Source organism: Actinoallomurus sp. NPDC052274 (assembly GCF_040679475.1).
Classification (GTDB): domain Bacteria; phylum Actinomycetota; class Actinomycetes; order Streptosporangiales; family Streptosporangiaceae; genus Actinoallomurus; species Actinoallomurus liliacearum.
Genome location: NZ_JBFAUT010000025.1, coordinates 63724 through 119403 on the forward strand (window position 1 = coordinate 63724; position 55680 = coordinate 119403).

Below are 55680 nucleotides of genomic sequence, written 5' to 3' on the forward strand. Positions count from 1 at the left end.
CGTACTCGCTGACGATGTACGGGCGGTCGTCGGCCATGCCGACGTGCAGGACCTGAGCGGTGCAGAAGCGGGCGACCCGCTTGGTGACCTCGACCTCGCGGACGAAGCGGGTGCGGGCCCCGGCGTCCTCCATCAGCTGAGCCTGGAGGACCTTGATCGCGACGGACTCGCCGGCGCCACGGCCGAGGTAGACGATGCCCTGGCCGCCCTCACCGAGCCGCCCGACGACCTCGTACGCCCCCAGCCGCCGGGGATCCCCGTTCGCAAGCGGCTGGACATTCGGCACGGCGGGCCTCCCGATAGATCAACACAGTCGCCGCAGAACCTATCAATGCGGCAGGAACGATCCGTACGCGACGGCGGAGAACGTACGCTCGGCGACGCTGCGTGACCGCGAGCGATGCCCATCGGCTCGGGGATGAGAGATCCCTTGCATCAGTACATCCCGCATTACATCGGCTAGTAGGCCGTCACGCCGACCGGTCGGTTCTTTCGTGTGCTCGGTCGACGCGAGTGGCGACGGCGGTCACGGCGTGGGCCGAACCGGTTGCGTCGTGGCGCCCACCGGGACGGTCTGAACGGCGACCTTCGTGGGTCGTGTCACCAAAGGGAAGGATCACGCTCCCGTGTGAAGGAGTCGTGTTCCCCAACGGAAAGGAACACCCCGATGTCGAACCAGGACGAAATCCAGGAGCACCGCGACGCGGGTAACGCGGCCCGCCGGCGGCACGCCGAAGCGGCCGAGGAGGCACTGTTCGCGACCTTCTCGGGGGACACTGCCGCTCTCGAAGCAGCCCGGCAGAAGTCCATCGCGGCCGAGAAGGACTACAACGACCACGCGGCGGCGATCGAGCGCCTGTGTGGCTGAGCTCAACCGCCTCCAGAGGGCCTGAACACTGAGCCGGCCGGGTCGCACTGCGGCCCGGCCGGCTTCTCGCGTGCTCGGTCGGGCGGGACGGCCACGGGGTGCCGGTCCGGCTCGGCGGCCGGTCGGAGCGCGGGAGCCGGCCGTGCCCGCTCTCCCGCACACGTCCCGTCTGGCGGCGCCGCCGCTCAGGCGGGCGAGGCGGAGAACACGTCGTCGCGGGCGCGGTCGACGGCGGCGAGCAGCGCGCCGCGCAGGACGGGGTTCCCCTCCACCCGGGTGAGGGCGACCCGGGGACGCGTCGGGCAGATCCGCGCGACGGCCTCCTCAACGAGCCCGGCGAGCCGCTCCCCGCCGGCCCGCCCGACGTCCCCGGCGATCACGACGAGTCCGGGGTCCAGCACGATCGTCACGGACGCGACGCCGTACGCCAGGCGCGCGGCGAGCTCGCGCATGAACGGCTCGCCGTCCTCCCCCGCCCCGGCCGCCGTCCGCACGCACTCGGTCGCGGTCGAGGCGGCGAAGCCGTACCGGCCGGCGAGCTCGCGGATCGCGTCGGCGCCGACGAGCGCGCCGAGGCCGCCGCCGAGTGCCGGCATGCCCCAGGTCAGCGACTCGGTGTCCTCGTCGGGCAGCGGCATGCCCGGCACGGGAAGGTAGCCGATCTCCCCGGCGCCGCCGGAGACGCCGCGGTGCAGCCGGCCGCCGAGCATGACGGCGAGCCCGATGCCGCGGGTCGCCCACAGCAGGGCGAAGTCGCCGACGTCCCGGGCCGCGCCGTCGGCCCGCTCGGCGAGCGCGGCGAGGTTCACGTCGTTCTCGATGGTCACCTCGAGCCGCAGGTCGCGGCGGAGCGCCTGGAGGATGCCCGCGTGCCAGTGCGGCAGGTCGTAGATGAACTGCACGTCCCCGGTGCGCGGGTCGATGACGCCGGGGGTGCCGAGGACGAGCGCGTGCAGTTTGGCGAGCGAGATCCGGGCCGAGCGGCAGGCCTTGACGACGGCGTCATGGATGACGGACACCGGGTCCTCGGCGCCGTTCGGGTCGACGGTCACCTCGGCGGCTATCTGCCCGGTGATGTCGGCGACGCCGGCCGTCACGCGGTTGGGACCGACCTCGATGCCGGCGACGTACGCGCTGGAGGGGACGACGGCGTACAGGGCGGCGTTGGGTCCTCGGCCGCCGGCCTGCTCGCCGACGACGGACACGAGGCCGCGCTCCTGCAGCCGGGAGAGCAGCTGAGACGCGGTGACCTTGGACAGGCCGGTGTGCTGCCCGATCTGCGCCCGGGTGAGCGGGCCGGAGCTCACGAGGAGATCCAGGGCGGATCGGTCGTTGAGCTCGCGCAGCAGCCTCGGTGTCCCCGGGCGACTCGGCATCTGCGGCCCCATTCCGTATCGATTTGGTGACGGCCTATTGCTTAGGAAACTTTCTTGTTAGTTTAGCAGCCAAGCAACCCGTTACCCCAAGTTTAGACATGAGCCGCTACAGCGCCGGCTGTAGGAGCGCTTCACCACCAGCGCATACGACACAACCGCACGACACGGACCCCGTGCGGCGACGTACGCGCCGGTGGCGTGACCGAAGGGAGTTCCATTATGCGGTTCACCAAGGCCGCCGCCACAGCCGCCGTCCTCACGGTCGCCGTCGCGGGCTGCGGCGGGAACGACAAGAAGGACGATTCGGCCGGAGGCAAGGACCCGGCGAAGATCGTCGTCTGGCAGATGGGCGACGGCAGCCCCGAGCAGACGAAGTTCCTCGACGGGGTCAAGGCCGAGTTCCAGCAGAAGCACCCGAAGACCGACGTCCAGGTGCAGTACATCCCCTGGCCGCAGGCCACCCAGAAGTTCCAGACCGCGATCGCCGGCGGCTCCGGCCCCGACGTGACCGAGGTCGGCAACACCGACGTGCAGTCCTGGATCGAGCAGGGGGCCTTCGCCGACATCAGTGACAAGCTGAAGGGCTGGGCCGAGGGCAAGGACCTCAACAAGGGCGCCCTCGCCAACGACCAGGTGGACGGCAAGACGTACGCCGCTCCCTGGTACGGCGGCGTCCGGGCCGTCTGGTACCACAAGGACTGGTTCAAGGCGCTGGGCATCCAGCCCCCGACATCCTGGGCCGGCCTCGTGGACGCGGCCAAGAAGATCCAGGACAAGAAGGGCGTGCCGGGCATCGCCGCGCCGAGCGACTGGACGAACGGCATCCTCAGCTTCGTCTGGGCCAACGGCGGCGACGTCGCCGTCAAGCAGGGCGGCAAGTGGGCGGGCACGCTCGCGCAGCCCCAGGCCAAGGAGGCCGTCCAGTTCTACGCCGGCCTCGTCAGCAAGGACAAGGTCGCCCCGGACAAGTACGTCGGCAAGAACGAGCTGCAGGGCCCCCAGCAGGACTTCGCGCTCGGCAAGGTCGGCATGTACATGGACGGCAGCTGGGCCCTCCCCCAGCTGCAGAAGATCAACGCCAAGGACTCCGCGAACTGGGGCGTCTTCCCGATCCCGGGCAAGGACGGCGGTCTCGCGCCGGTCTTCTCCGGCGGCTCGGACCTGGCGGTCTGGAAGGACAGCAAGTACAAGGACGTCGCGTTCGACTACCTGACCGTGCTGGACAGCAAGAAGAACGCGCAGGCCTTCGCCTCCACGCTGAAGTTCCTGCCGCAGTTCACCGACGTCCTGCAGAGCGCGACGTACAAGAACGACCCGATCATGGGTCCCTTCGCGCAGGCCGCCGCCAGCGGCGTGCGGTTCACGCCCACGAGCAAGGGCTGGGCCGACTACGAGGGCGCCAAGAAGGTGCTGCCGAACGCGGTCAAGGCCATCATGCAGGGCAAGTCTCCCGACGAGGAGCTGCAGAAGGCCGACGAGCAGGCCGCTTCCCTGCTCAACCAGTAAGGAACCGCCTCCATGCTCGACACCGCTCAGCCGGTGCGGCGGACGCCGGGCCGGGACGTCACCGGCCCGGCCCGGCCTCGTCGCCGCCCACGCTCCGGGCCGTACCTGCTCATCCTGCCGGCGCTCCTGGTCATCGGCGTGCTGCTGATCTGGCCCGTCGTCCAGATCGGCCGGATGTCGTTCGAGAAGGTCGGCGTGCGGCAGCTCCGCGGGGAGCCGGCCGAGAACGTCGGCCTCGCCAACTACCGGCAGATTCTCGGCGACGGGTTCTTCTGGACCACGTTCCGCCACACGGTCCTGTTCGCGGTCGTCGCGGTCACCGTGACCCTGCTGATCGGGACGCTCGTCGGCCTGCTGATCAACCGGCTCGGCAGGAAGATGTCGGCCTTCGTCGCGGGCGGCGTGATGATCGCGTGGGCGACCCCGCCGATCACCGCCGCGATCATCTTCTCCTGGCTGTTCGGCACCACCGGCGGCCTGGTCAACTGGTTCCTCGACCTCCTGCCGAACGCGCTGGTGGGATCGGGCTGGGCGAATTACAACTGGTTCGCCACGCCGCTGCCGACGTACACCGTCCTGACGATCTGCGTCGTGTGGATGTCGTTCCCGTTCGTCGCGGTCTCGGTGCTCGCCGGGCTGCGGACGGTGCCGAGCGAGCTGTACGAAGCGGCCCGCGTCGACGGCTCCAGTCCATGGCAGAACTTCTGGAAGATCACCTTTCCGCTGCTGCGCCCGATCTTCGGCGTCCTGCTGGTGCTCTCGGTGATCTGGGACTTCCGCGTGTTCACCCAGCTGTTCGTCATGTCGGGCCTGGCCAACCGCGACTCGTTCAACCTGTCGCTGTACGGCTACTCGGAGGCGTTCGGCTCGCTCAACGCCAGGTACGGCCTCGGCTCGGCGATCGCCGTGGTCCTCACCCTGATCGTTCTGCTCGTCACCGCGATGTACGCGCGGATGGTCATCCGTCAGGAGGGAGCGGCATGAGAGCTCCGCTGTGGCGCCGTATCGCGCTCAACGCCGCCGGCATCGGCGTGTTCCTCATCTCGGCCTTCCCGGTGTTCTGGATGGTCTCCACGGCGTTCAAGCCGAACGGAGAGATCTTCAGCGCCACGCCGCACCCGCTGCCGGAGCACCCGACCCTGGGGCACTTCCGCTTCGTCGTGGGCGGCGGCATCGCCGGGGTCTCCTTCTGGCACTACCTGGCGAACAGCGCGATCCTGGCGATCGCGACCGTGCTGATCTCCGGGCTGCTCGCGCTCCTGGCGGCGACGGCCGTGGCGCGGTTCCGGTTCCGGTTCCGCACGACCTTCCTGATCATGCTGCTCATCGTGCAGATGGTCCCGTGCGAGGCGCTGGTCATCCCGCTGTTCGTCGATCTCAAGCGGATGGACATGCTGAACAGCCTGGTCGGCCTGACCGCCGTGTACGTCGGGTTCGCGCTGCCGTTCGGCATCTGGATGCTGCGCGGATTCGTCGCGGCCGTGCCCAAGGAGCTGGAGGAGGCGGCGGCGCTCGACGGCGCCGGACACCTGCGGACCTTCTTCCGGGTACTGCTCCCCCTCGTGGCACCCGGCCTCGTGGCGACGAGCGTCTTCTCCTTCATCACCGCCTGGAACGAATTCCCCTTCGCCTACACATTCCTCAAAGACCAGGACAAGGCCACCTTGCCCATCATGTTGCAGTTCTTCTTCGGCCGTTCCGGAAACGATTGGGGCCCGATCATGGCGGCGTCCACGCTGCTCACCCTCCCCGTCATCGCGTTCTTCCTCATCGTGCAGCGCCGGATGGTGTCCGGCCTGGTGGCAGGGGCGGTGAAGGGTTGATGAGCGACCCGTCTCTCGAGCGCCTCGCGAACGCCACGCTGCTCGCCCCCTTCCCCGGCGCCACTCCGCCGCGCTGGATCCTGGAGGGCCTGGAGCGGGGCATGAGCGGAGTGACGCTCTTCGCCATCAACGGCAACGTGCCGGGCACCACCGAGCTGGCCGAGCTCACCGCGGCGTTGCGGGGGCACGCCGATCCGCTGATCTCCATCGACGAGGAGGGCGGCGACGTCACGCGGCTCGCCCATGACACCGGCAGCCCGTACCCGGGCAGCGCCGCGCTCGGCGTCCTGGACGATCCCGCCGTCACCCGGCGGGTGTACCGCTCGCTCGGCGCCGAACTGCGGGAGGTGGGAGTCAACCTGAACTTCGCCCCGTCCGCGGACGTCAACACCGCCGACGACAACCCGATCATCGGGACCCGGGCGTTCGGCTCCGACCCCGAGACGGTCGCACGGCACATCGCCGCGGCGGTCGCCGGGTTGCAGGAGGCCGGGGTCGCCGCGTGCGCCAAGCACTTCCCCGGCCACGGCGCGACCTCCCAGGACTCCCACCTGGAGATCCCGACGGTGGACGCCGACCTGCCGCTGCTGGAACGCCGCGATCTCGTCCCGTTCCGCGCCGCCATCCAGGCGGGGGTCGCCTCCGTCATGACCGGTCACCTCCGCGTTCCGGCCCTCACCGGCGACACTCCCGCGACCCTCTCGCACGCCGCGATCACCGGGCTGCTGCGCGGTGCCCTCGGGTACACGGGGCCGGTCGTCAGCGACGCTCTGGACATGCGCGCCGCCAGCGACGCGATCGGCATCCCCGAGGCGTCCGTCCGTGCCCTCCTGGCGGGTTCGGATCTGCTGTGCCTGGGCTCGAAGGAGTTCGAGGACAGCGTGCGCGCCATCCGTGAGCACATCGTCGAGGCCGTACGCCAGGGGCGGCTGCCCGGTGAGCGGCTCGAGGAGGCCGCGGCGCGGGTCGCCGACCTCAAGGCGTGGCTCGCCACCGCCGGCAGCGCGGAGGTCGACCGCGCGGTGGGGCTGGAGGCGGCCCGCCGGGCCGTCCGGGTCACCGGTACGCCCTCGATCTCCTCCGGCCCCGTCGTCGTCGAGATCCAGGCTCCGTCGAACATCGCGGTCGGGCCGGTCCCCTGGGGTTTCGGCCCCTGGGTGCCGGACGTGGTGCGCGTGGAGGCCGCCGACGCCGACGCCCCGGGCCTTTTGGAACGTGCCCACGGGCGGTCGCTCGTCATCGTCGTCCGGGACGCGCACCGGTACCCCGGGCAGCGCGACCTGGTGACGGCGCTGCTGGCCGCCCGTCCGGACGCCGTCCTGGTCGAGATGGGAGTGCCGGTCTGGCGGCCGGAAGGAGCCGCGTACGTCGCGACGTACGGGGCCACGCGCGCCAACGCCCGGGCCGCGGCGGAGGTGATCGGTCTCCTGGAGCCGGTGTCCGGTGACGCCCTGGCGTAGGGATCGGCCCGAAACAGGGCGGATGACGGGAAAAACCCGAACCCCGATCGGAAAACGGGGGCGCTTGGCGTGATCAGTTCCGTCGAGGCGGGATAATCGGAACATGCGATTGTCCGCCCGGGTCGATTACGCGCTCCGCGCGTCCGCCGAGCTAGCCGTCGGCGGCGAACGCCCCGTGACGGCCGTCCAGCTGGCTGAGGCGCAACAGATTCCCCCGAAGTTCCTGGAGAACATCCTCAGCCAGCTGCGCCGTTCGGGGCTCGTCCGCAGCCAGCGCGGGCCGGAGGGCGGCTACTGGCTCGCCCGCCCGGCGAATCAGATCTCGCTGGCCGACATCATCCGGGCCATCGACGGCCCGCTCGTCGGCGTGCGCGGGGAGCGGCCGGAGCACCTGGGGTACGAAGGACCGGCGCGCGCTCTGCAGACCGTGTGGATCGCCCTGCGGGCGAGCGAGCGGGCCATCCTCGAACAGGTGACCCTCGCCGACGTCGCGTCCGGCGAGCTGCCCCCCGCGGTCAACAAGCTGACCGAGGATCCGGCCGCCTGGGACTCCCCCGCCTTCCGGAGCTGAGACGGCGGCCGGGCCGGGGACGCCATGCCGGAGGGAGACGTCGTCTGGGCGGCCGCCAAGCGGCTGCACGCGGCGCTCGCCGGACGGGTGCTCACGCGCAGCGACTTCCGGGTGCCGCGCTACGCCACCACCGACCTGACCGGTCGTTCGGTCATCGAGGCGGTCTCCCGCGGAAAGCACCTGCTCATCCGGGTCGAGGGCGACGTCACCGTGCACACGCACCTGCGCATGGAGGGGACCTGGCGGATCCGGCGGGCCGGCCCGCCGCCCCCGCGCGACCATCGCCTGCGACTGGTCCTGGCCAACGCCGAGTGGCAGGCGCTCGGATACTCCCTCGGCGTCGTGGAGGTCGTGCGCACCTCGCGGGAGGACCGCGTCGTCGGCCACCTGGGACCTGACCTGCTCGGCCCGGACTGGGACCCGGCCGAGGCGGTGCGCCGCCTCCGGGAGCGCCCGGAGCGGGCGATCGGCGAGGCGCTGCTCGACCAGACCCGGCTGGCCGGCATCGGCAACCTCTACAAGGCGGAGGTGCTGTTCCTGCGGGGCGTCGACCCGTGGTGTCCCGTCGGCGCGGTCCCCGACCTGGAGGCCCTCGTCGAGCTCGCCCGCCGGCTGCTGGACGCCAACAAGGATCACCAGGACCAGATCACCACGGGCGAACGCCGGCCGGGCGCGCAGAACTACGTCTACGGACGCGCCGGGCGCCCCTGCCGGCGCTGCCGGACGCGCATCCGGCGGGCGGAGCAGGGCGACCGGCCCGAGGAGCGGATCACGTTCTGGTGCCCCTTCTGCCAGCCGCCCCGGGAGCCGACGCCGTGACCGGGACCGAGCGGCGGGGTCCTCCGCCGTCCGGTCGGGCCGCGCTCAGCGCTGGGCCTCGAACATCCAGTGCTGCTTCTCCAGGTCCTGCGCGACGGCGATCAGCAGGTCCTGGGTGACGAGGTCCGAGTCGTCCGTGGTCTCGATGCGGTCACGGAACCGCTGGATCATCTGGGCGAGCAGGTCGGTGACCGCGGCGATCACCTTGTCGTCCTGCAGGTAGCCGGCGTCGAGCTGGTGGACCTTGGTCGTGTCGGCGACCGTGCGCGCCCGGCCGTCCGGGTTGACCCCGATCGCCACCGCCCGCTCGGCGAGCGTGTCCGCGTGCTCACGGGCCAGGTCGACGAGCTCGTCGAGCTGGAGGTGGATGGAGCGGAAGTTGCGCCCGGTGAGATTCCAGTGCGCCTGCTTGCCCAGCAGGTGCAGATCGACGAGATCCACCAGCGACTCCTGCAGGACGGCGCCGGTCACCTTGCGCGCATCGTCGGGAAGCGGGCTCTTCACGGTCGACATCGCCGAGTCTCCTTCTCAGTCAGGTCAATGTCCCCTTTCAGGGGCGACCCTTCCCGGGGAGGGACCGGATAACCGTGTGATTCGGCTCGCGTCGGGGGCCCGCCCGCCCCGACGCGGAGACACGGACACCCTGGTCGCGGACGGCCGCGACCAGGGCGTTGTGCGCGTATCGAACGGGCCGTCAGGCCGCGACCATGTCGGCGCGGAGCGCGTTCTCGATCGTCTCGGGGGTGTTGGGGATGGCGTCGGCCGAAATCCTGTCGCCGTCGAGCCGCTCATGCTCCGGCGGCGCACCTGCCATCACGGGCTCCTGCTGCAGCTCGGCCAGCGCCAGCTGATCGGAGACGTCGCGCAGCACGTGCGACAGCGGCACGCCGAGGGCTTTGCAGATCGAGGCGAGCAGCTCCGAGGAGGCTTCCTTCTGTCCCCGCTCAACCTCGGACAGATAACCCAGCGACACCCGTGCCGCCGCGGAAACTTCCCGGAGGGTACGGCCTTGGCGCAGCCGCAGCTGCCGGAGTACGTCGCCGAGCAGCTGACGAAGCAGGACCATGTCTCGCTCCCTCCGTGAGTCCTGACTCATCTACCGGTTCCACCGTACCTGTCTTCACGATGCACGTGGCAGACCGAAACTTTCATGTTCGCTTCCGACGTAACGCTGTAATCACCCCGGTTCTTCCCGGTGGCCCGCCGTGACGGCCCAACTCTCACTGGAGTCCAGTGTGAGCAGATGACGCCGCAGCAGGTCAAGTGCATGGACGACGGTCATCCTGCGAATCGGGCCGCGGGCGCGCTCGCCGTCCCCGGCCACCGGCAGCCGAACCGAGCGAACCTTCGCGGAACCGCCGGTTTCGGCCACCGCGACATGGACCGTGCCGACCGGCTGCCCGTCCTGCGGGTCGGGGCCGGCCACACCGGTCACGGCCAGGCCGTAGGAGGCGCCGAGACGCTCGCGGACGCCGGTGGCCATCGCGGCGGCGACGTCCGGGTGGACGGCGCCGTGCGCGGCCAGCAGGTCCGCCGGGACGCCGAGGAGCGAATGTTTGAGAGGGGTCGCGTAAGCGACCACACCTCCTACGAACGTCGCCGACGATCCGGGCATTCCGGTGAGCTCGGCGCCGAGCAGGCCACCGGTGAGCGACTCGGCCACCGCGACGGTGGCGTTCCGCTCCGCCAGGAGGCGATGGACGACGCGGTCGAGGTCGAGGTCCTCCTCGGCGTACACCGAGCCGCCGAGCAGCTCACGCGCCAGCGCCGCGGCCTCGGCCACCCGGTCCTCGGCGGTACCGGTGATCCGCACCCGGACCTCGCCGGGCGACGGGTAGTAGGCGAGGCGCACGCCGGGGAGCGCCTCCACCGGCGCGAGACGCGCGGCGACCACCGACTCCCACACCGTCGCCGTGCGCAGCACGCGGGCCGCCACGGGAGTCCCGGCCAGCTCGGGCAGCACGTGCTCGTCGACGATGGCGCGCATCTCCTCCGGCACGCCCGGCACGGCGTACGCGACGCCGCCGGGAAGGGTCACGCGCAGGCCCGGCGCGGTGCCGGCCGGATTGGGCAGCCGCCGGGCGCCCTCCGGGACGTCGGCCATCCGCAGCGCCGACTCGCGCAGCGGCACACCGCGGCTGACGGCCCGCTCCCGCAGCCGGGCCTCCAGGTCCGGGTCACGGCGCAGGGCGACCCCCGCGGCACGGGCCAGCGCGTCCCGGGTCACGTCGTCGGAGGTGCCGCCGAGGCCGCCGGTGACGATGACGGCGTCCGCGCGCTCCAGAGCCTCTCTCAGCGCCGTGACGATCGTCTCGGTGTCGTCGGGGACGACCACGTCGCGGACGACCTCCACGCCCGCCTCCGTGAGGCGCCGCCCGAGCCACCCGGCGTTGCCGTTGAAGATGTCGCCGCGCAGGAGCTCGTCACCGACGTTCAGCAGCTCGACTCGCACGCCCGTCCTTCCCCAGTTTCCATGCCTTGACCAGGTAGTCCAGGCCCGTGACGAGGGTGACCACCGTCGCGGCCCCCATGACGATCCAGCGCAGCGGGTCGAACGGGCCGGGCATGATGTACAGGCCGATGGCGATCACCTGCAGCGTCGTCTTCAGCTTGCCGCCACGGCTGGCGGCGATCACGCCGTACCGGATGACGACGAACCGCAGCAGCGTGATGCCCAGCTCCCGGACGAGGATGGCGATCGTCACCCACCACCAGAGCCGCCCGAGCAGAGAGAGGCCGACCAGCGCGGATCCGACGAGCGCCTTGTCGGCGATCGGGTCGAGGATCTTGCCGAAGTCGGTGATGAGGTTGCGCCGGCGGGCGAGCTCGCCGTCGACGCGGTCGGTGAGCGACGCCACGACGAACATCCCCAGCGCGGCGACCCGCCACCAGGTCCCCTCGATGAACAGCAGCCAGACGAAGAACGGGACCAGCACCAGGCGGACGACGGTCAGCAGGTTCGCGACGTTGAGCACCCCCGCCTGCGGGGCCACCGGCGTGGCGATCGGGTCGTCGCCGGCGGAGGTCGTCATGCCCCGTCCACGACGGCGAGGAGGTCGACGCCCATCGCCTCGACGACGCGCGCGCGTACGATCCGCCCGACGGGCGGATCGCCCTTCAGGGTCACGACGCCGTCGATCTCGGGGGCCTGGTGCGCGGCCCGGCCCTCGCCGGGCTCCTCGACCAGGACCTCCACGGTCGATCCGATGCGCTCCTCGGCACGCTGGGCGGTGAGCTCCTCGGCGAGCGAGGACAGGTCGGCGACGCGGGCGTCGATCTCGGCGGCGTCCAGCTTGCCGTCGAAACCGACCGCCTCGGTGCCCTCCTCGTCGGAGTAGCCGAACACGCCGACGGCGTCGAGGCGGGCGGCGGTGAGGAACCGCGCGAGCTCGTCGACGTCGTGTTCGGTCTCGCCGGGGAAGCCGACGATGAAGTTGGAGCGCACGCCGGCCTCGGGGGCGAGCGCGCGGATCTGCTCGAGCAGGCCGAGGAACCGCTCGCGGTCGCCGAACCGCTTCATCCGGCGCAGCAGCGGGCCGCTGGCGTGCTGGAAGGACAGGTCGAAGTACGGCGCGACGCCGGGCGTCGTGGCGATCGCCTCGATCAGCCCGGGGCGCAGCTCGGCGGGCTGCAGGTAGCTCACCCGGACCCGCTCGACGCCGGGCACGGCGGCGAGCTCGGGCAGCAGCGTCTCCAGCAGGCGGATGTCGCCGAGGTCCTTGCCGTAGGAGGTGGAGTTCTCGCTGACCAGGACGATCTCGCGGACACCCTGACCGGCCAGCCAGCGGGCCTCGTCGAGGACCTCGGTGGGCCGGCGCGAGACGTACGCCCCGCGGAAGGCCGGGATGGCGCAGAACGTACATCGCCGGTCGCAGCCGGAGGCGAGCTTGAGCGGGGCCGCCGGTCCACCGCCGAGGCGCCGCCGCAGGACGCGCGGGCCGCTCGCCGGGGCGACGCCCTCGGGCAGGTCCGGCGCGTCGAGGGCGGGCGGCGGATCACCGTGGCCCGGGACGTGGACGTCGGCCCCGGACCGCTGGACCGGGCTGAGCGGCAGCAGCTTGCGCCGGTCCTGCGGCGTGTGGGCCCGGTGCGGGCGGCCGGCGAGGACGTCCTCGAGGCGCTCGCCGATGGCGGCGTAGTCGTCGAAGCTCAGCACCGCGTCGGCCTCGGGCAGCGACTCGGCCAGCTCCGCGCCGTACCGCTCGGCGAGGCACCCGGCCGCCACGACCCGCGCCCCGGAGTCGGACGCCGCGAGCAGGGTGTCGATCGAGTCCTTCTTCGCGGCGTCGATGAAGCCGCAGGTGTTGACGAGGACGACCGAGGCGTCGCCGGAGTCGTCGAGCGTCCAGCCCGCGCTCTCCAGGCGTGCCGCGAGCTCCTCGGAGTCGACCTCGTTGCGGGCGCAGCCGAGGGTGACCAGGGAGACGGTCCGGCGATCCGCCGAGTCGGTGGGTTGGTCGGCGGTGCTCACGCGCGGTGCTCCCCTCTCGCGGGGCGCGTGCGCTGCGCGGCCGCGGGCTCAGTACGCGGGGTGGACATGCCCCATACGGTACTGGCCCGCACGAGGCGGGCTGCCCTCAGCCTTTCTGCGGATCTCCCGGGCCGAAGGCGAGCCGGACGACCTGGCCGTCCGGGCCGGGTGTGCCGAGGTCCTTGCCGTTCACGGTGAGGCGCACCCCGCCGCCGTTGCCGATGACCAGGCGGATGTGCTTCTTGGCCGACCACTCCTGGGACTGACCGGCGCGGATGACGCCGCTGAACAGCTGCTTGCCCTTGTCGTCCTCAACGCTGAGCCAGCTCGCCCGCTTGGCCTTGAGGCGGACGGTGACCTCCTTGCGGGGCGCCTGGGCCACGGCGGCGGTGTGCGACGGGCGGACCGTCGCCGTCGCGGTGGCGGCCGGCGCGGCGGCCCGCTCGGCGGACTTGTGGCGCTCCTGCCCGGTGGCGACCCGGAAGATCCCGTACAGCACGACGGCGACCAGGGCGACCGCCATGGCGGCGCTCCAGTTCGGCGAGCGGCGCTCCAGGATCTTGACCGGGGTCTTCGCCTCGAACGCCAGCCGCGCGGAGACCGCCTGCGGCGGGCCCCCGTGCGCGTCGTCGTACTCCTGAACCAGCGGCTCCGGGTCGATCCCGGTGGCGCGCGCGATGCTCCGGATGTGGCCGCGGGCGTAGAAGTCCCCGCCGCACATGCTGAAGTCGTCGCGCTCGATGGCCTGGAGCACCGTCTCGCGGATGCGAGTCCGGCCGGCGACCTGCGGGACGCTGAGACCCGCCTCCTGGCGGGCCTTCGCGAGGGTGCCACCGATCGTCACGACACGCCTCCTGGGAACCTTGTGGCGGTGTTCAGGTCCACGCCGCCGGGTCGCCTCCCCGCTCCGTGATCAGTCTATGAAGGCGGTGCGTGAGAAGCGACGTGCAACGCGCACTAAGTCAGCTACCCCAAGATCTCGATCGCTACTCTCCGCGCAGGGACGCGAGCACACCGGGTAGATCGTCGGGTTTGACCAGGACGTCACGTGCCTTCGACCCCTCGCTGGGGCCCACTATGTTGCGGCTTTCCAGCAGGTCCATGAGGCGCCCCGCCTTCGCGAACCCGACGCGCAGCTTCCGCTGCAGCATCGAGGTCGAGCCGAACTGCGTGGAGACGATCAGCTCGGCCGCCTGGATCAGCAGCTCGAGGTCGTCGCCGATGTCCTCGTCGATCTCCTTCTTGCGCGTCTCCGCCGCGGCGACGTCCTCGCGGTAGTCGGGCTCGGCCTGCTTCTTGCAGTGCTCGACGACCTCGTGGATCTCCTTCTCCGAGACGTAGGCGTTCTGCAGCCGCATGGGCTTGCTCGCGCCCATCGGCAGGAACAGCGCGTCACCCTGGCCGACCAGCTTCTCGGCGCCCGGCTGGTCGAGGATGACGCGGCTGTCGGCGAGGCTGGAGGTCGCGAACGCCAGCCGGGACGGGACGTTCGCCTTGATCAGGCCGGTGACGACGTCGACGCTGGGCCGCTGTGTGGCGAGCACCAGGTGGATGCCTGCCGCGCGGGCCAGCTGGGTGATGCGCACGACCGAGTCCTCGACGTCGCGGGGCGCGACCATCATGAGGTCGGCGAGCTCGTCGACGATCACGAGGAGGTAGGGGTACGGCTGGTAGACGCGCTCGCTGCCCGGCGGGGCGGTGAGCTTGCCCGCGACGACGGCCTTGTTGAAGTCGTCGATGTGGCGGTACCCGGAGGCGGCGAGGTCGTCGTAGCGCCGGTCCATCTCACCGACCACCCACTGCAGCGCCTCGGCGGCCTTCTTGGGGTTGGTGATGATCGGTGTGATCAGGTGCGGGATCCCGGCGTACGAGGTGAGCTCGACGCGCTTGGGATCGACGAGGACCATGCGCACCTCGTCCGGGGTCGACCGCATGAGGATCGAGGTGATCAGGCCGTTGATGCAGGTCGACTTACCGGCGCCGGTGGCGCCCGCGATGAGCATGTGCGGCATCTTGGCGAGGTTGGCCACGACGGTGCGGCCCTCGACGTCCTTGCCGAGCCCGACGAGCATCGGGTGGTGGTCGCCTGCCGCCACCGAGGACCGCAGGGTGTCCCCCAGGCTGACGATGTCCTTGTCGGTGTTGGGGATCTCGACGCCGATCGCGGACTTGCCGGGGATCGGGGAGATGATCCGCACGTCGGCGCTCTTGACGGCGAGCGCGATGTTCTTGGCCAGCGCGGTGATCCGCTCGACCTTGACGGCGGGGCCGAGCTCGATCTCGTACCGGGTGATCGTCGGGCCCCGGGTGAAGCCGGTGACCTGCGCGTCGATGTTGAACTGGTCGAGCACCTCGGACAGGGCGTTCACGACGACGTCGTTGGCCTTGGTGCGCGGCTTTACGACCGATCCGGCCTTCAGGACGCCGGGGGGCGGCAGCCGGTAGGTGCCGTCGCCCGTCGACGAGGTCGACAGGGTGAGCTGCTCGGTGATCCGCGGCGCCGGCGTCGGGTCGGGCGGCATGGGAGGCTCCGGCGGCTCCGGAGGCGACAGCAGTTCGTCGGCGAGGCTCGGCCCCTCGTCCTCCTCGAAGATCTCGTCGGCCCGCGTGGTCCGGGTCTCGGACACGACCGGCGTGTCGTACGGCTGCTGGTGCTCGCCGACCTCGACCTCGGTCTTGCGGGACCGTTTCCGATTCTTTGCGGTCTTCGCCGGCTCCTCCGGCTCCTCGCGCAGCAGCATCCGGTCCCGCAGCTCGGCGAGCCGGTCCGGCACCCGGTGCACGGGTGTCGCGGTCACGACGAGCACGCCGAAGCCGACCAGCAACAACAGCAGTGGGACCGCGACGAAGGCGGTGACGGTGCTGGTGAGCGGCGCGGACAGCAGCCAGCCGAGCAGGCCGCCGCTGTCCTGGAGGGCGTGCTCGCCCGCGCTGGGGTACGGCGTGCCGTGCGCGATGTGCACGATGCCGACGATGCCGCCGACCAGCGCCGCGCAGCCGATGAGAATGCGGCCGACGTCGCCGTTGCGCTCGGGATGGCGCAGCAGCCGCCAGGCCGGCAGGAGGCAGATCAGTGGCAGCACCATGGCCAGCGATCCCAGGCAGTCCCGGATCAGCCGGCCCAGGTTCTTCAGCGCCCAGGTGTGCGGGTCGAACCAGGTGGCCGCGGCCAGGACGATCACCAGGCCGAGGAAGGCGAGGCCCTGCCCGTCGCGGCGGTGCTCCTCGTCCAGCTCGCGGGCCCCCCGCCCGAACGTCCGCGCCATCCCGCCCACGGCGCGGGCCAGGAGCAGCCACACCTGGGCCACGAACTGCCAGAAGCCGAGGAAGAGGGTGCTGATCGGATCGGGCCGCTGCGGGGGGCGGGAGCGCGCCGCCGGACGGGACGCCGCCGGTGCGCGCTTGCGCGTCCCCGACGCGCGTGCCGGGGTCTTCGCGGCGGACGCCTTGCCCCCGGCCGCCGGTTTACGGGCGGCGGGCCTTCGCGCCGTGCCGCCACGCGTACCTGAGGAGGAGCCCTTAGCACCCCCGGGCGTACGTGTGGCCATGATGGCGAGACTAGCGGCGCCCCGCCCGCTGCCGTTGAACCTCGCCTTACGGCGTGTCGTCGATCGGCCGTCGGGGGGCCGAACCGGCCGGTCCCCCGGACGCGAGTCCGGAGGACCCCGACCGATCCCGTCCGGCCGGCCCCCGGACGCGAGTCGGGGGACACGAGCCGGTCCCGTCCGGCCCGGTCCGTGCGGACCGGACCGGTTCGGGGTGGGTCAGACCTCGACGATGACCGGGATGATCATCGGGCGGCGGCCGTAGGTCTCGTTGACCCAGCGACCCACCGTGCGGCGCACGAGCTGCCGCAACTGGTGGATGTCGTTGATGCCGTCCGCGGCGCAGGTGTCCAGGGCGTCCTCGATGCGCGGGATGACCGGCTCGAAGCTGTCGATCCCGGCTCCGCGGGCGTGGATCTCCGGGCCGCCGAGGGGCTTGCCGCTCTCGGAGTCGACCACGACGACGATGGAGACGAAGCCCTCGTCGCCGAGGATGCGGCGGTCCTTCAGCGAGGTCTCGGTGATCTCGCCGACCGACAGGCCGTCGACGTAGACGTACCCGGCCCGGACGGCTCCGGCGATCTGCGCCTTGCCGTCGACCAGGTCGACCACCACGCCGTCCTCGGCGATGATGACGTTCTCGTGGGGGACGCCGGTGAGCTCGGCCAGCCGGGCGTGCGCCCGCAGGTGCCGCCACTCGCCGTGGACCGGCATGAAGTTGCTCGGCCGGGTCATGTTCAGCACGTACAGCAGCTCGCCGGCCGGGGAGTGACCGGAGACGTGTACGAGCGCGTTGCCCTTGTGCACGACCCGCGCGCCCCAGCGGGTGAGGCCGTTGATGACGCGGTTGACGGCGTTCTCGTTGCCGGGGATGAGCGACGACGCGAGGATCACCGTGTCGCCCTCCTCGATCCGGATCTGGTGGTCCCGGTTCGCCATCCGGGACAGCGCCGACATCGGCTCGCCCTGCGAGCCGGTGCAGACCAGCACCACCTTCTCGGCGGGCAGGCCGTCGATCTCCTTCTGGTCGACCATGATCCCGCCGGGCACGCGCAGGTAGCCCAGGTCGCGGGCGACGCCCATGTTGCGCACCATGGACCGGCCGACGAGGCAGACCTTGCGGCCGCTGGCGTGCGCGGCGTCCAGGACCTGCTGCACGCGGTGGACGTGCGAGGCGAAGCAGGCGACGATGACGCGCTTCTCCGCCACGCGGAGCACGTCGCCCAGGACGACGCCGATGTCGCGCTCGCTGGTGACGAAGCCGGGGACCTCGGCGTTGGTGGAGTCCGACAGCAGCAGGTCGATGCCCTCGGCGCCGAGGCGGGCGAACCCGCCGAGGTCGGTGAGCCGGCCGTCCAGCGGCAACTGGTCCATCTTGAAGTCGCCGGTGGCCAGCACGAGCCCGGCGGGCGTGCGGAGGGCGACCGCCAGGGCGTCGGGGATCGAGTGGTTGACCGCGAGGAACTCACAGTCGAACGGTCCAAAGGACCGCCGCTCGCCCTCGGCCACGCGCAGCGCGACCGGGTTGATGCGGTGCTCGGCGAGCTTGGCCTCCAGCAGCGCGAGGGTCAGCCGTGAACCGACGACGGGGATGTCCGGCCGCTCCCGCAGGAGGTACGGCACGGCGCCGATGTGGTCCTCGTGGCCATGGGTGAGGATCACCGCCTCGATGTCGTCGAGGCGGTCACGGATGTAGTCGAAGTCCGGCAGGATCAGGTCGACGCCGGGCTGTTCCGTCTCGGGGAACAGCACGCCGCAGTCGACGATCGCCAGCCGGCCGTCGTACTCGAAGACCGTCATGTTGCGGCCGATCTCGCCGAGGCCGCCGAGCGGCACGATCCGCAGACCGCCCTGGACGAGCGGCCGCGGAGCACCGAGACCGGGATGCGGGTGACTCATCGCCACACCCCCTCGCGGGATCGCGCGGGGGTGTGGTCATGCGCGTTGGTCACGCGCCCTCCTACCTATTCAGCGGCTCGCCTCTCCGGCGATGCCTTGGGAACCTGTGGTCCGCTCACGGACCCTCCACGATCTTGACGCCGCCGGCGACGAGGTCCTCGCGCAGCGCGGCGGTGAACTCCGGCGTCGCGTCCACCAGGGGCGGGCGGACGGTGCCGCCGGGCAGCCCGAGCAGGGACAGCGCCGCCTTGGTGGCGATGACGCCCTGAGTGCGGGTCATGAGGGCGGTGACGACCGGCAGCAGCCTGCGGTGGATCTCCGTGGCGCGCCGCGTGTCCCCGCCGAGGAACGCGTCGATCATCTCGCGCAGGTCGGCGCCGACGACGTGCCCGACCACGCTCACGAAGCCGGCCGCGCCGACCGACAGCCACGGCAGGTTCAGCGCGTCGTCGCCGGAGTAGAACACCAGATCCGTCTCGGCCATCACCCGCGAGGCGCCGAACAGGTCGCCCTTCGCCTCCTTCACCGCGATGATCCGCGGGTGGTCGGCGAGCCGCAGCAGCGTCTCCGCGGCGATGGGCGTGCCGGTACGGCCGGGGATGTCATAGAGCATCACCGGCAGGCCGGTCGCGTCGGCCACCGTGCTGAAGTGGCGCGCGAGTCCTTCCTGCGGCGGCTTGTTGTAGTACGGGGTGACGACCAGGAGGCCGTGGGCGCCGGCCCGCTCCGCCTGGCGCGCCAGCTTCAGGGTGTGCTCGGTGTGGTTCGTGCCGACGCCGGCGACGATCGTCGCGCGGTCGCCGACCGCCTCGAGAACGGTGCGCAGCAGGCGCTCGTCCTCCTCGTCGCTCGTCGTCGGCGACTCTCCCGTCGTCCCGCTGACGACGAGGCCGTCGTTGCGCTGCTCGTCCACCAGGTACGCGGCCAGCCGTGCCGCCCCGTCGTAGTCGATGGTGCCGTCGGCGGCCATGGGGGTGACCATCGCGGTCAGCATCCGGCCGAAGGGCGCGGAGTCGTCACGTCCCTGCGGCAGGGCGTTCGTGCTGGGTGCCATGTTCCGAACTTACCGGGCATCGGCGGTGGCCGGGAGCCGCGGGGACCTCCGTGTCGCCTCGTCCGCGCGTCGTCCCGGAGCCCGGAACACCCCGTGTTTCCTGGGTTTTTGCCCGAAAAGGAGGCCCTGACGAGGAAGACGCCGCCAGAACACGCTCGGGGGTACGCGTTCTGACGACGTCACCTTCAGCATCGGAATTCAGAAAACCGGCGTTACCGGAGAACCTTGGCGGCCTCTCGTACGTTGGAGTGAGTGGGACGGGGTTCCGCCGGGGTCTGGCGGGGCTGGCGGAGCCTCTCCCGGCGGAGGATGCGCGCCTCGGTGGCAGGGGTCTGGGGCTCTCCGCGCCGGTCACCCACCCGACCGGCGCACCGGCCACCGAGGCGCGCGCATCCGCGCCTGCGGGGTGTCCGATGGATCACCGGACACCCCCCTAGCCCGTCAGGCGTCCTGCCGGGCGTCGAGATGCTCACGCAGCTTCAGTTCCAGTTCTTCCCGGCTCCGGGCGCGGAGGCACTCGTTGCGCCGTACCGCCCACCAGTGACCGGAGCCGCCGAGCCCGAACCGCCAACCGGAGTAATCGGCCGCCAGCTGCTGCAGCTGACCGGCCGCCCCCTGGACAGTGTCCTCCATGTGCATCTCTCCCGAACCTCCCACACCGCCAGCCGCGGCGATCCGCACCACGGTCGCCGGAAATCCTTCCCCGCGTGAGGACGAATCGACCACATGGCCGCGAGCGGTCAGGAGGTCCACGGGGAAGCGTTTCACCTGCGAAGACAGGTCATTTAATCAGCTTTTGCGGCATGTATCGCAAGCGTCAGATTTAGTTGTCCCGCGTGTCGCTCGCGCGCTGACGGACGGTGCCCGCGCGCGTACGGCGGGACGTCATCCGGGGGCCGCTCCCGGGTCGTCCCGGCCGCCGGTCAGCGCGTTTCCCCCAGCCATCCGGCGCGGTACGCCGCCCAGTCGCGGTCGCTCGTCGTCCAGTCGGCGTAGACCGCCACTCCGTACGGCCGCCGGGGTGGCCGGCGCAGCCGCGCGACGCCCTGCCGCACACCGCGCAGCGCGGTGGGCAGGTCCTCGGCCCACGGCGTCGGCGACCGGTAGGTCGGCACCCCCATGAAGACGGTCACGCGGTCGCCGATCAGCGACAGCGTCCGCTCGGTGTGGTGGGCGAAGTGCCATCCGGCGAGCGCCCGCGTCGGCGCCTCCGAGTCGTACGTCATGATCGCCACCTGGTCGACGCGGTCCGCGACGGCCTTCAGGTACGCCGCCGTGGGCCGTGGCGGGTAGTGGGTGCTCCCACGCGGCAGCGCGAGCCGGAAGAGGGGCTGCGTCCAGTCGGCGAGTCCCGGTTGCTCCAGCGCGACCGACAGCAGCCGTCCCCGGGCGCGCGTCACCTCCCGCGTGCGCGACAGCAGGTCGAGGAAGTTCCGGTCGTCGGGGTAGATCGGCTCGATGTCGTAGTGGATGCCGGCGAACCCCACGTCGAGGAGGGCGCGATCGGTGTCCAGGATGTGCGCCCGCGTCGCCGGCGCGCGCAGGTCCAGCGGGCCGCCGCCGGAACGCTCGACCTGCCCGACGTACGCCTGGGCGCGCACGCCCGGCGCCAGCCGGCGCAGCGCCGCCAGCAGCTCCGCCGCGTGGCCGTACCGCGCCGACGGGATCCGTCCGTCGCCGGTCAGCGGGCCGACGTGGAAGAAGACGTCGGTGATCCGATCCCGGGTGAGCGTGCCGGCGAGGGCGCGGTACTCGGCCTCGGTGTGCGCCTCCCCCGCCCACTGATGGCGGGCCCACAGCGCGTTCGCGGTGCCGCCGTACACCGGCGGTTCCGGCTGCCAGTCGAACCACGCGTACCCGAAGAAGATCACCAGAGCGCCGAGTACGGTCGCGCAGACCCACGCCACCGCCCGGACGAGTCGCCGTGTCATGCCCCTCCCTGATCAGGAGGTCCGACGCTCCGGATCGCCCGCCGGTTCGCCCAGGGGCGTCCGGACGGACGAGGATCCACCGGACACCCGGGTGATCAGCGTTCGGCGACGTCCTGGTCGAGGACCGGCTTGACGTCGACGATCGGCGTGCCGTCCAGTGCCTCCAGGTCCTTGACCAGGACGCGGAGCCCGTCGACCCGCAGGATCGTCACCCGGTGCAGGCCGATCGGGTTCGGCCGGTCGGGCGACCGCGTGCTGAACACCCCCTGGCGCGGCCGGGCCAGGTCGCCGCGCGGGTGGACGACCAGGGCGTCACGGGACGCCCGGTCGAACCACGTCAGCACGATGACCTGGGCGCCCTCGGTCAGGTCGCGCAGGCCCTCGCGGACGTCCTCCCGGAACACCAGCCACGCGTCCGGTGCTCCCTCGTCGCCCTGCCGGGGCGCCGCGGCCCGATCGGTCAATGACGACTCCACCCGGCCGATGGGGCGCACTTCGTACGAACCGTCGCTCACCGTTCTCCTCACGATCGCGCGTCACCGCCATCATGACGGGCGGTGGGCGGCGGCGGCGCTCTTCACCACCAGCAGGGCCTTGCCGAGGACCTCGCGAGTACTCGCCGCCCCAGCCGGACCGGATCTTCGTCTCGACGAACAGGGTGTCCGCCGCGGAGACCGCCACCACGACCTGCCCGGCCCCCGGGACGGGATCCGGCCGGTCCACCGGAACGAGCACCTCGGGACCGCCGAACTCCCGAACCTCGATCACCCGCATCGTCGCCACTCCCCTTGTAGAGCCTGTGTCCGTGACGAGCGTGGCTTCACCGAGCGTCCCGTCGCCGTTCAGCCCTTCCCGGCCGCGCCGGGCGACGCCACCTCGGGGGTCGCCGCCGGGCGGGCGGGTGCGGTGCGCGAGACGCGGGCCCGCTGGGCGATGAGGACGCAGACCAGCACACCGGCCGCCGCGACGACCGTGCCGGCACCGGCGTGCTCGCCGAGCAGCAGCCACGACCAGAGGAGGGTGAGCAGCGGCTGGGCGAGCTGAACCTGGCTCGCCCGCGCCACCCCCGCCTTCGAGAGCCCGGCGTACCAGGCGAAGAACCCGAGGAACATCGACACGCCCGACACGTACGCCAGGCCGGCCACCGCCGCGCCGCTCGAGTGCCCCGTCGCCGCGAACAGCGTCACCGTGACCGGGATCGTGATCGGGGCGACGAGGACGAGCGCCCACGACACCACCTGCGGGCCGGGCATCTCGCGGGCCAGCCGGCCGCCCTCGGCGTATCCGAGGCCGGCGGTCAGCATCGCTCCGAGCAGCAGGGCGTCGGCGGGCGCGAACCGCCCCACCCCGTTCCGCAGGGTGAACGCGACGATCAACGCCGCGCCCGCCAGGCTCGCGGCCCAGAAGGCGGGAGAGGGGCGCTCGCCGGCCCGTACGACGGCGAAGACCGCGGTCGCGACGGGGAGCAGGCCGACCACCACGGCGGCGTGCGACGAGGAGGACCCGTGGTCGAGGGCGAGCGTGGACAGGAGCGGGAACCCGAACACGATGCCGAGGGCCACCACTCCCAGAGAGGCCCACTGACGCCCGTGGGGCCACGGAGCGCGCATCAGCCGCAGCGCGACGGCGGCGAGGACCGCGGCGATCCCGGCGCGCCCGATCCCGATCAGGTACGGGCCGAAGTCGCGCAGCGCGAACTCGGTGGCCGGGAGGGTGAAGGAGAAGGCGAGGACGCCGAGCGCGGCGGCGCCGAAACCCGGAGGCAGCGCTACCGCACTCCATCGAGTAGCGTTATCCTGATTTCTCATGAATAACGATAGCAGTATCGCCGGCCTCGCCACCGAGCTGCGGGCCGAGGTGGCGAGGCTGCGCCCCGGCGACCGGCTGCCCTCCAGCCGGTCGCTGATGAGCCGGTACCAGGTCAGTCCCGTCACCGTGGCCGCCGCGATCCGGCTGCTCGCCGCCGAGGGCCTCGTCGTCGCCCGGCCCGGCAGCGGCACCTACGTCGCGGAGCCGACGCGGCCTACGCCCGCGGAGCCCGCGGACCTGGACTGGCAGGCGGTGGCCCTCGGCGACCGCACCGTCGACGCGGCCGGCGTGGTCGGCCTGCTCTCCCAGGCCCCCGAGGGCGTGATCGCGCTCAGCGGCGGCTACCTCACACCCGCCCTGCAGCCCGTCCGGGCCCTGGCCACCGCGGCCGCGCGGGCGGTCCGCCGGGCCGACGCCTGGGAGCGCCCGCCGCTGTCCGGCCTGCGCGACCTGCGCGAGTGGTTCGCCCGTACGGCGGGCGGTGACGTCACCGCGGCCGACGTGACCATCACCAGCGGGGGCCAGGGCGCGATCAGCCTGATCCTGCGCGCCCTGCTGCCACCCGGCGCCCCGGTCCTCGTCGAGTCGCCGACCTACCTCGGGGCGCTCGCCGCGGCCCGTGCGGCCGGGCTGCGCCCCGTTCCGGTGCCGGTCGACGACCACGGCCTGCGCACCGACCTGCTCGCCGACGCGTTCGCGGCGACGGGGGCACGCGCGCTGTTCTGCCAGCCGACCTTCCACAATCCGACCGGAACGGTGCTGTCCGCGCCGCGCCGCGAGCAGGTGCTGGACGTCGCCCGCGCGGCGGGCGCGTTCGTGGTCGAGGACGACTACAGCCGCCATCTGGCGATCGACCCGCCTCCTCCGCCCCTGGTCGCGTCGGACCGGGACGGCCGGGTCGTGCACATCGCGTCGCTCACCAAGGTCACCGCCCCGAGCCTGCGGGTCGCCGCGGTGATCGCCCGCGGGCCGGTCGCCGAGCGGATCCGCTCGGCGCAGGTCGTCGAGTCGTTCTTCGTCGCCCGCCCGCTCCAGGAGACCGCCCTGGAACTGGTCACCTCCCCCGCCTGGCCGCGCCACCTCCGCACCGTCGGCGAGGCGCTGACGCGGCGGCGCGACGCCCTCATCTCCGCGCTCGCGGCCGCGGGCCTGCGTCCCGCGGTCCGGCCGCGCGGAAGCCTGCACCTGTGGGTCGGCCTGCCGGACGGCGTGGACGACGTCGCGCTCGCCGAGGCCGCGCTGCGGGCGGGCGTCCTGGTCAGCCCCGGGCGACGCTACTTCCCCGCCGAGCCGCCGAAGCCGCGCGTGCGCCTCAGCTACGGGTCGGCGGCCGGCGAGACGGAGCTCGCCGAGGGCGCGGCCCGCTTCGCCAAGGCACTGGCCGCCGCGTCGTAGCACCCGGAACCGGTGTTCCAAGTACGCTGGTGTCGAGGTGGAGGGGGATCACTCCCCCGACGAAGGAGGCCGCGTGAGCGAGCGAAGCGAGTGAACCGATGAGCACGGCATGAACGGCTCGGAGAGCGCCCTGCTGCTGCGTGACTTCGTCAACACCTACGACGTCGACTGCGACATCGACGACTTCGCCGCGCCCTGGGACCTCAGCGGCTGGCTGACCGAGCGCGGGCTGACGCCGTCCGGCGCGCGCGCGGACCAGTCCGACCTGGCGTTGGCGGTGGCCTTCCGCGAAGGACTCCGGACCGCGATGCTCGGCCATCACGGCCCGGCCGCGGCGGCTCCGTCCGCCGACCTCGATCGGGTCCTGGCCGCGCTGCCCCTCCGCGTGTCGCTCGACGGCCCGGCGCTGCTCCCGCTGGCGGGCGGGGTCCGCGGCGGGCTCGCGGCGATCGCGGCGGCGGTCATGCGAAGCGTCGCCGAGGGCGACTGGACCCGGCTGAAGGTGTGCCGGGAGACGACGTGCCGGTGGGCGTTCCTCGACACGTCGAAGAACCGCTCGCGCAACTGGTGCTCGATGCGGATGTGCGGCAACCGGACGAAGACCCGCGCCTACCGCGCACGCCGCCGGGCCGCCGCCTCCGGTACCTGACGCCGCTCCGCTCCGGCGGGCGGATGGGCGGTACCGTCGTCGGCATACGAACGTGACACGAGCGGGGGTCGAGACACCGGTGGGTGTGGTGGGGGTACGGGCGGCGTACCCGGGAGACGTGGCCGCCGTCGCCGAGATCCAGGTACGGGCCTGGCGGGAGGGGTATCGCGACGTCATCCCCGAGGCGGCGCTGGCCGAGATGACCGGTCCGGAGGCGGTCGCCCTGTGGCGTGAGCGCTGGGCGGAGGCCGTGGCCGCGCCGCCGAGCCCACGGCACAGGCTGCTGGTCGCCGTGGACGAAGGTGTGATCACCGGGTTCGCCGCGCACGCCCCCGCCGGGGATCCCGACCAGGACCCGCAGACGACCGGCGAGCTGCTCACCCTCCTGGTCGACCCGGCCCACGGGCGGGCCGGGCACGGCAGCCGCCTGCTCGCCGCCACCGTCGACCATCTGCGCGAGGACGGCTGCACGACGGCCATCACCTGGGTCTTCGCCGCCGACGACGCGCTCCGGGGCTTTTTGACCTCGGCGGGCTGGGCGCCCGACGGGACGCACAGCAAGGTCGACATGGGCGAGCCGGTCGCGATGGTGCGCCTGCACACCGCCATCGCCTGATCCCGTGACCCGGCTCCGCCGGAAGGCCCGGCGGAGCGGCGGGACGGTGCAACCCCCTTGGGACGGCGGAGCCCACGGGGCAGCGGAACCGGCGGGACGGTGCTACTTCGTGCTGTCGAGGGTCCAGTCGATCTCGGGCTCCCCCGCGTCGGCGAGGGCCTTGTTGACCGCGCTGAACGGCCGGCTGCCGAGGAAGCCCCGCGGGTTCATCGGGCTGGGGTGCCCGGCCTCGAACACGACGTGCTGCGCGCCGGTGACGAGGTCGCGCTTCTTGCGGGCGTAGGCGCCCCAGAGCACGAACACCACCCGCTCGCTCCTGGCGTCCAGGGCCCGGATCACGGCGTCGGTGAACTCCTCCCAGCCCTTGCCCGCGTGGGAGCCCGCCTTTCCGGCGCGCACGGTCAGCACCGCGTTGAGCAGGAGCACTCCCCGCTCGGCCCACGGCGTCAGGTCCCCGGTGGTGGGGACCGGGACGCCGAGGTCGTCGTGAAGCTCCTTGAAGACGTTGCGCAGCGACGGCGGGATCCGCACGCCCGGCCGGACGCTGAAGCTCAGCCCGTGCGCCTGACCCGCGCCGTGGTAGGGGTCCTGCCCGAGGATGAGCACCCGGGCGTCGTCGGGCGCGCACAGGCGGAAGGCGCTGAACAGGTCGGACTGCGGCGGATAGACGGTGCCCGCGGCGTACTCCGCGGCCACGAAGTCGCTGAGCCGCCGGGTGGCGTCGGGGTCGAGCAGCGGCTCCACGCGCTCGCGCCAGGCGTCGGGAAGGTGCTCCAGCAGGTCGAAGGACATGCGCGGCAACCTAACACCGCGAGCGGACAGATTCCGCTCATCCGCCTTTCACAGGCGCCCGGTCCTGGAGGGCGCCGGATCGGGCAGGGCGTCGTCCATCGACTGGAAGCGCAGCACGGTGGCGAGCAGGAAGTCGCGCACGCTCCGCTCGTCGCCCGGGGGCAGGTGGTCGAGCATCGGCTCCATCTGGCTGTCGGCCGCGTCCTGGGCCTGCCGGAGCTGGCGGCGTCCCGTCTCGGTGAGCGCGAGGCGGACGAGACGGCGGTCGGCGACCTCCCGTCGCCGTTCGATCCAGCCCGAGCGCTCGAGGTGGTCGATCGTGTGGTTGAGTGTCGAGGGGGCGATGCCGCAGTGCCTGGCGAGTTCCCGCTGGGTGAGGGCCGATCCTCGCTCGAGGGAGGCGAGGACGGCCAGGCCGTGCGGGGTGAGGCCGTAGCCGCCCATGAGCCGTTGCCAGTGCATGGCGACGACGTGACCGGCGACGGCCAGCAGGCGGGACAGCGACATGCGTTCGAGGTCGGCCTCAGAGGTTCGCACGGCAGACATTCTCTGTGCTCAGAGGGCGGAGGGCCAGCGGAGAGGCCGACCCGTGAGGTCACCGTGAGGGGACCCGGAGGGGGTCTGAGAGGTCGGAGGTAGGTTTGACGCCGAACCATTCAGGATCGAACAGACCGATCTGGAACCCTTCCATGACCTTGCGCACGGCTCCTCCCCTGCCCGCGTCCTCGACCGGCTCGCCCGGACGGCGCCGCTGGCTGGGGATGGTGGTGATCAGCCTCGCGGTCTCGCTGATCATCGTCGACGCCACGATCGTCAACGTCATGCTGCCCCGGATCGTGACCGAGCTGCGGCTGACGACGACCACCGCCGAGTGGATCACGTCGATCTACTCCCTCGTGTTCGCGGCGCTGCTGATCCCCTTCGGGCGGGCGGCCGACGCGTACGGCAGACGCAGGATGATCGTTGTCGGCACGGTGGTGTTCGTCCTGGCGAGCGTGCTGGCGGCCCTGTCCGGCAGCGGACCCGCGCTGGTCGGGGCACGGCTCCTGCAGGGGGTCGGCGCGTCGATGATCCTGCCGGGCGCGCTGTCCACGGTGACGTCCGTCTTCACCGGCCGGGACCGTGCGATCGCCTTCGGCATCTGGGGGTCGCTCATCGGGGGCATGGCCGCCCTGGGCCCGCTGCTCGGCGGCTGGCTCGCGACGTCGTACGGCTGGCGCTGGGCGTTCGGCGTGAACGTTCCGCTCGGCGCGCTGATCGTCGTCGGCACGGTGCTCCTGGTGGCCGAGACGCGTGATCCGGCGGTGCGCCGCGTCGGCGACTGGCCGGGCACGGTACTCAGCACGGGCGGCCTCGGGGCGCTGGTGTTCGCGCTGATCGAGGGCCAGCGGTACGGCTGGTGGGCGGTCACCCGGCCGTTCGCCGCCGGTCCGCTCCGCTGGCCGGACGTCGGCGTGTCGCCGATCCCGGTGGCGCTGGCCGCCGGGGTCGTGATGCTGGTGGCGCTCGTCGTGGTCGAGCGGGCGCGGGCGGCGGCGGGCCGGCCGGTCGTGCTCGACCTCTCGCTCTTCCACATCCCCGACTTCCGGCGCGGCAACGCGGCGGCGTCCCTGATCAGCGTCGGTGAGCTCGGGTTGATGTTCGTGCTGCCGCTCTTCCTCCAGGACGTACACGGGAACTCCCCGTTGCAGGTGAGCGTCGCGATCCTGCCGCTGGCCGTCGGGACCTTCCTGGCGGGGGGAATGTCGGCGCGGCTGTCGCGCCGGCTCGGCGCGGCCCGGACGCTGCAGGCCGGAATGGCCCTCGAGGTGATCGCGGCGGCGCTGATCGGCCTGACCACGCGCGCCGACACGACCGGTTTCGAACTGGCGCCGTGGATGCTGATCTACGGCCTCGGTCTCGGCATGACCAGCGGGCAGCTCACCCGGATCGTGCTGCGCGACGTCCCGCCCGCCAGCACGGGCCTCGCCTCCGGCACCCAGTCGACGGCGCGCCAGGTCGGGTCGGCGCTGGGGATCGCGCTGATCGGCGCGGTCTTCGCGGTCGGGCTGAGCCACGCGATGACCGCCCGGCTGCACGAGGCGGGCCTGCCGGCCGGGCAGGGCGCGGCGTACGCCGAGCGGCTGCGCGACAGCGCCGGGACGTTCGCCCGCGACCTGCGCCGGGAAGACCCCCGGCTGTCGCGGGCCGCGAACCAGAGCCTGGCCACGGCCACCGACCGCGCGGCCTTCGCCACCGCCGCGCTGCTGGCCGTCGGCCTGCTGCTGACCCTCCGGCTGCGGCCCGGCACGGGTCCGGAAGAATCACCCGCATGATCATCGGCTCCGAGGAAGGGCGATAGTGGCGACCCTCTCGCAGTGGGTCGCCGGCTCGCGGCCCCGAACCCTCCCCAACTCCATCGTCCCCGTCGCCGTCGGTACCGGCGTGGCGATCGGCTACGGCCACTTCGTCTGGTGGCGCGCGCTGCTGGCGCTGGTGGTCGCCATGCTGCTGCAGATCGGGGTGAACTACGCCAACGACTACAGCGACGGGATCCGCGGCACCGACGAGGTCCGCGTCGGTCCCATGCGGCTGGTCGGCTCGAAGGTCGCGCCGCCGAAGCAGGTCCTGGCGGCGGCCTTCGGCTGCTTCGCGCTCGCCGCGGTGGCCGGTCTGGTCCTCGCGGCGGTCACGACCTGGTGGCTGGTGCTGATCGGCGCGGTGGCGATCGCGGCCGCCTGGTTCTACACCGGGGGCTCTCGCCCGTACGGCTACCGGGCGCTGGGCGAGCTGTCGGTCTTCGTCTTCTTCGGCCTCGTCTCGGTGGTCGGCACGGCGTACGTGCAGTTGGAGAGCCTGCCGTGGGCGGCGTGGGTGGCCTCGGTCCCGGTCGGACTGCTGTCGTGCTCGATGCTGGTCGTCAACAACCTGCGCGACATCCCCACCGATGCCAAGTCCGGCAAGCGCACGCTCGCGGTCCTGCTCGGCGACTGGCGCACGCGCGTGCTGTACAGCGGCTGCTTCGTCGCGGCGTTCCTGTGCGTGCTGGTGGTCGCGGTGTCCCGACCGTGGGCGATGATCACGCTGTTGTCGGCGCTGTGGGCGATCGCACCGAACGCCAAGGTGCTGCGCGGCGCGAAGGGCCCGGCGCTGATCGCCGTGCTCGGCGAGACCGGCCGGCTGCAGATCATCTTCGGCGCGCTGTTCACCCTCGGCCTGGCTCTCTAGGGGTCGCGCGCCGACGGTCACCGTCGGCCCGGCCCGCTGACGGCCGTGCGAGTGTGAGCCGGATCACTCCTCATGCGGGATGATTGAAGTTTCAATTAGCGTTCACAACCGTCGTCGGTGGAACGGCCACCGGAGACGACCCGAAGAGGAGCCATCGTGAGCGACCAGTTGAGCATCGACCCCACCGCTCAGGACATCCTGTTCCGTACGGCTCGTACGGCGAACACCTTCACCGACGAGCCGGTCTCGGACGAACAGGTGCGCGCCATCTACGACCTCGTCAAGTGGGCGCCCACGGCGATGAACATCCAGCCGCTGCGCGTGGTCCTGGTCCGGTCCCCGGAGGCCCGCGAGCGCCTCGTCGCGCACATGTCCGAGGGCAACAAGGCCAAGACCGGGGCCGCACCCCTGGTGGCGGTCCTCGCGGCCGACAGCGACTTCCACGAGCACCTGCCGACCGTCTTCCCGCACCGCCCCGAGGCGCGGGACGACCTGCACGGCGCGCCCGAGGCCCGCGCCAGGATGGCGGCCTTCAACGGCGCGCTCCAGGTGGGCTACTTCATCGTCGGCGTTCGCGCCGCCGGCCTGGCGGCCGGGCCGATGGCGGGCTTCGACGCCGAAGGAGTCGCCAAGGAGTTCTTCCCGGAGGGCGGCCACCAGGTGCTCGCCGTCGTCAACATCGGCAGGCCCGGCCCGGACGCCTGGTTCCCGCGCAACCCGCGGCTGGAGTACGACCAGGTGGTCACCACCGTCTGAGCACGCGACCGCGAGGCATAACGGGCGTATCCCCTCGCATCCGACACCGGATATCGGATCGGTTGCCCGCATCCGCGATGGTTACACTGATCCGCGTGACGGCGTTCCGGATCAGTGAGGTCGCGTCCCTGCTCGGCGTCAGCGCCGACACGGTGCGACGGTGGATCGACTCGGAGAAACTGCCCGCCCGACGGGACGAGCAGGGCCACCGGATCGTCTCGGGGGCGGACCTGGCGGCCTTCGTCCGCTCCCCCGCCGATCGGGGCGGCACGGCGCCGTCCTCGGCCCGCAACCGGCTGCGCGGCATCGTCACCGAGGTCGTACGCGACGGCGTCATGGCACAGGTCGAGATCCAGGCCGGGCCGTTCCGCGTCGTCTCCCTCATGAGCCGGGAGGCGGCCGACGAGCTCGGCCTGGAGCCCGGCGTGGTCGCCGTGGGGGTCATCAAGTCCACCAACGTCGTCGTGGAGCTGCCTTCATGATCGGTCACCGCACCACCCTCCGGACCGCCTCGATCGCCGTGCTCGCGGCCGCCCTCGCCGCCGGCTGCGGCGACAAGGGGGTCAAGAAGGACTCCGGCGACAAGGCCGCCACGCGGACGGTCGTGGTCTTCGCCGCGGCCTCCCTGACCGAGTCGTTCACCTCCCTGGGCAAGGCGTTCGAGTCGAGCCACCCCGGCGTCCGGGTGAAGTTCAACTTCGGCGGCAGTTCGGCGCTGGCCCAGCAGATCGACCAGGGTGCCCCCGCCGACGTGTTCGCCGCGGCCAGCCCCGCCACGATGAAGCAGGTCACCGACGCGGGCCGGGCGTCGACGCCGCGCGTGTTCGCGCGCAACCGCTTGGAGATCGCGGTCCCGAAGGGCTCCTCCGGCAAGGTCACATCGCTCAGGGACCTGACGGACCCGAAGGTGAAGGTCGTGCTCTGCGCCCCGCAGGTGCCCTGCGGCGCGGCGGCGCTCAAGGCCCTCGCGGCCGCCAAGCTCACCGTCAAGCCGGTCTCCCAGGAGCAGGACGTCAAGGCCGCCCTCACCAAGGTGCGGCTGAACGAGGCGGACGCGGCCCTCGTCTACCGGACGGACGTCAAGGCGGCCGCCGGGCAGGTCCAGGGCATCGACTTCCCCGAGGCCGCCCAGGCGATCAACGACTACCCGATCGCCGCGCTCACCAAGGCGCCGCAGCCCGGCCTGGCCGGGGAGTTCGTCCAGTCGGTGCTCTCCCCTCAGGGGCAGGCGACGCTGCAGCAGGCCGGATTCGAGCAGCCGTGAACCGGCGGGCGCCCTGGGTGCTGGTGCTCCCGGCCCTCATCGGGCTCGCCTTCCTCGTCCTTCCCCTCCTGGGCCTGCTGGTGCGCGCGCCCTGGTCGACGCTCGGCACGCGCCTGGCCCGGCCCGAGATCCTCGACGCCCTGCGGCTGTCACTGCTCAGCGCGACGCTCGCCACGGTGCTGTGCCTGCTCGTGGGAGTCCCGCTGGCCTGGGTGCTGGCCCGGATCGACTTCCCCGGCCGGCGGCTGGTGCGCGCCCTCGTCACCGTGCCGCTGGTCCTGCCCCCGGTGGTCGGCGGCGTGGCGCTGCTCCTCGCGCTGGGCCGCAACGGTCTCGTGGGGCGCTGGCTGGACCGCTGGTTCGGCGTGACGCTGCCCTTCACGACCGCGGGCGTGGTGCTGGCGGAGGCGTTCGTGGCCCTGCCGTTCCTCGTGATCAGCGTGGAGGGCGCGGTGCGCGCGGCCGACCTGCGCTACGAGGACGCCGCGGCGACGCTCGGCGCCTCGCGGTGGACGACGTTCCGGCGCGTCACGCTCCCCCTGATCGCGCCGGGGGTCGGCGCCGGGGCGGTGCTGTGCTGGGCGCGGGCGCTCGGTGAGTTCGGCGCCACCATCACGTTCGCCGGCAACTTCCCCGGCCGTACCCAGACGATGCCGCTCGCCGTCTACCTCGCGCTGGAGAACGACCCGCAGTCCGCGATCGTGCTCAGCCTCGTGCTGCTGGCCGTGTCGGTCGTCGTGCTGGCCGGCCTGCGGGGGCGATGGGTATCGTGATCGACGCTCGGCTGGTCGTGCGGCGCGGGACCTTCACCCTCGACCTGGCGCTCACCGCCGCGCCGGGCGAGGTCGTGGCGCTGCTCGGCCCGAACGGGGCGGGCAAGACCACCGCGCTGCGCGCGCTCGCCGGCCTGACACCGCTGTCGGAGGGGCACATCCGCGTCGACGGCGAGGAGTGGCACGACCGGCCCGCCGAGCGTCGCGCCGTCGGCGTCGTCTTCCAGGACTACCTGCTCTTCCCCCACCTGTCCGCCCTGGAGAACGTCGCGTTCGGCCCGCGCTGTCAGGGCGTCCGCCGGCGGGAGGCGCGCCGGCTCGCGGCCGAGTGGCTGGAGCGGGTGGGCCTCGCCGACCAGGCGGCCCGCAGACCCCGCACGCTGTCGGGCGGGCAGGCGCAGCGCGTCGCGCTGGCCCGCGCCCTGGCCGTACGGCCCCGGCTGCTGCTGCTCGACGAGCCGCTGTCCGCCCTGGACGCCCACACCCGCCTGACCGTGCGCGCCGGGCTGCGCCGCCACCTCGCCGACTTCGACGGCGCCGCCGTCCTGGTCACGCACGACGCCCTCGACGCCATGGCGCTGGCCGACCGGCTCGTGGTCATCGAGAACGGCGGCGTCGTGCAGGAGGGAACGCCCGCGCACGTCGCCCGGCACCCGCGGACCGACTACGTCGCCCGGCTCGTCGGCCTCAACCTCTACCGGGGCACGGCCCACGGCCACTCCGTCACCCTCCCCGGCGACACCGTCACCTTCAACACGGCCGAGGCCCTGGACGGAGACGTCTTCCTGGCCTTCCCTCCGTCGGCCGTCGCCCTCTTCCGTACGCGCCCCGACGGCAGCCCCCGCAACCTCTGGGAGGCGACGGTCGGCGGATTCGAACCGCACGCCGACCAGGTCCGGATCCACCTGGAGGGACCCGTTCCCGCGGCCGCCGACGTGACGCCCGCGGCGCTCGCCGAGCTCCGCCTCACCGAGGGGGACCGCGTCTGGGCCGCGGTGAAGGCCGCCGAGACACACGCATATCCGGCCTGACGGCGACACGCGGATATCTGCCCCGACGGCGCGTTGTTTTCGGTGATGGCGGAAGGGTCGCCCTAAAGTAGCGCGCATGCCCCCCATGCCACGCGTCGCCGCGCTGGCCGCGGTCGCGCTGGCACTGACCGGCTGCGGCATCGCCTCCGGCGACGAGCGGATCAACCTGAACGTCCTGGCGGCCTCATCGCTGACCGAGGCGTTCGAGGAGCTCGGCACCGCGTACGGCGCGGCGGCGAAGAACGTGACCGTGCGCTTGGAGTTCGCCGGCTCGCAGGATCTGGCGATGGACGTCGAGGAGCGGGAGCCCGCCGACGTGCTGGCCACCGCGGACCAGGCGTCCATGGACACCGTGGCCGACCGGGTCACCGGCCGTCGCGCGTTCGCCTACAACTCCATGACCATCGCCGTGGCGCCCGGCAATCCGAAGCACATCCAGGGCCTCGCCTCACTCGCCGACAGCCGGCTGCGCGTGGTCCTCGGCGGCCCGATCGTGCCGGTCGGACGGTACGCCACCCAGGTCCTGGCCAAGGCGGGCGTCACCGTACGGCCGCGGTCGGAGGAGGCCGACGCGCGCACCGTGCTCACCCGGGTCCGTACGGGCCGGGCCGACGCGGGGATCGTCTACGTGACCGACATGAGGTCGGCGGGCATCTCGGCGACGAGCGTGCCGATCCCGGCCGATCAGAACGTCACCGCGACCTACTTCGCCGCCGCGCTGCGCGCGAGCGACCACGAGACGGAGGCGAAGGCGTTCGTCGCCTGGCTGCGCTCCCCCACCGCGACGGCGATCCTGCGCAAGTACGGCTTCCCGACGCCCTGACCCGCCCTCCGCTCACGTCACAGCGGGTCAGAAGCCGTACTTCGCCCGCAGGTTCCCGGGCCGCCACTCCACGAGCACGGTGGTGGCGTCGTCGGCCAACCGGCCGTGCTGGAAGTCGATGATGGCGCGGTTGAGGCGGCGCAGCGTCTCCGGGGCCGGCAGGCCGGCCGCGCTGTGGCGGATGACGAAGTCGCTGAGGCGCCGCACGCCGAACTGGCTGCCGTCGGCCGCCCTCGCCTCGACGACGCCGTCGGTGTAGAGCAGCAGCCGGTCCTGCGGCTGGAGCTGCTCGGTGTAGACGGGTGCGCTCTCGCCGAGGTCCGTCCCGTCCCGGTCGCTCATCAGGCCGAGAGGCAGCCGTGGCCGGCGGAAGAGCTCCTTGATGACCTTGTTCCCCCGGATCAACAGGGGTGGCGGGTGCCCGCAGGGAACCCAGCTGAACAGGCCGGTGACGACATTGAGGTCGCACAGCAGCGCGGTGGCGAACCGGGACGTGCCGAACTGGCTGACGATCGCGTGGTCCGCGTACGCCACCATGGCGGCGAGTCCCCCGCCGGCGCGGCGGGTGTTGCGGCAACTGGCCAGCGCGACGCTGGCGATCAGTCCGGCCGGGAGATCGTGGCCGACCGCGTCGAGGATCGCCACGTGCAGATGGTCGCCGAGAAGCGAGTAGTCGTAGGCGTCACCGCCCACCCCGTATATCGGCCTGATCGCGCAGGAGACGACGACCTCCTCGGTGGCGAAGGTCGGCGGCGCCATGAACGCCCACACCATCTCGGCCTGCAGCGCCATGTTCTGGCTCCGCCGGACCTGTGCGTGGACGTCGCTGTAGTGGCTCTTGCTGACGACCATGAGGCCCGCCAGCGAGGCGAGCGCCCGGCACCAGACCAGCGCCTCCTCGGTCACGGCGTCGATGACGAGCTCCAGCACGCCCAGCCGTTCGCTGCCGTCCATGAGCGGCAGCCACACATGGTGCAGCCCGTCCTCGGCCACCGAGCCGCGCTGGATCTCGATGGCCTGGTAGCTCCGCCCGGGGAGGGTCGAGTCGATTCGCAGGGCCGGCACCGGCCGGCCGTCCGCACGCGGCATCGGCCTCAGGTACTCCTGCTCCAGGTCGGCGAGGTAGATCGTCGCGTCCCGGACGCCGAGCGGGCGCCCCTCCTCGGCGAGGATCTCCGCGGTCGTGCCCGGCCGTAGCAGGTGCGAGCGGTTCAGCACCTGCGAGAGGACCTCTCCCACCGACTCGTCCATCTCGTAGACCGCCTACCCTGCCGCCTTCGCGGTGAAACGGTGCGGCGGCGGACCTCACGGGACGCCTGAGTCCCCGGTGCACGGCGGGTCGAAGTGCACCGGATGCCCAACGGCGCGACAATGTTCGCCGCAGCGAACACTTCCCCCGTACGGAGTTCATCCTGTGGGCCTCGCCGACCTCGACAGCGCCGACCTCGTGACAGGTCCCCCCGGCGGCGACCAGGGGCTGTGGCTCGTGGCGGAGGACTGGGCGCCGGACCGCGAGGCCCTGGAGTACGTCCAGCTGATGATCAAGGTGGCGGGCGCACTGGCGCACGCCGAGCGGCTCGGTAGCGAGGGACACCGCTCGACCGTTCTGGTGCACAGCACCGGCCAGCCGCCCGAGAGCGTGCTGCAGTTCCTGTGGGACCGCGACATCGCGGCGACGATCGGCAGCCCCCTGCGCCCCCGCCCGGCCACCGGACGCCCGGCCCGCCATCCCAACCTGCTCGACGGCACGCCGGACCTGGGCGCTCTGCAGAGCGCGAACGCGGCCGAGTTCGCCGCCCGGAACGGGCTGGACGGCTCGGTCGAGTCGCTCGAGCTCCTGGACGACGCGTTGGAGGAGCGGCGGCGCCTGCACGGCCTGCGCGCCGACGACGAGGACGAGAAGTTCTCCGACGGGGACCTGATCGTGCTCGCCGGGGCGTACGCGGGCGAGGTGCTGCGGCGGCACACCCGGGACGCCGCCTGGTGGTTCGGGCCCCCGGGCCGCTCCGGCCCCCTGCACCTGCGGGCGGGCCTGGGCCACGGGACGCGCGTCGACGTGCTGGGCCGCGTCCGCGCCTACCTCCGGCGCGGCTCCCGCGAGTCGGTCCAGGCCCTGGTCACAACCTTGCTGACCCGCCTCAACGCCTAACGCCTGTCTCAAAGCCCCGCTGTCCTACTGCGCGGCGTGGACTTTGAGACAGGCGCTTAGAGGCCGAGTAGCGACTCGATCCCGATCGTGAGGCCGGGCAGTTCGGCGACGCGGCGGACGGCGAGCAGCACGCCGGGGCTGAACGACTCGCGGCTGAGCGAGTCGTGCCGGATCGTCAGCGTCTCCCCGTGCCCGCCCAGCAGCACCTCCTGATGCGCGATCAGCCCGGCGAGGCGGACGGCGTGCACGTGGACGCCGTCCACGTCGGCGCCGCGCGCTCCGTCCAGACCGGTCGTGGTCGCGTCCGGAGAGGGGCCCACGCCGGCCTTCTCCCGCGCGGCCGTGATCAGCTCGGCGGTGCGCCGGGCCGTACCGCTCGGGGCGTCCGCCTTGTTCGGGTGGTGCAGCTCGACGATCTCCACCGAGTCGAAGAACGGCGCGGCCTTCTGCGCGAAGCTCATCATCAGCACCGCGCCGACGGCGAAGTTGGGAGCGATCAGGACGTTCGTACCGGGCCGCTCCGCCAGCCGGCCGCGCACCGTCGCGAGCCGCTCGTCGTCGAACCCGGTGGTGCCCACGACCGCGTGCACGCCGTTCTCGATGAGCCAGCGCAGGTTGTCCATGACCGCGTCGGGATGAGTGAAGTCGATGGCGACCTCGGCGGCCCGGAGGGGTGCCCGGTCGTCACCGGCGTCCACCGCCGCGACCAGCTCCAGGTCCTCCGCGGCCTCGACCGCCCGGCACAGCTCGGCCCCGACGCGCCCACGCGCCCCCAGCACCCCGACTTTGATCACGACGTCCTCCCGGTCCGGTTGCGCAGCCGAGCCTATCGCCGGGCCCCGGACGTCCGCGCTCAGGACCAGGCCGGGGACGGGCCGGGGACAGGCCACGGGTCCCCCATCCGGGAGCCGGATGGGGGACGCGTGGACCGCGTCAGGGCTGGAGCTGGAAGTCGAGCGTCGTGGTCGCCCCGGCCCTGATCTCGATGATTCTGAGTTGCTGCTGGTAGGTGTCCTTGGCCGCGATGACCTGCAGCGTGTTGTTCGCCTGGTCGAGCCAGGTCTGGTAGCGGCCGTCGGTGTCGGTCTTCAGCGTGGAGGTGGCGCCGCCGCAGTCTCCGGTCTCCGTGTCGTAGCCGGCGCAGAGCTGGACGGTGGCCCCGGCGATCGGCTTGCCGGTCGAGGCGTCGGTCACCGTGCCGGCCAGCTTGCCCCAGCCCTTCGGCGGGTCGGCCTGGACGGTGATCGGGACCGTCGGCACGGTGTACGGCGTGTCGGTGCGGAACGCGAGCGCGCCGGTGATGGTGCCCGGCTGGGCGAACCCGGCCGAGGAGATCGTCACCGTCACCGTCGCGGACCGGCCGGGCGCCAGGTCGAGCGCGTCAATGGAGAGCTTCGCCCAGGACAGGTGGAACCCGTCGCCGCAATGGTCGTATCCGGGGAGCGTCTCGGCCCATCGGGTCGGCGCGATGCCGCCGTCGTAGACGCCGCCACCGATGTGGTAGAGCCCACAGTCGCTGCCGCCCGCCGCGTTGTAGCTGGCGTCGTTGGCGTTGGGCAGCGCGCTCCAGGTGTCGGTGGCCGGGTCGTACTCGGCGGCCTGGTTGGTCGCCACGTCGCCGGCGCCGCTGATACCGGCGGCGACCTGGAGCCGTCCGTCCGCGCCGCTGTAGGTCATGCCCCAGTTGTTGTAGGGCATGTCCGCGCCCTTGATCCAGGTGTCGGTGTCCGGATGGTAGAGGTAGGTGGACTTGATGCCGGTTCCGTTGGTCTGGCCGCCGGCGCAGACGATCTGGCCGCCCAGCCCGACGCACGCCGCGCCGGCGACCGGAACCGGATAGTCGGCGAGCTCCGTCCACCGGTCGCGTGCCGGGTCGTAGCGGTGCACGGCCGGGACCGTGGCGTTGGACCCGGCGACCAGTCCGCCGATCACGTACAGCCTGCCGCCGAGGCCGGACTCCCCGGGGAACTCTCCGGAGACGCCGTAGGAGTTCGACACGTACTTGGCGCCGAGCCGTACCGCGGTGTCCACCGCGGCGCCCAGCGAGTCGACCATCTCGTCGTCGCCCTGGACCAGCAGGATGTTGCACTTCGGGCAGGCCGCCGAGACCGCGTCCAGGTCCAGGGAGGTCTCGGTGATCCAGCCCTCCTCGTCGGCGGGGTAGCTCGTACCGCCGTTCTGGTCCACCTTGCGGAAACAGCCGTTGGCGGTCGTGCACGGCGGCAGGCCGTAGTGCGCGCGGAACACCGCGAGGTCGGCCTCGGCGTGGGTGTCGCCGTAGGCGTCCACGACCGCCACGGTCGCCCCCGCCCCGCCGTCCGGCAGGTCGTAGGCGGCCTTGATGTCGGCGGGGCCCAGCGCGCCGTCGGCGGGCCCGTCCGTGTCCGCGATGGCCCGGTCGTCGGTGGTGGCGCCCACCATCGCGTGGCAGCTTACGGAGGGCCGCTCGGCCTTCTTCTTCCGCTGCCGCTTCACCGGCGCGTTGCACGACGTGGGCTTGAAATGCCGGGGCGTGTGCCGCGCCGGGGCGGCCTTGGTCGTCTTGTGCGGTGCCGGGGCGGACGCGGATTCGGCGTTCGCCGGCCCCACCGCCGCGAGCACCACCGAGACCGCGGCGGCGAGGATCACGCCGAGGCGTACGGGCAGATATCGCATGGGGGTCAGCTCCTGGTGAGTGCGAAGTCGACGGTGGCGGTCGCGCCGCCGACGACGGTCGCGGAACGGGCGCGCGGCTGGTAGCCGGACTGACCTGCTGGCCAAGGGCGTCCGGACCCGCGTCATCCACGACCGGGCCGCGGTCGACGCCCGGCCGAACCTCGACGAGCTGCGCGAAGGCATCGAGGCCGGCGAGGAGGCGCGTGTCGTCGGGGAGCTGCCGCTCCGGATGACGCTGATCGATGATCAGCTCGCGCTGTTGCCCCTGCGGCACGAGCACCCGACGTCCGAGGGGATGGTCATCGTACGGCCGTCCCCGCTCCTGACCGCGCTCTCGACGCTCTCCGAGGCCGTGTGGCAGCAGGCGCCGCCACTGATCCTCGACTCCGTCCCCGGAGAGGACCCCGCGCGGCTCGACGAGTCCCTGGTGGTCATCGCGGGCCTGCTCGTCGCGGGCCTGTCCGACCAGGCCGTCGCCCGGCACCTCGGCGTCAGCGTCCGCACGGTCGAACGCCGCGTCCAGCGCCTGGCCGCCGCGCTCGGTGCCAAGACCCGCTTCCAGGCCGGCGCCCTCGCCGCCCGCCAGGGCTGGATCTGAGCGGCGGACCCGTGCACAAGGCTCGGTGACGCGCCGCGCAGCCGGAGGTTTCGTCCGATAGGAGAAACGCCGCACGGAGCTTTACCGAGCATCGCGGCAACACCGGCATCTCATATCAACAGGGGCTCGTCAACCACTTGACTCTCTCTGTGTCACTCCTGTCCGGGTCCGGTCATGCCCCTGTTCTTTCGCTCCTTTACCGACTTAACGTCCAACTTGGTGATCACCATCGCCCGTTGACTCTGCAGTGTCGAACCGGGACGCACCTGCGCCATTCTTTTGGCGCGCCGTGACACCTGTCGGTCGGGAGTGTATTCGATGCCTGATTTGACCCGTCGCCGCCTGTTCAGTGCGGCGGGCGCCATGGCCGCGGCGACTTTCGCAGCAGAATTCCTACCACCCAACGTGCGACGCGCGGTGGCCGATACACCGGCACACCTGAGCGGAGGACTCCACGACATCGAGCATGTCGTCATCCTCATGCAGGAGAATCGCTCGTTCGACCACTACTTCGGGACTCTCCCCGGCGTCCGCGGCTTCTCCGACCCGGACGCGATCACGCTGGACACCGGCAAGCCGGTCTTCTACCAGCCCGACGTGGCGAATCCCGCCGGCTATCTGCTGCCCTTCCATCTGGACACGCGCACTACCAGCGCCCAGGCGATCCCCTCGACCAGCCACGCGTGGGCCGTGCAGCACCGGGCGTGGAACAACGGCAAGATGGATCAGTGGCTCCCCGCGCACCGCGCCGCCGACGGGGCCAACGGTCCCTACGTCATGGGATACCACGCCCGTGAGGACATCCCCTTCCAGTTCGCGCTGGCCGAGTCGTTCACCATCTGCGACAACTATTTCTGTTCCGTGATGGGACCGACGTGGCCGAACCGGCTCTACCTGATGAGCGCGACCATCGACCCCGGCGGCACCCTGGGCGGCCCCGTCATCAGCAACAAGGACCCGATCCCGTATAAATGGAAGACCTATCCGGAGGCGCTCACCGAAGCGGGAATCGACTGGAAGGTCTACCAAGAGGTCGACAACTACGGCTGCAACGTGCTCGAGTACTTCGACACATTCCAGAACGCGAGCCCCCGGTCGCCACTCTTCCGTAACGGATTGCGCACCTACTCGGCCGGCCAGTTCGAGTACGACGCGGCCCATGACCGGCTGCCTGCCGTCTCCTGGATCATCCCGACCAGCTACCAGTCCGAGCATCCCGACTACACACCCGCGGCCGGCGCCGACTTCGTCGCCAGCAAGATCGACGCCATCGCGTCCAACCCCGACGTGTGGAAGAAGACCGTCTTCATCCTCAACTACGACGAGAACGACGGGCTGTTCGACCACGTCCCTCCCCCGGTACCGCCACCCGGTACCCCGGACGAGTTCGTGCAGGGCCTGCCCATCGGCGGCGGTTTCCGGGTGCCGTGCGTCATCGTGTCCCCCTGGACCGTCGGCGGCTGGGTCGCCCGCGAGGCGTTCGACCACACCTCCACGCTGCGCTTCCTGGAACGGCTGACCGCGGTGAAGATTCCCAACCTGACCACGTGGCGCCGGTCCGCGTTCGGCGACCTGAGCTCGGCGCTCGGCATGGCATCCCGCACTCGCCCACCGCGACTGCCGAACACGAAGCGACGACTGAGGCAGGCGGTCGACGAGATCGCGACCCTGCCCTCGCCGCAGTTCCCCGGTGGTCTCCAGACCCCACCGCGGCAGGAGAAGGGCCCGCGGCCACGGCCGCGAGGCTGAACCGGCGAACGAGAAAGGACCTTCGACCGTGCTGAAGAAGATCTCACGGCGCCGCCTCCTCGTCGCGGGGGGCGCGGCGGGCCTCGTCATGCTGACCGCGCCGGTGGGCGCCGCGCTCGGGCTGACCGGGTCCTCGTCTCCGCAGGCGAGGCCCACCCCGACGAACAGCGCCCCCGGCGGGCCCAAATGGGAGGCGCCGTCCCGACCCGGGCTCAAGCGCGCCGCCACCGGCTACCTCGCCTACGTCGCGCTGGCCGGTGGATACAACGTGTCCACGGTCGACGCCGCCAGTCACACGATCCTGGCCACGGACATCAAGACCGACGCCGCGCAGGGGGTGGCGGCGACCCCGGACGGAAAGAAGCTGTACGTCGCCGACACCGGCCAGTACGACGTGCTCGTCGTCAACGCCGTCGACCACGGCGAACGCACCGTCCACGTCGGTCCGTACCCGAAGGACGTCGCGGTCTCCCCCGACGGCACGAAGGTGTACGTGGCCGTGACCGGCGGCGACACCGGCCCGGGAGGTTCCGACACCATCGCGGTGATCGACACCGCGACCGACACGGTCGTCCACCAGATCCAGGTGGGCACGACGCCCCGGAAGGTCGTGTTCAGCCGAGACGGCGCACGGGCCTACGTGACCTGCGAGGACCGCGTCTCCGTCATCGACGTGGCGAAGGGCCGCGTGATCCACACCTTCCGCGACAAGGCGGGACCGCAGGGCATCGCGGTCGACCCGGCGGGCAGGACCCTGTACGTGACCGAGCCGATGGCGGGGAGGGTGTCGGTGATCGACGCGGACACCGGCCGGACGCGGCAGCGGATCGCGGCCGGGGATCAGCCCTGGGCGGTCGATGTGACACCCGACGGCGCCAGGGCCTATGTGACGCAGATGAACGACGACACCGTGGCGGTGATCGACACCGCGAGCCGGAAGATCACGGGCCAGATCGCCGTCGGGAAGCTGCCCGAGTCGGTCGCGGTGACCCCGGACGGCAGGGAGGTCTGGGTCGGCAACGGTTTCTCCGGCAGTGTCTCGGTGATCGACGTGGCCTCCGGGGCGGTCATCGCCACGATCGCCGGCGGCACCGGCACCAAGCCGATCGACGCGGAACCGCTGGGCATCGCCTTCGCCAAGGCGCCGTAGCCGGTCGTGCGCGCGGGCGGCCTTGGCGAAGGCGCGGGACTGCCGAGGCCGCTCTAGATGACGCCGAGAGCGAGCATGGCGTCGGCGACCTGGGTGAATCCGGCGATATTGGCTCCGGCGAGGTAATCGCCGGGGCTGCCGTACTCGTCGGCCATCTCCAGGCAGCGGTCGTGGATGCCGCGCATGATGTCGGCGAGGCGCTGCTCGGTGTGGTCGAAGGTCCAGGAGTCCCGGGAGGCGTTCTGCTGCATCTCCAGCGCGCTGGTCGCGACGCCTCCGGCGTTGGCGGCCTTGCCGGGAGCGAAGATCACCCCGGCGTCGGCGAAGAGCTGGACGGCCTCGGGGGTGCAGGGCATGTTCGCGCCTTCCGCGACCACCCCGCACCCGTTCTGGATCAGTGTCGCGGCGTCGGAGCCGTTGAGTTCGTTCTGCGTGGCGCAGGGCAGCGCGACGTCGCAGGGGACCTCCCACACCGAGCGGCCCTCGACGTACTTGACGGCGTCACCGCGGATCTCGGCGTACTCGGAGATACGAGCGCGGCGGACCTCCTTGAGATCCTTGAGCAGCGCGAGGTCGATGCCCTTCTCATCGACGATGTAGCCGCCGGAATCGGAGCAGGCGACCACGGTTCCGCCGAGTTGCTGGACCTTCTCGATCGCGTAGACGGCCACGTTGCCGGAGCCCGACACCACGACCTTCTTGCCGTCGAAGGAGTCCTGGCGGGTCCGGAGGATCTCTTCGACGAAGAAGACCGTGCCGTAGCCGGTGGCCTCGGTGCGTACCTGGGAACCGCCCCAGCTCAGGCCCTTGCCGGTGAGGACACCCGACTCGTAGCGGTTGGTGATCCGCTTGTACTGGCCGAAGAGGTAACCGATCTCGCGGCCACCGACTCCGATGTCGCCCGCGGGAACGTCGGTGTACTCGCCGAGGTGCCGGTAGAGCTCGGTCATGAAGGCCTGGCAGAACCGCATGATCTCCCCGTTGGAGCGGCCCTTCGGATCGAAGTCCGAGCCTCCCTTGCCACCGCCGATCGGCATGCCCGTGAGGGCGTTCTTGAAGATCTGCTCATAGCCGAGGAACTTGACGATGCCGAGGTAGACACTGGGATGGAAGCGCAGGCCGCCCTTGTACGGGCCGAGCGCGGAGTTGAACTCCACCCGGAAACCCCGGTTGATCCGCACGGCGCCGGCGTCGTCGACCCAGGGGACCCGGAAGATGATCTGCCGCTCGGGCTCGCACAGCCGGCGGATCACGGCCGCGTCGGCGTACTCGGGATGCTTGGCGACGACCGGACCGAGGCTGGTCAGGACCTCGTGCACTGCCTGGTGGAATTCGTCCTCGCCGGGGTTGCGGCGCAACACCTCGTCGTAGATCTCAACCAGTTTCTCGTCCAGACCGGGCACGCTGCGTTCCTCTCTGCCGTTCTGCCGCCGCTCGGCGATCGTAAGATCCTCTGCGGCCGGGCGCTCGCCAGGATAAGTCATCCAGGCGAAAGCCAGAGAGGGGCCCTGAGGCCGTCGCGGCCTCAGAACCCCTCTCGTGGCCGTGTGTCAGAGCGTGAAGTCGCGGCCCTCGAACGGGCCGATGGCCGTCATCGTCATCGGGCGGCCCAGGATCTCGCGGCCGACCGTACGGACGTCGTCCAGGGTGACGGCCTCGATGCGGCCCAGGATGTCGTCGACCGAGAGCAGGCTGTCGTAGACCAGCTCGCTCTTGCCGATGCGGCTCATCCGCGACCCGGTGTCCTCCAGGCCCAGCACGAACGATCCGCGCAGCTGACCCTTGCCGCGTTCGAGCTCCTCCTCGGTGATGCCGTGCTCGGCCACCTTGGCGACCTCGTCGCGGCAGATCTCGAGGACCTCGTCGACCTTGGCCGGCAGGCACCCGGCGTACACCCCGAAGATGCCGGTGTCGGCGTACTGGGAGTTGTAGCTGTACACCGAGTACGCGAGCCCGCGCTTCTCCCGGATCTCCTGGAACAGGCGGGAGGACATCCCGCCGCCGAGCGCGGCGTTCAGCACGCCGAGGGCGAACCGACGCTCGTCGACGCGGGTGATCCCGACCGTGCCGAGGATGAGGTTCGCCTGCTCGGTCGGGCGGACGACCGAGCGTACGCCCGACGTGGGGGACGCGCCGGGTCCGCCGATCCGCGGGGCGCTGGGCAACTGCGCGGCGTCGCCGAGCACGCCCGCGAACGCCGCCTCGACCAGGCGCACGACCTCGTCGTGGTCGACGTTGCCGGCGGCCGCGACGACGAGGTTCTGCGGGACGTAGCGGTCCCGGTAGTACCGCGCGATGCGGTCCCGGCCGATGCCGCTGATCGACTCGACCGTGCCGAGGATCGGCCGCCCCAGCGGGGTGTCGCCGAACAGCGCGGCGGAGAACTCGTCGTGCACGGCGTCGGTCGGGTCGTCGTCGTGCATGGCGATCTCTTCGAGGATCACCCCGCGCTCGGCGTCGACGTCCTGCGGCTCGATGAGGGAGTCCGTCACCATGTCGGAGACGACGTCGATCGCCAGCGGCATGTCGGAGTCGAGCACCCGCGCGTAGTAGCAGGTGTACTCCTTGGCGGTGAAGGCGTTCATCTCGCCGCCCGCCGCGTCCATCAGCGAGGAGATCTCCAGCGCGGTGCGCTTGCGAGTGCCCTTGAAGAGCAGGTGCTCGAGGTAGTGGCTCGCGCCGGCGTCCTCGATCGACTCGTCACGCGACCCGACCCCCGCCCAGATCCCGAAGGCCACCGAACGCACGGTGGGCACGGTCTCGGTGACGACGCGCAGCCCACCCGGCAGAACCGTCCGCCGTACCACCCCGGCGCCGTCGGCGCCGGGGTGAACGACGAGGGTGGAACCGGGCTCCTGTTCCCTGGCGAGAAGCGTCATGAGTTGCGGTCGCTGTCGCCGCGGCCGCTGCCACCGCCGCTGCGGGTGCGGCGCCGGCGGGGGCGCTCACCCCCGTCACGGCTCTCACGGCGCTCCGGACGCTCCGCCTGCGCGGTCTCGGCGCCGTCGGACGACGGGGCCGCCGCCGCCTCGTCGTCGCCGCCGCCGGCCTCCGCGGCCGCGGCCTCCCGCTCGACCACCTCGACCGGCACCAGCGACAGCTTGCCGCGGGGGTCGATCTCGGTGACCTCGACCTGGATCTTGTCGCCGACCTTGATGACGTCGTCGATGTTCTCGATCCGCCCGCCGCCGTGCAGCTTGCGGATCTGGGAGATGTGCAGCAGGCCGTCCTTGCCGGGCAGCAGCGACACGAAGGCGCCGAACGTGGTGGTCTTCACCACGGTGCCGAGGTAGCGCTCGCCGACCTCCGGCATGTGCGGGTTGGCGATCGAGTTGATCGCCTGCCGCGCGGCCTCGGCGGACGGGCCGTCGGTGGCGCCGACGTAGATCGTGCCGTCGTCCTCGATGGTGATCTCGGCGCCGGTGTCGTCCTGGATCGAGTTGATCATCTTGCCCTTGGGGCCGATGACCTCGCCGATCTTGTCGACCGGAACCTTGATCGTGATGATCCGCGGCGCGTGCGGGCTCATCTCGCCGGGGGCCTCGATGGCCTCCTGCATGACGTCGAGGATCGCGAGCCGGGCGCCCTTGGCCTGCTTGAGCGCGGCGGCCAGGACGGTCGCCGGGATGCCGTCGAGCTTGGTGTCGAGCTGCAGCGCGGTGATCACGTCACGGGTGCCGGCGACCTTGAAGTCCATGTCGCCGAAGGCGTCCTCGGCACCGAGGATGTCGGTCAGCGTGACGTACTCGTCGCCCTCGTTGATCAGGCCCATCGCGATGCCGGCGACCATCTGCTTGAGCGGCACGCCGGCCGACAGCAGCGACATCGTGCTGGCGCAGACGGAGCCCATGGAGGTGGAGCCGTTCGAGCCGACCGCCTCCGAGACCTGCCGGATGGCGTACGGGAACTCCTCGCGGGTCGGCAGCACCGGGATCAGGGCGCGCTCGGCGAGGGCGCCGTGCCCGATCTCACGCCGCTTCGGCGAGCCGACGCGGCCGGTCTCCCCGGTGGAGTACGGCGGGAAGTTGTAGTTGTGCATGTAGCGCTTGGTGCGCTCGGGGTTGAGCGTGTCGATCATCTGCTCCATGCGGAGCATGTTCAGCGTCGTCACGCCCAGGATCTGGGTCTCGCCGCGCTCGAACAGCGCCGAGCCGTGCACACGCGGCACGACACCGACCTCGGCGGTCAGCTGGCGGATGTCCTTGACGCCACGGCCGTCGATGCGGACCTTCTCCGCGATGACCCGCTCGCGCACCAGCTTCTTGGTCAGCGCGCGGAACGCGGCGCCGATCTCCTTCTCGCGCTCGACGAAGTCCGGGCCGACCTTCTCGGCCGCCAGGGCCTTGACGCGGTCGAGCTCGTTCTCGCGCTCCTGCTTGCCGGCGATCGTCAGCGCCTGGGCCAGCTCGGTGCGGACCGCGGCCTCCACGGCGGCGTACACGTCGTCCTGGTAGTCCAGGAAGATCGGGTACTCGGCCGTCTCCTTGGCCGCCTCCTCGGCGAGCCGGCTCTGCGCCTGGCAGAGCACCTTGATGAACGGCTTGGCGGCCTCCAGGCCCTCCGCGACCGTCTCCTCGGTCGGCGCGACGGCGCCGTCGGCGATGAGCCCCAGCGTGCCGGGGGTCGACTCGGCCTCGACCATCATGATCGCGACGTCGCCGTCCTCGAGCACGCGGCCCGCGACGACCATGTCGAACGTGGCGCTCTCCAGCTCCGGATGGGTCGGGAACGCCACCCACTGGCCCTCGATCAGCGCGACGCGCACGCCGCCGATCGGGCCGGAGAACGGCAGGCCCGCGAGCTGCGTCGACATGGACGCGGCGTTGATCGCGACCACGTCGTACAGGTGGTCCGGGTGCAAGGCCAGGATCGTCTCGACGACCTGGATCTCGTTGCGCAGGCCCTTCTTGAACGAGGGGCGCAGCGGCCGGTCGATCAACCGGCAGGTGAGGACGGCGTCCTCGCTCGGCCGGCCCTCGCGGCGGAAGAACGAGCCGGGGATGCGCCCGGCGGCGTACATGCGCTCCTCGACGTCGACGGTGAGCGGGAAGAAGTCGAGATTCTCCTTCGGCTTCTTCGACGCGGTGGTGGCGGACAGCACCATCGTCTCGTCGTCGAGGTAGGCGACGGCCGAACCGGACGCCTGACGGGCGAGTCGGCCCGTTTCGAATCGGATCTTGCGTTCGCCGAACTTGCCGTTGTCGATGACGGCTTCGGCGCTCTTCACACCATCCACGATGTGAAACCTCCTCGGGTCTTGGTGAACCCGCACGCGTACCCGGAGGTGCAGCGCTCTGGTAAGAGGTGCCGGTCTTCGATCGAAGCCGTCGGATCCGTCTCGATCCGAGGGCCACTACCGAGGACCGGCCCCCGACGCACCGTAGGGGCGGCCGCGCGGGTCTGTGGAGTTATACGAAGAGAGGGAGCGGCATGGCCGCTCCCTCCCGGACGCTATCGGCGGAGGCCGAGGCGCTCGATCAGCTGCCGGTACCGGTTGATGTCCTTCTTCTGCAGGTACTGCAGAAGACGACGGCGGCGGCCGACCATCAGAAGCAGGCCACGACGGCTGTGGTGGTCGTGCTTGTGCGTCTTCAGGTGCTCGGTGAGCTCGTTGATCCGCTTGGTGAGCAGCGCGACCTGAACCTCGGGCGACCCGGTGTCACCCTCGACGGTGGCGTACTCGGCCATGATCTGCTTCTTGGTGGCGGTGTCCAACGACACGGCTCTCCTTCTCGTTCGGGTACGCGATCATTTGGAACACACCCGGGAACCATGCGTACCCACAGTCTCCCGGGTGGAGGGGCCACGACTCGGGTCGAGCCGTATCGCCCTGCGCGGGGGCAGCCGACTACTGCCGGTCACTTCCCCAGCGGCAAATCACGGTACCACGTCATGCCGGGCAGCCCATTACCAAGCTAACGCGGGTGTCCGCCGGGATGTTCCCCCGACGCCTCCGCCCGGTCAGGAACCGGTGATCTCCCGGGCGCGTTCGACGTCGCGGCGCATCTGGTCGATCAGGGATTCGATCGAATCGAATTTCAGCGTGTCGCGCAGCCGGACCGTGAAGTCGACGCTCACGTGCTCGCCGTACAGGTCCAGGTCGTCGCGGTCCAGGGCGTACGCCTCGACCGTGCGCTCCTGCCCCTCGAACGTCGGGTTCGTGCCGATGGAGATCGCCGCCGGCCAGCAGGCGTCCGGGAATCCGGCCGAGTCGTCGTTCCGCGCCCGTCCGTAGCCGTCGCAGTTGAGGTAGCCGGCGTACACCCCGTCGCTCGGGATGGCCGTGTGCGACGGCGTCTCCAGGTTCGCGGTCGGGAAGCCGAGCTCACGGCCGCGCCGGGCCCCGCGTACGACGACGCCCTCCACCCGGTGCGGGCGGCCGAGCAACTGCGCCGCGCCGTCGACGTCTCCGGCGGAGAGCCGCTCGCGGATCCGGGTCGAGGAGATCGGCTCGCCGTTGGCGACCAGCGGGACGCCCTCCGCCTCGAAGTCGTACTTGTCGCCCAGCTCCCGCAGCAGGGCGACGTCACCGCGCGCCTTGTGGCCGAAGCGGAAGTCCTCCCCCACGACGACGCGGGCGGCGTGCAGCTGGTCGACGAGGACCGACTGGACGAACTCGTCGGGCCCCATCCGGGACAGCTCCAGCGTGAACGGCAGGATCATCACGGCGTCGGCCCCGAGGCCCGCGAGCAGCTCGGCGCGCCGCTTCGGCGAGCACAGCAGCGGCGGGTGCGTGCCGGGACGGACGACCTCGTCCGGATGCGGATCGAAGGTGATCACCACCGCGGGCAGTCCCAGCTCGCGCGCGAACTCCGAGGCCCGGGCGACGATGCGCTGGTGTCCCCGGTGCACCCCGTCGAACACCCCGATGGTGACGACGGACCTGCCCCAGTCGGCGGGAACCTCGTCGAGGCCATGCCAGCGTCGCACCTGTCCACCCCTTTCGCGGTCCTCCCAAGCCTGCCACACCCGTGACAGCGGATCGGTTCCGACTCATGATCAGGCCCATGTTGCGCCCGCCCGCGCGTACGGAATGCCCGGCGACCGCGGTTCAGGAAGGAGACCGGAACCCGCGTACCGGCACAGCCGACGGACCTTCTCCGAGTATCCGGTGCGACCGCTCAGTCAGAGGAGGCGATCGGCGGCGTACGGGCGCAGGCGGACCTGGACCTCGCCGCAGACGCACCGGCTGTAGGTCACGACGCCTTCCGACGTGAGGTGCCGGGACAGCACCTCGTACACGTCCGAGTCGGACCAGCCGCAGGTCGGGCACTCGCTCACGAGGGATTCCACCTATGGGTCGCGTCGTGTAAGCCTTTAGATTGAGAAGACGCTTACAGCGTCTCATATACGGGAAAATGCGGCAATGCGAGTTACCGGCTACAAGAGCCACGGCGTGGGGGCCGCCGCCGCTCTCGTCAACGCGGTCACGAGCCGCGAGGGGGACGACGGCGACGACGCGCTGCGGGCCGTGCTGGAGGAGCACGGCTTCTTCGTGCAGCGCTTCACCCCGGCGACCGCGGCGGCCCTGCGGCCCTGGGCCCGGACGCTGCGCTCCTTCTTCGAGGCCGAGAGCCTCGACGCGGCCGTCACGCTGCTGAACGGGCTGCTGTCGGACGTGCCCATGCACCCGCACCTGGCCGACCACGACGAACTGGGGCTGCACGTCCACTACGCGCCGCCCGAGGTCGCGTTGGCGCACCGGGTCCGCGCGACGACGCTGATGAACCTCGCCGAGCTGCTGTGCGACCACGGCCTCGACCGGATCGGCGTGTGCGCGGCCGCCGACTGCGACCGGGTGTACGCCGACGACTCGCGGGGCGGACGGCGGCGCTTCTGCTCCGACGCCTGCGCGAACCGTACGAACGTCGCCGCCTACCGCGCCCGCCGCCGTACCACCGGCTGAAGGTCCGCGGCGGAATGCGGCGCCGGGTGCGGCGTGGCGGTACGCCGGATCACGGCGATCCCCGCACTACGCCGCCGGGGGGACGCCGGGTCAGGACACGAAGACGGCGAGGGGCTTGGCGACCGGGCCGTGCTCCTCGACGAGGGCCAGGAGGGTTCCGTCCGGGGCGAAGACCCCGATCGGGCCCTGACCGAGCCCGGTGGCGGCCAGCGTGCCGCCGTGCGCGACCTTGCGCGCGTCGTCCTCGGAGACGTCCATCCGCGGGAACGCGGCGGCCACGGCCTCCTCCATCGGCAGCATGGTGAGCTTCTCGGCGAGCTGGTCCACCGTGTGCGCCATCGACAGGTCGTACGGGCCGACGCGGGTGCGGCGCAGCGCGGTCAGGTGGCCGCCGACCCCCAGGGCCGTCCCCAGGTCGCGGGCCAGCGACCGGATGTAGGTGCCGCTCGAGCAGGTGATCGTCGCGGTGACGTCCAGCAGGTCGCCCTCGGGGCGCAGCTCGCCGATCCCGAACTCGTACACGGTGACGGGCCGCGGCTTGAGCTCGACCTCCTCGCCGGCGCGGGCCCGCTTGTAGGCGCGCTGGCCGTTAACCTTGATCGCGCTGACCTGCGGGGGGATCTGCTCGATCGGCCCGGTCAGGTCGACGACGGCGTTGCGCACGGCGTCCTCGGTCACCTCCGCCGCGGAGGCCGCGGCGGTGAGTTCGCCCTCGGCGTCGTCGGTGTTGGTCGACTGCCCGAGCCGGATGACCGCCTCGTACGTCTTCTCGGTCAGCGCCAGGTGCCCGAGCAGCCGGGTGGCCTTCTCCACCCCGATGACCAGGACACCGGTCGCCATGGGGTCGAGCGTGCCGGCGTGCCCGACGCGGCGGGTGCCCGCCAGCCGGCGCATCTTGCCCACGACGTCGTGGGAGGTCCAGCCGGCCGGCTTGTCCACGATGACAAGTCCGTTCATGGGCGTGCCGCTACCTCGTTCTCGGTCAGGAGGTCGCGCAGCCGCTCGACGGCCGGCTCCACCTCGCCGTGCAGGGTGAATCCCGCCGCCATCGGGTGGCCGCCGCCGCCGAGGGCCACGCAGGCCGATCCGACGTCGATGCGCCCCTTGGACCGCGTCGACACCTGCCAGGCGCCCTCGTCGTCCTCCTTGAAGACGACGGCGACCTCCGCCTCGTCCGTCCGGCGGACGACGTCGATGACGCCTTCCAGCAGGTCGTACGGGAGGTCGTGGGCGGCGCGGTCGGCGCGGGTCACGGTCGTCCAGACCAGGCCGAGCCCGTTCGCGACGTCCGGCTCCAGCCGGGCCCGGCCCAACGCGGCCGCCAGCACGGGCAGGTAGCCGAACGGCGCGCGGTCCCACACCTCGCGGGCGACCCCCTCGGGCCGGACGCCCGCCGCCAGCAGCCGCTGCGCGAGGGCGTGGACCTCCGGCGTCGTGGAGCGGTACTTGAACGAACCGGTGTCGGTGACCAGCCCGACGTACAGGTCCAGCGCGATGTCGTGGGTGAGGGGCACCCCGAGCAGGTCGATGAGGTGCTCGGCGACCACGGCCGTGGCCGCCGCGCCGGGGTCGACCAGGTGGGTGGTGCCGAACCGCGTGTTGGACGCGTGATGGTCCAGGACGATCAGCTCCCCGGCCTTGCCCGCGTTGGCGGCGAGCGTGCCGAGGCGGTCGCTGCTCGCCGCGTCGAACGTGAGCATCACGTCCGGCTCGGCGGGGAAGTCGGCCGGGTCGGTCAGCAGGTCGAGACCGGGCAGGAAGCGCAGGATCCGCGGTACGACGAACGCGTCACCGAACGAGGCCGTGAACGGCTTGCCCAGCGCGCGCAGCGCCTGCGCGAACGCCAGCATCGAACCCAGCGCGTCGCCGTCCGGGCAGACGTGGCAGGCGAGGCAGACCTCGTCGGCCCGCTGGATCGCGTCGACCGCCCTGGCCCACTCGTCGGCGGCGATGGCTGGGACCTTACCCGGCGCGGAGCTCACGACCGGGAGTATCCCGCGTCGTCGCCGCCCTCGCTGTCGGTTTCGTCAACATCGCCGGAGACCAGCGTCTCCCGGTACGGGTTGGCGTCACCCGCGGGCCGGGCGTTCTCGGCCGCCTTGGCCACCCGCTCGTCGGCGGCGCGCGCCTTGGCGAGCAGGTCGTCGATCTGGCGGGCGTTCTCGGGCAGCGCGTCCGGCACGAAGGTCAGGCTGGGCGTGTGCCGCACGCCGGTGCGCTTGCCCACCTCCGAGCGGATGACGCCCTTGGCGCTCTCCAGCGCCGCGGCGCTGTCGGCGCGCTCGGCGTCACTGCCGTACACGGTGTAGTAGACCGTCGCGTCCCGCAGGTCGTTGGTCAGCCTGGTGTCCGTCACGGTCACGAAGCCGAGCCGCGGATCCTTGATCCGCCGCTCCAGCATCTCCGCGACGATCTGCTGAATGCGATCGGCGAGCTTTCGGGCCCGCGCGGGGTCGGTCACAGTTCCTCCATTGTCGTTCGGCCGCTGGGGGCGGCCGGTACGTGTCCTCACCGATGCCTCGCGGGCCTCGATCACGCCTCTTCTTCGTTGAAGAGCCGCTGCCTGGTGGACAGGAGCTCGATCTCCGGTCGCCCGGCGATGAGACGCTCGCAGGCCTCGAGCACCTCGACGCAGTTGCCCGCCGTGTCGGACACGACCGCGACACCGATCTCCGCCCGTCGATGCAGGTCGAGATGGCCGGTCTCGGCCGCCGCCACCGCCGGGAACCGGCGCCGTACCTCGGCGACGATCGGACGGACGACGGAACGTTTCTGCTTCAGCGAGCGTACGTCGCCGAGCAACAGGTCCAGAGTCAGCGATCCCACATACACAACGGTCACCCCGCGCGATCCGTTCCGGTCATCCGCATCATCACCCTAGGGGAACGGACCGACAGCCAGGGCCCGTCTCGAAGTCCCCGTCCGCGACGGGCGGGACTTCGAGACAGGCCGAGGTGGCGTGCGACGGAGCCGCACGCCACCCACGCCGGGTCGGCCGTCTCAGGGCCTTCGGATCTGGATCAGACTCGCGGCTTCTCCCGCATCTCGAAGGTCTCGATGATGTCGCCGATCTTGATGTCGCCGTAGCCGACCCCGATACCGCACTCGAAGCCCTCGCGGACCTCGGTCGCGTCGTCCTTGAACCGGCGGAGCGAGGACACCGTGAGGTTGTCGGCGACCACCACGCCGTCGCGGATCAGACGCGCCTTGCTGTTGCGGTTGATCGTGCCGGACTGGACCATCGAGCCCGCGACGTTGCCGATGCGCGGCACCTTGAAGATCTCGCGGATCTCCGCCGTGCCGAGCTGGGCCTCCTCGAACTCGGGCTTGAGCATGCCCTTGAGGGCCGCCTCGACCTCTTCGATCGCCTGGTAGATGACCGAGTAGTAGCGGATGTCGACGCCCTCGCGGTCCGCCAGCTCCTGAGCGTTGCGCTCGGGACGGACGTTGAAGCCGATGATGACCGTGCCCTGGGACGTGAGCGCGAGGTTCACGTCGTCCTGGGTGATCGCACCGACACCGCGGCGGATGACGCGCAGACCGACCTCGTCGCCGACGTCGATCTTGAGGAGCGCGTCCTCCAGGGCCTCCACCGAACCGGACACGTCGCCCTTGACGACGAGCAGCAGCTCCTGCACCTCGCCCTTCTCGAGGTCCTTGAACAGCTCCTCGAGGGTGCGACGGCCGCGGCTGCGGAGCAGCTCGGCGTTGCGCTTGCGGGCCTGACGGCGATCGGCGATCTGCCGGGCCATCCGGTCGTCGTCGACGACGATGAAGTTGTCGCCGGCGCCCGGCGTGGCCGACAGGCCCAGCACCAGGACCGGACGGGACGGCAGCGCCTCCTCGACGTTGTTGCCGTTCTCGTCGAGCATCGCCCGGACGCGGCCGAACGCCTCACCACAGACGATCGAGTCACCGACCCGCAGCGTGCCGCGCTGCACGAGCACGGTCGCCACGGAACCGCGGCCCTTGTCGAGGTGCGCCTCGATCGCGACGCCCTGCGCGTCCTGGGCCGGGTTGGCCCGCAGGTCGAGCTCGGCGTCGGCGGTCAGTACGACCGCCTCGAGCAGGTCGTCGATGCCCAGCCGCTGCTTCGCCGAGATGTCGACGAACTGCGTCTGGCCACCGAACTCCTCGGCGACGAGGCCGTACTCGGTGAGCTGGGCGCGCACCCGCTGCGGGTCCGCCCCCTCCTTGTCCACCTTGTTGACCGCGACGACGATCGGCACACCGGCCGCGTTCGCGTGGTCGATGGCCTCGGTGGTCTGCGGCTTCACCCCGTCGTCGGCGGCGACCACCAGGACGACCAGGTCGGTCGTCTCGGCACCACGGGCACGCATGGCGGTGAACGCCTCGTGACCCGGGGTGTCGATGAAGGTGATCTTGCGCTCCTCGCCGTCGACCTCGGTCGCGACCTGGTAGGCGCCGATGTGCTGGGTGATGCCGCCGGCCTCGCCGGCCACCACGTTGGCGTTGCGGATCGCGTCGAGCAGCTTCGTCTTACCGTGGTCGACGTGGCCCATGACGGTGACCACGGGCGGCCGGGAGACGAGGCTCTCCTCGCCACCCTCGTCCTCGCCGAACTCGATGTCGAAGGACTCGAGCAGCTCGCGGTCCTCGTCCTCCGGGCTGACGACCTGGACGTCGTAGTCCAGCTCGGTGCCGAGGACCTGCAGCGTCTCCTCGTTGACCGACTGGGTCGCCGTCACCATCTCACCGAGGTGCAGCATCACCTCGACGAGCGACGCCGGGTTGGCGCCGATCTTCTCGGCGAAGTCGGTCAGCGAGGCGCCCTGCGGCAGCCGGATGGTCTTGCCGTTACCGCGGGGAACACGCACGCCGCCGATCGCCGGCGCCTGCATGTTGTCGAACTCTTGACGCCGCTGCTTCTTGGACTTGCGGCCGCGTGCGGGACGCCCGCCCGGACGGCCGAACGCGCCCTGCGTGCCACCACGGCCACGGCCGCCGCCACCGGGGCGCGGGCCGCCGAAGCCGCCGCCACCGCCCGGACGGCCACCGCCGCCTGCACCGGCCG

Annotated in this window: 54 protein-coding genes (1 of these 54 only partly in view); 23 read left to right on the forward strand and 31 right to left on the reverse strand. The window is 71.7% G+C overall.

The window, feature by feature from the left end:
- Window positions 1–286, reverse strand: partial view of a protein kinase gene (locus AB0K82_RS22150; RefSeq protein WP_364399530.1) — the beginning only. The gene continues 1454 nt to the left of window position 1, outside the view; the window shows 286 of its 1740 coding nt (coding positions 1–286); its start codon is at window positions 284–286; the stop codon falls past the left edge of the window.
- 381 nt (window positions 287–667) lie between these two features.
- Between AB0K82_RS22150 and AB0K82_RS22155 the strand changes: the two genes are divergently transcribed.
- Complete coding sequence (locus tag AB0K82_RS22155) at window positions 668–868, forward strand: hypothetical protein (RefSeq protein WP_364399532.1); 201 nt, start codon at window positions 668–670, stop codon at window positions 866–868.
- A 185-nt stretch (window positions 869–1053) separates the two neighbouring features.
- On the opposite strand, the gene AB0K82_RS22160 is transcribed toward AB0K82_RS22155, so the two are convergent.
- On the reverse strand, window positions 1054–2244 hold the full coding sequence (locus AB0K82_RS22160; RefSeq protein WP_364399534.1) for an ROK family transcriptional regulator: 1191 nt from the start codon (window positions 2242–2244) through the stop codon (window positions 1054–1056).
- A gap of 219 nt (window positions 2245–2463) precedes the next feature.
- On the opposite strand from AB0K82_RS22160, the gene AB0K82_RS22165 reads away from it, so the two are divergent.
- The 6 genes from AB0K82_RS22165 (at window position 2464) to AB0K82_RS22190 (ending at window position 8423) form a co-directional block, all read left to right on the forward strand.
- A complete protein-coding gene (locus tag AB0K82_RS22165) occupies window positions 2464–3750 on the forward strand; it encodes an extracellular solute-binding protein (RefSeq protein WP_364399536.1) in 1287 nt (428 codons plus the stop codon).
- A 12-nt stretch (window positions 3751–3762) separates the two neighbouring features.
- A complete protein-coding gene (locus tag AB0K82_RS22170) occupies window positions 3763–4734 on the forward strand; it encodes a sugar ABC transporter permease (RefSeq protein WP_364399538.1) in 972 nt (323 codons plus the stop codon).
- A complete protein-coding gene (locus tag AB0K82_RS22175) occupies window positions 4731–5573 on the forward strand; it encodes a carbohydrate ABC transporter permease (RefSeq protein ID WP_364399539.1) in 843 nt (280 codons plus the stop codon). The genes AB0K82_RS22170 and AB0K82_RS22175 overlap by 4 nt, the downstream gene beginning before the upstream one ends.
- A complete protein-coding gene (locus tag AB0K82_RS22180) occupies window positions 5573–7033 on the forward strand; it encodes a glycoside hydrolase family 3 N-terminal domain-containing protein (protein WP_364399541.1) in 1461 nt (486 codons plus the stop codon). Before AB0K82_RS22175 ends, AB0K82_RS22180 begins: the two co-directional genes overlap by 1 nt.
- A 103-nt stretch (window positions 7034–7136) precedes the next feature.
- Window positions 7137–7604, forward strand: a complete 468-nt coding sequence (locus AB0K82_RS22185; protein ID WP_364399543.1) for an Rrf2 family transcriptional regulator — start codon at window positions 7137–7139, stop codon at window positions 7602–7604.
- Between the two features lie 24 nt (window positions 7605–7628).
- A complete protein-coding gene (locus tag AB0K82_RS22190; protein WP_364399544.1) occupies window positions 7629–8423 on the forward strand; it encodes a DNA-formamidopyrimidine glycosylase family protein in 795 nt (264 codons plus the stop codon).
- A gap of 45 nt (window positions 8424–8468) precedes the next feature.
- Here AB0K82_RS22190 and AB0K82_RS22195 read toward each other — a convergent pair whose 3' ends face one another.
- The 13 genes from AB0K82_RS22195 to AB0K82_RS22255 all read right to left on the reverse strand — a co-directional run bounded on the left by AB0K82_RS22195 (window position 8469) and on the right by AB0K82_RS22255 (window position 23131).
- Window positions 8469–8936, reverse strand: coding sequence for a DNA starvation/stationary phase protection protein (locus AB0K82_RS22195; protein WP_364399546.1), 468 nt, complete (start codon window positions 8934–8936; stop codon window positions 8469–8471).
- Between the two features lie 181 nt (window positions 8937–9117).
- Window positions 9118–9489, reverse strand: a complete 372-nt coding sequence (locus tag AB0K82_RS22200) for a helix-turn-helix transcriptional regulator (RefSeq protein ID WP_345361971.1) — start codon at window positions 9487–9489, stop codon at window positions 9118–9120.
- A gap of 111 nt (window positions 9490–9600) precedes the next feature.
- On the reverse strand, window positions 9601–10875 hold the full coding sequence (locus tag AB0K82_RS22205) for a CinA family nicotinamide mononucleotide deamidase-related protein (RefSeq protein ID WP_364399548.1): 1275 nt from the start codon (window positions 10873–10875) through the stop codon (window positions 9601–9603).
- Entirely contained in the window at window positions 10847–11455 is a 609-nt protein-coding gene (pgsA, locus tag AB0K82_RS22210; RefSeq protein WP_364399550.1) for a CDP-diacylglycerol--glycerol-3-phosphate 3-phosphatidyltransferase, read from the reverse strand. The genes AB0K82_RS22205 and pgsA overlap by 29 nt, the downstream gene beginning before the upstream one ends.
- Window positions 11452–12894 (reverse strand): MiaB/RimO family radical SAM methylthiotransferase, encoded by a 1443-nt coding sequence (locus AB0K82_RS22215; protein WP_364399552.1) that lies wholly within the window; start codon window positions 12892–12894, stop codon window positions 11452–11454. Before AB0K82_RS22215 ends, pgsA begins: the two co-directional genes overlap by 4 nt.
- A 106-nt stretch (window positions 12895–13000) precedes the next feature.
- The gene (locus tag AB0K82_RS22220) at window positions 13001–13738 is read right to left on the reverse strand and encodes a helix-turn-helix domain-containing protein (RefSeq protein ID WP_364399554.1); all 738 of its coding nucleotides are present in this window, start codon (window positions 13736–13738) and stop codon (window positions 13001–13003) included.
- Window positions 13739–13880: 142 nt separating this feature from the next.
- Window positions 13881–16442, reverse strand: a complete 2562-nt coding sequence (locus AB0K82_RS22225) for a DNA translocase FtsK (protein WP_364399556.1) — start codon at window positions 16440–16442, stop codon at window positions 13881–13883.
- Window positions 16443–16658: 216 nt separating this feature from the next.
- Window positions 16659–18338, reverse strand: a complete 1680-nt coding sequence (locus tag AB0K82_RS22230; RefSeq protein ID WP_364399558.1) for a ribonuclease J — start codon at window positions 18336–18338, stop codon at window positions 16659–16661.
- A 115-nt stretch (window positions 18339–18453) separates the two neighbouring features.
- Window positions 18454–19392, reverse strand: a complete 939-nt coding sequence (dapA, locus tag AB0K82_RS22235; protein ID WP_364399560.1) for a 4-hydroxy-tetrahydrodipicolinate synthase — start codon at window positions 19390–19392, stop codon at window positions 18454–18456.
- Window positions 19393–19833: 441 nt separating this feature from the next.
- Complete coding sequence (locus AB0K82_RS22240) at window positions 19834–20025, reverse strand: hypothetical protein (RefSeq protein WP_345361950.1); 192 nt, start codon at window positions 20023–20025, stop codon at window positions 19834–19836.
- Between the two features lie 290 nt (window positions 20026–20315).
- The gene (locus AB0K82_RS22245) at window positions 20316–21323 is read right to left on the reverse strand and encodes a hypothetical protein (protein ID WP_364399562.1); all 1008 of its coding nucleotides are present in this window, start codon (window positions 21321–21323) and stop codon (window positions 20316–20318) included.
- Between the two features lie 95 nt (window positions 21324–21418).
- Window positions 21419–21838, reverse strand: a complete 420-nt coding sequence (gene tsaA, locus AB0K82_RS22250; protein WP_364399564.1) for a tRNA (N6-threonylcarbamoyladenosine(37)-N6)-methyltransferase TrmO — start codon at window positions 21836–21838, stop codon at window positions 21419–21421.
- A gap of 327 nt (window positions 21839–22165) precedes the next feature.
- Window positions 22166–23131, reverse strand: a complete 966-nt coding sequence (locus AB0K82_RS22255) for a DMT family transporter (RefSeq protein ID WP_364399566.1) — start codon at window positions 23129–23131, stop codon at window positions 22166–22168.
- Here AB0K82_RS22255 and AB0K82_RS22260 point away from each other — a divergent pair.
- From AB0K82_RS22260 to AB0K82_RS22270, 3 genes are all read left to right on the forward strand, one after another.
- Complete coding sequence (locus AB0K82_RS22260) at window positions 23130–24527, forward strand: PLP-dependent aminotransferase family protein (RefSeq protein ID WP_364399568.1); 1398 nt, start codon at window positions 23130–23132, stop codon at window positions 24525–24527. The genes AB0K82_RS22255 and AB0K82_RS22260 overlap by 2 nt on opposite strands.
- 109 nt (window positions 24528–24636) lie before the next feature.
- Complete coding sequence (locus AB0K82_RS22265) at window positions 24637–25176, forward strand: CGNR zinc finger domain-containing protein (RefSeq protein ID WP_364399571.1); 540 nt, start codon at window positions 24637–24639, stop codon at window positions 25174–25176.
- 52 nt (window positions 25177–25228) lie between these two features.
- A complete protein-coding gene (locus tag AB0K82_RS22270) occupies window positions 25229–25792 on the forward strand; it encodes a GNAT family N-acetyltransferase (protein WP_364399573.1) in 564 nt (187 codons plus the stop codon).
- Between the two features lie 102 nt (window positions 25793–25894).
- Here the strand turns inward: AB0K82_RS22270 and ung are convergent, their stop codons facing one another.
- Complete coding sequence (gene ung, locus AB0K82_RS22275) at window positions 25895–26584, reverse strand: uracil-DNA glycosylase (protein ID WP_364399576.1); 690 nt, start codon at window positions 26582–26584, stop codon at window positions 25895–25897.
- Window positions 26585–26632: 48 nt separating this feature from the next.
- Window positions 26633–27121 carry a MarR family transcriptional regulator gene (locus AB0K82_RS22280; protein ID WP_364399579.1) on the reverse strand — a complete coding sequence of 163 codons (489 nt, stop codon included), beginning with the start codon at window positions 27119–27121 and terminating at the stop codon, window positions 26633–26635.
- A 152-nt stretch (window positions 27122–27273) separates the two neighbouring features.
- On the opposite strand from AB0K82_RS22280, the gene AB0K82_RS22285 reads away from it, so the two are divergent.
- The 8 genes from AB0K82_RS22285 to modA (AB0K82_RS22320) all read left to right on the forward strand — a co-directional run bounded on the left by AB0K82_RS22285 (window position 27274) and on the right by modA (AB0K82_RS22320) (window position 34438).
- Window positions 27274–28899 (forward strand): MFS transporter, encoded by a 1626-nt coding sequence (locus tag AB0K82_RS22285; RefSeq protein ID WP_364399582.1) that lies wholly within the window; start codon window positions 27274–27276, stop codon window positions 28897–28899.
- A gap of 25 nt (window positions 28900–28924) precedes the next feature.
- Entirely contained in the window at window positions 28925–29791 is an 867-nt protein-coding gene (locus AB0K82_RS22290) for a 1,4-dihydroxy-2-naphthoate polyprenyltransferase (protein WP_364399585.1), read from the forward strand.
- 156 nt (window positions 29792–29947) lie between these two features.
- On the forward strand, window positions 29948–30547 hold the full coding sequence (locus tag AB0K82_RS22295) for a malonic semialdehyde reductase (RefSeq protein ID WP_364399588.1): 600 nt from the start codon (window positions 29948–29950) through the stop codon (window positions 30545–30547).
- A gap of 95 nt (window positions 30548–30642) precedes the next feature.
- On the forward strand, window positions 30643–31029 hold the full coding sequence (locus tag AB0K82_RS22300) for a helix-turn-helix transcriptional regulator (protein WP_345361908.1): 387 nt from the start codon (window positions 30643–30645) through the stop codon (window positions 31027–31029).
- Window positions 31026–31811, forward strand: coding sequence for a molybdate ABC transporter substrate-binding protein (gene modA, locus AB0K82_RS22305; RefSeq protein WP_364399591.1), 786 nt, complete (start codon window positions 31026–31028; stop codon window positions 31809–31811). The genes AB0K82_RS22300 and modA (AB0K82_RS22305) overlap by 4 nt, the downstream gene beginning before the upstream one ends.
- Window positions 31808–32584 (forward strand): molybdate ABC transporter permease subunit, encoded by a 777-nt coding sequence (gene modB, locus AB0K82_RS22310; RefSeq protein WP_364399594.1) that lies wholly within the window; start codon window positions 31808–31810, stop codon window positions 32582–32584. Before modA (AB0K82_RS22305) ends, modB begins: the two co-directional genes overlap by 4 nt.
- Window positions 32572–33615, forward strand: a complete 1044-nt coding sequence (locus AB0K82_RS22315) for an ABC transporter ATP-binding protein (RefSeq protein WP_364399597.1) — start codon at window positions 32572–32574, stop codon at window positions 33613–33615. Before modB ends, AB0K82_RS22315 begins: the two co-directional genes overlap by 13 nt.
- A 76-nt stretch (window positions 33616–33691) precedes the next feature.
- A complete protein-coding gene (gene modA, locus AB0K82_RS22320) occupies window positions 33692–34438 on the forward strand; it encodes a molybdate ABC transporter substrate-binding protein (RefSeq protein ID WP_364399600.1) in 747 nt (248 codons plus the stop codon).
- 27 nt (window positions 34439–34465) lie between these two features.
- Here the strand turns inward: modA (AB0K82_RS22320) and AB0K82_RS22325 are convergent, their stop codons facing one another.
- Window positions 34466–35689, reverse strand: coding sequence for a PP2C family protein-serine/threonine phosphatase (locus tag AB0K82_RS22325; RefSeq protein ID WP_364399603.1), 1224 nt, complete (start codon window positions 35687–35689; stop codon window positions 34466–34468).
- A gap of 163 nt (window positions 35690–35852) precedes the next feature.
- Between AB0K82_RS22325 and AB0K82_RS22330 the strand changes: the two genes are divergently transcribed.
- Window positions 35853–36587 carry a hypothetical protein gene (locus AB0K82_RS22330; RefSeq protein ID WP_364399606.1) on the forward strand — a complete coding sequence of 245 codons (735 nt, stop codon included), beginning with the start codon at window positions 35853–35855 and terminating at the stop codon, window positions 36585–36587.
- Between the two features lie 56 nt (window positions 36588–36643).
- Here AB0K82_RS22330 and dapB read toward each other — a convergent pair whose 3' ends face one another.
- Together dapB and AB0K82_RS22340 are read right to left on the reverse strand one after the other, a co-directional pair.
- The gene (gene dapB, locus AB0K82_RS22335) at window positions 36644–37381 is read right to left on the reverse strand and encodes a 4-hydroxy-tetrahydrodipicolinate reductase (protein ID WP_364399609.1); all 738 of its coding nucleotides are present in this window, start codon (window positions 37379–37381) and stop codon (window positions 36644–36646) included.
- 139 nt (window positions 37382–37520) lie between these two features.
- Window positions 37521–39242: a kelch repeat-containing protein gene (locus AB0K82_RS22340; protein WP_364399612.1), complete on the reverse strand. Its 1722-nt coding sequence runs from the start codon at window positions 39240–39242 to the stop codon at window positions 37521–37523.
- Window positions 39243–39261: 19 nt separating this feature from the next.
- Here AB0K82_RS22340 and AB0K82_RS22345 point away from each other — a divergent pair, with 19 nt between their 5' ends.
- The 3 genes from AB0K82_RS22345 to AB0K82_RS22355 all read left to right on the forward strand — a co-directional run bounded on the left by AB0K82_RS22345 (window position 39262) and on the right by AB0K82_RS22355 (window position 42739).
- On the forward strand, window positions 39262–39840 hold the full coding sequence (locus tag AB0K82_RS22345; RefSeq protein ID WP_364399614.1) for a helix-turn-helix transcriptional regulator: 579 nt from the start codon (window positions 39262–39264) through the stop codon (window positions 39838–39840).
- A 417-nt stretch (window positions 39841–40257) separates the two neighbouring features.
- On the forward strand, window positions 40258–41589 hold the full coding sequence (locus tag AB0K82_RS22350; RefSeq protein WP_364399617.1) for an alkaline phosphatase family protein: 1332 nt from the start codon (window positions 40258–40260) through the stop codon (window positions 41587–41589).
- A gap of 28 nt (window positions 41590–41617) precedes the next feature.
- Entirely contained in the window at window positions 41618–42739 is a 1122-nt protein-coding gene (locus AB0K82_RS22355) for a YncE family protein (protein ID WP_364399619.1), read from the forward strand.
- Window positions 42740–42792: 53 nt separating this feature from the next.
- On the opposite strand, the gene gdhA is transcribed toward AB0K82_RS22355, so the two are convergent.
- The 6 genes from gdhA to AB0K82_RS22385 form a co-directional block, all read right to left on the reverse strand.
- The gene (gdhA, locus tag AB0K82_RS22360; protein WP_364399622.1) at window positions 42793–44142 is read right to left on the reverse strand and encodes an NADP-specific glutamate dehydrogenase; all 1350 of its coding nucleotides are present in this window, start codon (window positions 44140–44142) and stop codon (window positions 42793–42795) included.
- 147 nt (window positions 44143–44289) lie between these two features.
- Complete coding sequence (locus AB0K82_RS22365; RefSeq protein WP_364399624.1) at window positions 44290–45618, reverse strand: pitrilysin family protein; 1329 nt, start codon at window positions 45616–45618, stop codon at window positions 44290–44292.
- Complete coding sequence (locus AB0K82_RS22370) at window positions 45615–47975, reverse strand: polyribonucleotide nucleotidyltransferase (protein WP_364399627.1); 2361 nt, start codon at window positions 47973–47975, stop codon at window positions 45615–45617. The genes AB0K82_RS22365 and AB0K82_RS22370 overlap by 4 nt, the downstream gene beginning before the upstream one ends.
- Before the next feature lie 215 nt (window positions 47976–48190).
- Window positions 48191–48460, reverse strand: a complete 270-nt coding sequence (rpsO, locus tag AB0K82_RS22375) for a 30S ribosomal protein S15 (protein ID WP_360889808.1) — start codon at window positions 48458–48460, stop codon at window positions 48191–48193.
- A gap of 240 nt (window positions 48461–48700) precedes the next feature.
- Window positions 48701–49669, reverse strand: a complete 969-nt coding sequence (locus AB0K82_RS22380) for a bifunctional riboflavin kinase/FAD synthetase (protein WP_364399630.1) — start codon at window positions 49667–49669, stop codon at window positions 48701–48703.
- Window positions 49670–49864: 195 nt separating this feature from the next.
- A complete protein-coding gene (locus tag AB0K82_RS22385; protein ID WP_364399633.1) occupies window positions 49865–50020 on the reverse strand; it encodes a hypothetical protein in 156 nt (51 codons plus the stop codon).
- An 85-nt stretch (window positions 50021–50105) separates the two neighbouring features.
- On the opposite strand from AB0K82_RS22385, the gene AB0K82_RS22390 reads away from it, so the two are divergent.
- A complete protein-coding gene (locus AB0K82_RS22390) occupies window positions 50106–50645 on the forward strand; it encodes a CGNR zinc finger domain-containing protein (protein WP_364399635.1) in 540 nt (179 codons plus the stop codon).
- 90 nt (window positions 50646–50735) lie between these two features.
- Here the strand turns inward: AB0K82_RS22390 and truB are convergent, their stop codons facing one another.
- The 5 genes from truB to infB all read right to left on the reverse strand — a co-directional run.
- Window positions 50736–51602, reverse strand: a complete 867-nt coding sequence (truB, locus tag AB0K82_RS22395; protein WP_364399638.1) for a tRNA pseudouridine(55) synthase TruB — start codon at window positions 51600–51602, stop codon at window positions 50736–50738.
- Window positions 51599–52627 (reverse strand): bifunctional oligoribonuclease/PAP phosphatase NrnA, encoded by a 1029-nt coding sequence (locus AB0K82_RS22400; RefSeq protein WP_364399641.1) that lies wholly within the window; start codon window positions 52625–52627, stop codon window positions 51599–51601. Before AB0K82_RS22400 ends, truB begins: the two co-directional genes overlap by 4 nt.
- Complete coding sequence (gene rbfA / locus AB0K82_RS22405; RefSeq protein WP_364399644.1) at window positions 52624–53106, reverse strand: 30S ribosome-binding factor RbfA; 483 nt, start codon at window positions 53104–53106, stop codon at window positions 52624–52626. The genes AB0K82_RS22400 and rbfA overlap by 4 nt, the downstream gene beginning before the upstream one ends.
- Window positions 53107–53177: 71 nt before the next feature.
- Window positions 53178–53477, reverse strand: coding sequence for a DUF503 domain-containing protein (locus AB0K82_RS22410; protein WP_345362488.1), 300 nt, complete (start codon window positions 53475–53477; stop codon window positions 53178–53180).
- Between the two features lie 188 nt (window positions 53478–53665).
- On the reverse strand, window positions 53666–55680 hold a 2015-nt coding region (gene infB / locus AB0K82_RS22415), incomplete at its 5' end, for a translation initiation factor IF-2 (RefSeq protein WP_364399646.1).

Excerpts from the sequence above, each read along its gene's own strand:
- AB0K82_RS22160 (WP_364399534.1), bottom strand. The coding sequence starts at position 2,244 with ATGCCGAGTCGCCCGGGGACACCGAGGCTGCTGCGCGAGCTCAACGAC.
- AB0K82_RS22285 (WP_364399582.1), top strand. The coding sequence starts at position 27,274 with ATGACCTTGCGCACGGCTCCTCCCCTGCCCGCGTCCTCGACCGGCTCG.
- dapA (WP_364399560.1), bottom strand. The coding sequence starts at position 19,392 with ATGGCACCCAGCACGAACGCCCTGCCGCAGGGACGTGACGACTCCGCG.
- AB0K82_RS22260 (WP_364399568.1), top strand. The coding sequence starts at position 23,130 with ATGAATAACGATAGCAGTATCGCCGGCCTCGCCACCGAGCTGCGGGCC.
- ung (WP_364399576.1), bottom strand. The coding sequence starts at position 26,584 with ATGTCCTTCGACCTGCTGGAGCACCTTCCCGACGCCTGGCGCGAGCGC.
- truB (WP_364399638.1), bottom strand. The coding sequence starts at position 51,602 with ATGAACGGACTTGTCATCGTGGACAAGCCGGCCGGCTGGACCTCCCAC.
- AB0K82_RS22255 (WP_364399566.1), bottom strand. The coding sequence starts at position 23,131 with ATGAGAAATCAGGATAACGCTACTCGATGGAGTGCGGTAGCGCTGCCT.
- AB0K82_RS22390 (WP_364399635.1), top strand. The coding sequence starts at position 50,106 with ATGCGAGTTACCGGCTACAAGAGCCACGGCGTGGGGGCCGCCGCCGCT.
- AB0K82_RS22180 (WP_364399541.1), top strand. The coding sequence starts at position 5,573 with ATGAGCGACCCGTCTCTCGAGCGCCTCGCGAACGCCACGCTGCTCGCC.
- pgsA (WP_364399550.1), bottom strand. The coding sequence starts at position 11,455 with ATGACGACCTCCGCCGGCGACGACCCGATCGCCACGCCGGTGGCCCCG.
- AB0K82_RS22175 (WP_364399539.1), top strand. The coding sequence starts at position 4,731 with ATGAGAGCTCCGCTGTGGCGCCGTATCGCGCTCAACGCCGCCGGCATC.
- AB0K82_RS22185 (WP_364399543.1), top strand. The coding sequence starts at position 7,137 with ATGCGATTGTCCGCCCGGGTCGATTACGCGCTCCGCGCGTCCGCCGAG.
- AB0K82_RS22315 (WP_364399597.1), top strand. The coding sequence starts at position 32,572 with ATGGGTATCGTGATCGACGCTCGGCTGGTCGTGCGGCGCGGGACCTTC.
- AB0K82_RS22325 (WP_364399603.1), bottom strand. The coding sequence starts at position 35,689 with ATGGACGAGTCGGTGGGAGAGGTCCTCTCGCAGGTGCTGAACCGCTCG.
- AB0K82_RS22245 (WP_364399562.1), bottom strand. The coding sequence starts at position 21,323 with ATGACACGGCGACTCGTCCGGGCGGTGGCGTGGGTCTGCGCGACCGTA.
- AB0K82_RS22170 (WP_364399538.1), top strand. The coding sequence starts at position 3,763 with ATGCTCGACACCGCTCAGCCGGTGCGGCGGACGCCGGGCCGGGACGTC.
- AB0K82_RS22265 (WP_364399571.1), top strand. The coding sequence starts at position 24,637 with ATGAACGGCTCGGAGAGCGCCCTGCTGCTGCGTGACTTCGTCAACACC.
- modA (WP_364399591.1), top strand. The coding sequence starts at position 31,026 with ATGATCGGTCACCGCACCACCCTCCGGACCGCCTCGATCGCCGTGCTC.
- AB0K82_RS22365 (WP_364399624.1), bottom strand. The coding sequence starts at position 45,618 with ATGACGCTTCTCGCCAGGGAACAGGAGCCCGGTTCCACCCTCGTCGTT.
- AB0K82_RS22200 (WP_345361971.1), bottom strand. The coding sequence starts at position 9,489 with ATGGTCCTGCTTCGTCAGCTGCTCGGCGACGTACTCCGGCAGCTGCGG.
- AB0K82_RS22165 (WP_364399536.1), top strand. The coding sequence starts at position 2,464 with ATGCGGTTCACCAAGGCCGCCGCCACAGCCGCCGTCCTCACGGTCGCC.
- modA (WP_364399600.1), top strand. The coding sequence starts at position 33,692 with ATGCCCCCCATGCCACGCGTCGCCGCGCTGGCCGCGGTCGCGCTGGCA.
- AB0K82_RS22155 (WP_364399532.1), top strand. The coding sequence starts at position 668 with ATGTCGAACCAGGACGAAATCCAGGAGCACCGCGACGCGGGTAACGCG.
- AB0K82_RS22195 (WP_364399546.1), bottom strand. The coding sequence starts at position 8,936 with ATGTCGACCGTGAAGAGCCCGCTTCCCGACGATGCGCGCAAGGTGACC.
- AB0K82_RS22230 (WP_364399558.1), bottom strand. The coding sequence starts at position 18,338 with ATGAGTCACCCGCATCCCGGTCTCGGTGCTCCGCGGCCGCTCGTCCAG.
- AB0K82_RS22240 (WP_345361950.1), bottom strand. The coding sequence starts at position 20,025 with ATGGAGGACACTGTCCAGGGGGCGGCCGGTCAGCTGCAGCAGCTGGCG.
- AB0K82_RS22340 (WP_364399612.1), bottom strand. The coding sequence starts at position 39,242 with ATGCGATATCTGCCCGTACGCCTCGGCGTGATCCTCGCCGCCGCGGTC.
- AB0K82_RS22190 (WP_364399544.1), top strand. The coding sequence starts at position 7,629 with ATGCCGGAGGGAGACGTCGTCTGGGCGGCCGCCAAGCGGCTGCACGCG.
- AB0K82_RS22225 (WP_364399556.1), bottom strand. The coding sequence starts at position 16,442 with ATGGCCACACGTACGCCCGGGGGTGCTAAGGGCTCCTCCTCAGGTACG.